This window comes from Paracoccus rhizosphaerae (genome assembly GCF_026162645.1).
GTDB classification, from domain to species: Bacteria; Pseudomonadota; Alphaproteobacteria; order Rhodobacterales; family Rhodobacteraceae; genus Paracoccus; species Paracoccus rhizosphaerae.
The window spans coordinates 166,597-220,030 of record NZ_JAOTBE010000001.1 but is presented as its reverse complement, the minus strand read 5'-3'; the positions used below and the strand labels follow the sequence as shown (position 1 = coordinate 220,030).

Annotated in this window: 54 protein-coding genes and 1 pseudogene (1 of these 55 cut by a window edge); 18 read left to right on the top strand and 37 right to left on the bottom strand. The window is 67.6% G+C overall.

What is annotated here, in order from left to right; all coding sequences use genetic code 11:
- Positions 1-108 precede the first annotated feature (108 nt).
- Positions 109-607, bottom strand: a pseudogene (locus OC184_RS01120) (IS481 family transposase); the annotation flags it as partial.
- A 516-nt stretch (positions 608-1,123) separates the two neighbouring features.
- On the opposite strand from OC184_RS01120, the gene OC184_RS01115 reads away from it, so the two are divergent.
- Positions 1,124-1,402, top strand: coding sequence for a transposase (locus OC184_RS01115; RefSeq protein ID WP_265505329.1), 279 nt, complete (start codon positions 1,124-1,126; stop codon positions 1,400-1,402).
- Between the two features lie 222 nt (positions 1,403-1,624).
- Here the strand turns inward: OC184_RS01115 and OC184_RS01110 are convergent, their stop codons facing one another.
- From OC184_RS01110 to OC184_RS01095, 4 genes are all read right to left on the bottom strand, one after another.
- Positions 1,625-1,753 (bottom strand): hypothetical protein, encoded by a 129-nt coding sequence (locus OC184_RS01110; RefSeq protein WP_265505328.1) that lies wholly within the window; start codon positions 1,751-1,753, stop codon positions 1,625-1,627.
- A gap of 122 nt (positions 1,754-1,875) precedes the next feature.
- On the bottom strand, positions 1,876-2,274 hold the full coding sequence (locus OC184_RS01105; RefSeq protein WP_265505327.1) for a (deoxy)nucleoside triphosphate pyrophosphohydrolase: 399 nt from the start codon (positions 2,272-2,274) through the stop codon (positions 1,876-1,878).
- Positions 2,271-3,524 (bottom strand): bifunctional glutamate N-acetyltransferase/amino-acid acetyltransferase ArgJ, encoded by a 1,254-nt coding sequence (argJ, locus tag OC184_RS01100; protein WP_265505326.1) that lies wholly within the window; start codon positions 3,522-3,524, stop codon positions 2,271-2,273. Before argJ ends, OC184_RS01105 begins: the two co-directional genes overlap by 4 nt.
- Positions 3,524-4,357: a foldase protein PrsA gene (locus tag OC184_RS01095; RefSeq protein WP_265505325.1), complete on the bottom strand. Its 834-nt coding sequence runs from the start codon at positions 4,355-4,357 to the stop codon at positions 3,524-3,526. Before OC184_RS01095 ends, argJ begins: the two co-directional genes overlap by 1 nt.
- Before the next feature lie 208 nt (positions 4,358-4,565).
- Here OC184_RS01095 and secA point away from each other — a divergent pair, with 208 nt between their 5' ends.
- Complete coding sequence (secA, locus tag OC184_RS01090) at positions 4,566-7,265, top strand: preprotein translocase subunit SecA (protein ID WP_265505324.1); 2,700 nt, start codon at positions 4,566-4,568, stop codon at positions 7,263-7,265.
- Positions 7,266-7,363: 98 nt separating this feature from the next.
- Here the strand turns inward: secA and fmt are convergent, their stop codons facing one another.
- The 4 genes from fmt to def (OC184_RS01070) form a co-directional block, all read right to left on the bottom strand.
- On the bottom strand, positions 7,364-8,257 hold the full coding sequence (gene fmt / locus OC184_RS01085; protein ID WP_265505323.1) for a methionyl-tRNA formyltransferase: 894 nt from the start codon (positions 8,255-8,257) through the stop codon (positions 7,364-7,366).
- 421 nt (positions 8,258-8,678) lie between these two features.
- On the bottom strand, positions 8,679-9,179 hold the full coding sequence (def, locus tag OC184_RS01080) for a peptide deformylase (protein WP_265505322.1): 501 nt from the start codon (positions 9,177-9,179) through the stop codon (positions 8,679-8,681).
- A gap of 2 nt (positions 9,180-9,181) precedes the next feature.
- Entirely contained in the window at positions 9,182-9,697 is a 516-nt protein-coding gene (locus tag OC184_RS01075) for a peptide deformylase (protein ID WP_265505321.1), read from the bottom strand.
- Positions 9,690-10,211, bottom strand: coding sequence for a peptide deformylase (gene def / locus OC184_RS01070; protein WP_265505319.1), 522 nt, complete (start codon positions 10,209-10,211; stop codon positions 9,690-9,692). Before def (OC184_RS01070) ends, OC184_RS01075 begins: the two co-directional genes overlap by 8 nt.
- Before the next feature lie 77 nt (positions 10,212-10,288).
- On the opposite strand from def (OC184_RS01070), the gene OC184_RS01065 reads away from it, so the two are divergent.
- From OC184_RS01065 to OC184_RS01050, 4 genes are all read left to right on the top strand, one after another.
- Positions 10,289-11,473, top strand: a complete 1,185-nt coding sequence (locus OC184_RS01065) for a MalY/PatB family protein (RefSeq protein ID WP_265505318.1) — start codon at positions 10,289-10,291, stop codon at positions 11,471-11,473.
- Between the two features lie 71 nt (positions 11,474-11,544).
- Positions 11,545-12,507: an acetyl-CoA carboxylase carboxyltransferase subunit alpha gene (locus tag OC184_RS01060; protein ID WP_265505317.1), complete on the top strand. Its 963-nt coding sequence runs from the start codon at positions 11,545-11,547 to the stop codon at positions 12,505-12,507.
- 214 nt (positions 12,508-12,721) lie between these two features.
- Positions 12,722-12,850 (top strand): hypothetical protein, encoded by a 129-nt coding sequence (locus OC184_RS01055; RefSeq protein ID WP_265505316.1) that lies wholly within the window; start codon positions 12,722-12,724, stop codon positions 12,848-12,850.
- The gene (locus tag OC184_RS01050) at positions 12,847-13,077 is read left to right on the top strand and encodes a hypothetical protein (protein WP_265505315.1); all 231 of its coding nucleotides are present in this window, start codon (positions 12,847-12,849) and stop codon (positions 13,075-13,077) included. Before OC184_RS01055 ends, OC184_RS01050 begins: the two co-directional genes overlap by 4 nt.
- Here the strand turns inward: OC184_RS01050 and OC184_RS01045 are convergent.
- Genes OC184_RS01045 through OC184_RS01035 form a run of 3 tightly spaced genes read right to left on the bottom strand, consistent with a single transcriptional unit; the run spans position 13,059 to position 15,474 of the window.
- The gene (locus tag OC184_RS01045) at positions 13,059-13,877 is read right to left on the bottom strand and encodes a lysophospholipid acyltransferase family protein (protein ID WP_265505314.1); all 819 of its coding nucleotides are present in this window, start codon (positions 13,875-13,877) and stop codon (positions 13,059-13,061) included. The two genes, OC184_RS01050 and OC184_RS01045, sit on opposite strands and share 19 nt — an antisense overlap.
- Positions 13,874-14,803, bottom strand: a complete 930-nt coding sequence (locus OC184_RS01040) for a cell division protein FtsX (protein ID WP_378926298.1) — start codon at positions 14,801-14,803, stop codon at positions 13,874-13,876. Before OC184_RS01040 ends, OC184_RS01045 begins: the two co-directional genes overlap by 4 nt.
- Complete coding sequence (locus OC184_RS01035) at positions 14,800-15,474, bottom strand: cell division ATP-binding protein FtsE (RefSeq protein WP_265505313.1); 675 nt, start codon at positions 15,472-15,474, stop codon at positions 14,800-14,802. The genes OC184_RS01040 and OC184_RS01035 overlap by 4 nt, the downstream gene beginning before the upstream one ends.
- A gap of 111 nt (positions 15,475-15,585) precedes the next feature.
- Between OC184_RS01035 and OC184_RS01030 the strand changes: the two genes are divergently transcribed.
- Positions 15,586-16,275, top strand: a complete 690-nt coding sequence (locus tag OC184_RS01030) for a zinc-ribbon domain-containing protein (protein WP_265505312.1) — start codon at positions 15,586-15,588, stop codon at positions 16,273-16,275.
- A 3-nt stretch (positions 16,276-16,278) separates the two neighbouring features.
- Here the strand turns inward: OC184_RS01030 and OC184_RS01025 are convergent, their stop codons facing one another.
- Genes OC184_RS01025 through argH form a run of 4 tightly spaced genes read right to left on the bottom strand, consistent with a single transcriptional unit; the run spans position 16,279 to position 21,679 of the window.
- On the bottom strand, positions 16,279-18,789 hold the full coding sequence (locus OC184_RS01025; RefSeq protein ID WP_265505311.1) for a DUF4175 domain-containing protein: 2,511 nt from the start codon (positions 18,787-18,789) through the stop codon (positions 16,279-16,281).
- Between the two features lie 59 nt (positions 18,790-18,848).
- Positions 18,849-20,114 carry a diaminopimelate decarboxylase gene (gene lysA, locus OC184_RS01020; RefSeq protein ID WP_265505310.1) on the bottom strand — a complete coding sequence of 422 codons (1,266 nt, stop codon included), beginning with the start codon at positions 20,112-20,114 and terminating at the stop codon, positions 18,849-18,851.
- Positions 20,115-20,282 (bottom strand): hypothetical protein, encoded by a 168-nt coding sequence (locus OC184_RS01015; protein WP_265505309.1) that lies wholly within the window; start codon positions 20,280-20,282, stop codon positions 20,115-20,117.
- A complete protein-coding gene (argH, locus tag OC184_RS01010; protein WP_265505308.1) occupies positions 20,279-21,679 on the bottom strand; it encodes an argininosuccinate lyase in 1,401 nt (466 codons plus the stop codon). The genes OC184_RS01015 and argH overlap by 4 nt, the downstream gene beginning before the upstream one ends.
- A gap of 23 nt (positions 21,680-21,702) precedes the next feature.
- Here argH and OC184_RS01005 point away from each other — a divergent pair, with 23 nt between their 5' ends.
- Complete coding sequence (locus tag OC184_RS01005) at positions 21,703-22,251, top strand: TlpA disulfide reductase family protein (protein WP_265505307.1); 549 nt, start codon at positions 21,703-21,705, stop codon at positions 22,249-22,251.
- On the opposite strand, the gene OC184_RS01000 is transcribed toward OC184_RS01005, so the two are convergent.
- On the bottom strand, positions 22,229-22,804 hold the full coding sequence (locus OC184_RS01000) for a DNA-3-methyladenine glycosylase I (RefSeq protein WP_265505306.1): 576 nt from the start codon (positions 22,802-22,804) through the stop codon (positions 22,229-22,231). The genes OC184_RS01005 and OC184_RS01000 overlap by 23 nt on opposite strands.
- A 96-nt stretch (positions 22,805-22,900) precedes the next feature.
- Here OC184_RS01000 and OC184_RS00995 point away from each other — a divergent pair, with 96 nt between their 5' ends.
- The 3 genes from OC184_RS00995 (at position 22,901) to phbB (ending at position 25,815) form a co-directional block, all read left to right on the top strand.
- Positions 22,901-23,716 (top strand): EAL domain-containing protein, encoded by an 816-nt coding sequence (locus tag OC184_RS00995; RefSeq protein WP_265505304.1) that lies wholly within the window; start codon positions 22,901-22,903, stop codon positions 23,714-23,716.
- A gap of 115 nt (positions 23,717-23,831) precedes the next feature.
- Positions 23,832-25,004, top strand: coding sequence for an acetyl-CoA C-acetyltransferase (locus tag OC184_RS00990; RefSeq protein WP_265505303.1), 1,173 nt, complete (start codon positions 23,832-23,834; stop codon positions 25,002-25,004).
- 85 nt (positions 25,005-25,089) lie between these two features.
- On the top strand, positions 25,090-25,815 hold the full coding sequence (phbB, locus tag OC184_RS00985) for an acetoacetyl-CoA reductase (protein WP_265505302.1): 726 nt from the start codon (positions 25,090-25,092) through the stop codon (positions 25,813-25,815).
- Between the two features lie 73 nt (positions 25,816-25,888).
- Here phbB and OC184_RS00980 read toward each other — a convergent pair whose 3' ends face one another.
- From OC184_RS00980 to OC184_RS00970, 3 genes are read right to left on the bottom strand one after another with little or no spacing between them, the layout of a single operon-like run.
- Complete coding sequence (locus OC184_RS00980) at positions 25,889-26,053, bottom strand: YdcH family protein (protein WP_265505301.1); 165 nt, start codon at positions 26,051-26,053, stop codon at positions 25,889-25,891.
- A 59-nt stretch (positions 26,054-26,112) separates the two neighbouring features.
- Complete coding sequence (locus tag OC184_RS00975; protein WP_265505300.1) at positions 26,113-26,871, bottom strand: tRNA1(Val) (adenine(37)-N6)-methyltransferase; 759 nt, start codon at positions 26,869-26,871, stop codon at positions 26,113-26,115.
- Positions 26,864-27,073, bottom strand: a complete 210-nt coding sequence (locus OC184_RS00970) for a putative signal transducing protein (RefSeq protein WP_265505299.1) — start codon at positions 27,071-27,073, stop codon at positions 26,864-26,866. The genes OC184_RS00975 and OC184_RS00970 overlap by 8 nt, the downstream gene beginning before the upstream one ends.
- Positions 27,074-27,147: 74 nt before the next feature.
- Here OC184_RS00970 and OC184_RS00965 point away from each other — a divergent pair, with 74 nt between their 5' ends.
- Positions 27,148-28,149: a polyprenyl synthetase family protein gene (locus tag OC184_RS00965; protein WP_265505298.1), complete on the top strand. Its 1,002-nt coding sequence runs from the start codon at positions 27,148-27,150 to the stop codon at positions 28,147-28,149.
- A 94-nt stretch (positions 28,150-28,243) separates the two neighbouring features.
- Here OC184_RS00965 and amt read toward each other — a convergent pair whose 3' ends face one another.
- Positions 28,244-29,575: an ammonium transporter gene (amt, locus tag OC184_RS00960; RefSeq protein WP_265505297.1), complete on the bottom strand. Its 1,332-nt coding sequence runs from the start codon at positions 29,573-29,575 to the stop codon at positions 28,244-28,246.
- Positions 29,576-29,941: 366 nt separating this feature from the next.
- Here amt and OC184_RS00955 point away from each other — a divergent pair, with 366 nt between their 5' ends.
- A complete protein-coding gene (locus tag OC184_RS00955) occupies positions 29,942-32,215 on the top strand; it encodes a transglycosylase domain-containing protein (RefSeq protein ID WP_265505296.1) in 2,274 nt (757 codons plus the stop codon).
- Between the two features lie 86 nt (positions 32,216-32,301).
- Here the strand turns inward: OC184_RS00955 and OC184_RS00950 are convergent, their stop codons facing one another.
- Together OC184_RS00950 and OC184_RS00945 are read right to left on the bottom strand one after the other, a co-directional pair.
- A complete protein-coding gene (locus OC184_RS00950) occupies positions 32,302-32,901 on the bottom strand; it encodes an MlaC/ttg2D family ABC transporter substrate-binding protein (RefSeq protein WP_265505295.1) in 600 nt (199 codons plus the stop codon).
- Complete coding sequence (locus OC184_RS00945) at positions 32,891-33,685, bottom strand: MlaA family lipoprotein (protein ID WP_265505294.1); 795 nt, start codon at positions 33,683-33,685, stop codon at positions 32,891-32,893. The genes OC184_RS00950 and OC184_RS00945 overlap by 11 nt, the downstream gene beginning before the upstream one ends.
- A 139-nt stretch (positions 33,686-33,824) precedes the next feature.
- On the opposite strand from OC184_RS00945, the gene OC184_RS00940 reads away from it, so the two are divergent.
- The 3 genes from OC184_RS00940 to OC184_RS00930 all read left to right on the top strand — a co-directional run bounded on the left by OC184_RS00940 (position 33,825) and on the right by OC184_RS00930 (position 38,252).
- Positions 33,825-35,576 (top strand): type I secretion system permease/ATPase, encoded by a 1,752-nt coding sequence (locus OC184_RS00940; protein ID WP_265505293.1) that lies wholly within the window; start codon positions 33,825-33,827, stop codon positions 35,574-35,576.
- On the top strand, positions 35,573-36,880 hold the full coding sequence (locus OC184_RS00935; protein WP_265505292.1) for an HlyD family type I secretion periplasmic adaptor subunit: 1,308 nt from the start codon (positions 35,573-35,575) through the stop codon (positions 36,878-36,880). Before OC184_RS00940 ends, OC184_RS00935 begins: the two co-directional genes overlap by 4 nt.
- A 61-nt stretch (positions 36,881-36,941) precedes the next feature.
- Positions 36,942-38,252: a short-chain fatty acid transporter gene (locus OC184_RS00930; RefSeq protein ID WP_265505290.1), complete on the top strand. Its 1,311-nt coding sequence runs from the start codon at positions 36,942-36,944 to the stop codon at positions 38,250-38,252.
- A gap of 57 nt (positions 38,253-38,309) precedes the next feature.
- Here OC184_RS00930 and rnr read toward each other — a convergent pair whose 3' ends face one another.
- From rnr to OC184_RS00910, 4 genes are read right to left on the bottom strand one after another with little or no spacing between them, the layout of a single operon-like run.
- Entirely contained in the window at positions 38,310-40,553 is a 2,244-nt protein-coding gene (rnr, locus tag OC184_RS00925) for a ribonuclease R (protein WP_265505289.1), read from the bottom strand.
- Between the two features lie 4 nt (positions 40,554-40,557).
- Positions 40,558-40,974 (bottom strand): GNAT family N-acetyltransferase, encoded by a 417-nt coding sequence (locus OC184_RS00920; protein ID WP_265505287.1) that lies wholly within the window; start codon positions 40,972-40,974, stop codon positions 40,558-40,560.
- Positions 40,971-42,113, bottom strand: a complete 1,143-nt coding sequence (gene dapE / locus OC184_RS00915) for a succinyl-diaminopimelate desuccinylase (RefSeq protein WP_378926308.1) — start codon at positions 42,111-42,113, stop codon at positions 40,971-40,973. The genes OC184_RS00920 and dapE overlap by 4 nt, the downstream gene beginning before the upstream one ends.
- Positions 42,110-42,877 (bottom strand): sulfite exporter TauE/SafE family protein, encoded by a 768-nt coding sequence (locus OC184_RS00910; protein ID WP_265505284.1) that lies wholly within the window; start codon positions 42,875-42,877, stop codon positions 42,110-42,112. The genes dapE and OC184_RS00910 overlap by 4 nt, the downstream gene beginning before the upstream one ends.
- A 159-nt stretch (positions 42,878-43,036) precedes the next feature.
- Between OC184_RS00910 and OC184_RS00905 the strand changes: the two genes are divergently transcribed.
- Positions 43,037-44,644: an acyl-CoA dehydrogenase family protein gene (locus OC184_RS00905; RefSeq protein WP_265505282.1), complete on the top strand. Its 1,608-nt coding sequence runs from the start codon at positions 43,037-43,039 to the stop codon at positions 44,642-44,644.
- A gap of 75 nt (positions 44,645-44,719) precedes the next feature.
- Complete coding sequence (locus OC184_RS00900; protein ID WP_265505280.1) at positions 44,720-45,178, top strand: META domain-containing protein; 459 nt, start codon at positions 44,720-44,722, stop codon at positions 45,176-45,178.
- Between the two features lie 4 nt (positions 45,179-45,182).
- On the opposite strand, the gene recO is transcribed toward OC184_RS00900, so the two are convergent.
- The 10 genes from recO to OC184_RS00850 all read right to left on the bottom strand — a co-directional run.
- A complete protein-coding gene (recO, locus tag OC184_RS00895) occupies positions 45,183-45,914 on the bottom strand; it encodes a DNA repair protein RecO (RefSeq protein ID WP_265505278.1) in 732 nt (243 codons plus the stop codon).
- Positions 45,915-45,977: 63 nt separating this feature from the next.
- A complete protein-coding gene (gene rarD, locus OC184_RS00890; protein WP_265505276.1) occupies positions 45,978-46,916 on the bottom strand; it encodes an EamA family transporter RarD in 939 nt (312 codons plus the stop codon).
- 39 nt (positions 46,917-46,955) lie between these two features.
- Positions 46,956-47,291: a DUF1491 family protein gene (locus OC184_RS00885; protein WP_265505274.1), complete on the bottom strand. Its 336-nt coding sequence runs from the start codon at positions 47,289-47,291 to the stop codon at positions 46,956-46,958.
- Complete coding sequence (gene era, locus OC184_RS00880; RefSeq protein WP_265505272.1) at positions 47,284-48,216, bottom strand: GTPase Era; 933 nt, start codon at positions 48,214-48,216, stop codon at positions 47,284-47,286. Before era ends, OC184_RS00885 begins: the two co-directional genes overlap by 8 nt.
- Entirely contained in the window at positions 48,213-48,872 is a 660-nt protein-coding gene (gene rnc / locus OC184_RS00875; protein WP_378926362.1) for a ribonuclease III, read from the bottom strand. Before rnc ends, era begins: the two co-directional genes overlap by 4 nt.
- Positions 48,873-48,898: 26 nt before the next feature.
- Positions 48,899-49,690, bottom strand: coding sequence for a signal peptidase I (lepB, locus tag OC184_RS00870; protein ID WP_265505267.1), 792 nt, complete (start codon positions 49,688-49,690; stop codon positions 48,899-48,901).
- Positions 49,691-49,763: 73 nt separating this feature from the next.
- The gene (gene acpS, locus OC184_RS00865) at positions 49,764-50,174 is read right to left on the bottom strand and encodes a holo-ACP synthase (protein WP_265505265.1); all 411 of its coding nucleotides are present in this window, start codon (positions 50,172-50,174) and stop codon (positions 49,764-49,766) included.
- A gap of 37 nt (positions 50,175-50,211) precedes the next feature.
- On the bottom strand, positions 50,212-50,946 hold the full coding sequence (locus OC184_RS00860; protein WP_265505263.1) for a pyridoxine 5'-phosphate synthase: 735 nt from the start codon (positions 50,944-50,946) through the stop codon (positions 50,212-50,214).
- A 28-nt stretch (positions 50,947-50,974) separates the two neighbouring features.
- Complete coding sequence (locus tag OC184_RS00855) at positions 50,975-51,814, bottom strand: 4-(cytidine 5'-diphospho)-2-C-methyl-D-erythritol kinase (RefSeq protein ID WP_265505260.1); 840 nt, start codon at positions 51,812-51,814, stop codon at positions 50,975-50,977.
- Positions 51,811-53,434 carry the 3' portion of a tetratricopeptide repeat protein gene (locus OC184_RS00850; RefSeq protein ID WP_265505258.1) on the bottom strand. The gene runs 185 nt beyond the window's last position, so only the last 1,624 of its 1,809 coding nucleotides appear in the window; its start codon lies beyond the right edge, outside the window — the gene reads right to left on this strand; it ends in the stop codon at positions 51,811-51,813. Before OC184_RS00850 ends, OC184_RS00855 begins: the two co-directional genes overlap by 4 nt.

The window sequence follows — 53,434 nt, the reverse complement described above, 5'->3', positions numbered from 1 at the left end:
AGTCCGCATCGCCATCCTCAACCGCTTCACCGCACTCGGCATTCCCGTCACGCAGCCCGTCGGCTGACTTCAGACGGGAAAGGGGAAATCTGATCTTCAAACGCTTCATGCAACAGCGCCGTAGAGCTTTCCTTCGGCAGTCTGCACTTCGGCGATGTCGATGTGGAAGAAGCCGATAGGGTAGTGCTTGAACTTCGACCGCTTCGGCTTGTCGCCCTCGACGTCAGGCAAGCGCGAGATGCCATGGCGTTGCAAGCATCGGTGCAGTGCTGATCGTGTCAGGTGTGGGATGGACGGCTGCAGGGCATAGAGGCAGTCATCGAGTGGCAGCAGCGTGTGACGTCGGAACGCAATGATCGCCGCCTCCTCCGCCTCGGTCAAGATCGTCAAACGTGGCTCCTTCGGCCCCGTCTTGAGATCCTCGACCGTCTGGCGTTTGCGCCACTTCGCAACCGTCTTGGGGTTAATCCCCAGTTCCCGGCTCAGCGTCGCGAGCGAAGCTTGCGATCATTCGGGCCGACCCTCGGACCGATGGCGGGCCAGCCCTCATTATTGCAGCTCTGACGGCGTGCGTGGTCGTGGCGCTCCCGTGACGAACCTGACCCATAATGCTTCCTTCCATTCCTGCAAAAAGGATCGCACCATCAAACCGTGGGATCAAACAGCTAGCGAACGCTTCGACGCTTGAGTGTCCCAGACCGCATGGACCGGGCTGGATACACAAAGTTCAGGACACTCCCCGGATCAACCCCGAATGACCCGATGGGCAAACTTGCAGATCATCACGGCATCGCCATTCACCGTGTCTCGGTCTGGCGGTTTTCGCGCAGTCTCGGGCTGACCCACGAAAAAGGCCTGCAAGCCCTCGAGCAGAAGCGGCCTCACCGGCCGGCACGCCATATCCGGATCACAGGACGCCAACCGCTCACGCGCAGCGCGTTGACGCGCCTCGGCTTCATCGACGAGACGTCGCCGAAGGCGAACATGGCCAGGACCACCGGACGGCCTCCAGAAGGCGCGCCTTGTCAACCATGCGCCCTTCGGTCACGGGGAACACCTGGACCTTCATCGCCGCCCGGCGCCATGACCGGCTGGATGCGCGCCGGGGGTGACTGGCGGTGCCATGAACCGCGAACTGTACGAGTTCCATGGCGAAACCCGATTGGCCGCGATACTGCGACCCGGCGAGGTGATCATTCCGGATGACCTGTCATCGCACAAGAGCCCCAAGGCCGCGGCGACCATGAGCGCCGTTGGCGCGTGGTTCTTGGTCTTGCCTCCCTACAGCCCAGATCTGAACCCGATCGAGATCATTCGCACGTTCACCCGGACCAATGGCGTCCACGCCCTCACATGCGCAAAGCTCAAGGCTCTGATGCGAAGAGCCGCCTCGCGAACCTGAGAGGCACTCTGGCACGCTGCCGGGCAGGTCTGCGATCCTTTCACCGATGAGGAGTGCTGCGATTTCTCCAAAGCCGCCGAATATGAGGCCGATTAGACGCAACGCGCTCTAAGGCCTAAACGCGAAACAGCCGCCGAGGCTTCGGCGGCTGTTAGCATGGCGGCATCGGCGTCCGCCGCAAAAGCTGATCCGGCCGCAGACATTCCTGCCGCCGCCAGCTTGTCAGTTGCTGACCGGCTTGCCCTCGAACAAGCGGTTGCCGACGCGAACCAGAATGTTCCCGTTCGACATCGCGCCTTCGAAAAGGCCCTGAATCGAGATGTAGCTTCCGATCGAAATGGTGCGAATCATGTCAATCCCTCCTTGCGCCCATGAGGTAAGGTAGTCATGAAATAGTTAACAATGGGTTCTTTATAAGCTCAGCTACGACTTTTTTGGGCAGCATTGCAACCATATCACTAAAAGGTGCGTTATCAGACCCACATTTGCAGCGCAGGTATCAGCGGTATGTCGGCGGCCGGCATGGGATACGATCTGAGATCCGCAGATCTGACCCACGCAAGCTGCTGTCCCTCTTGCGGTCTGACGATGCCTTGCCAACGGCGGCAGGCAAAAAGCGGCATCAGAAGATGGAAGGTGTCATAGGCATGGCTGGCAAATGTCAGCGGCGCCAGGCAGCTGTCCCACGTCTGGATGCCCAGCTCCTCGTCCAACTCGCGGATGAGGGCGGCTTCGGGCGTCTCTCCAGGCTCGACCTTGCCGCCGGGAAATTCCCACAGCCCGGCCATCGACTTGCCCTCGGGGCGCTGTGCCAGAAGCACGCGCCCGTCGGGATCGATCAGCGCCACGGCCGAGACAAGGACTGTCTTCACGAGCGATAGTCTGCGTTGATGTCGATGTAGCCGTGCGTCAGGTCGCAGGTCCAGACGGTCCGCGCCCCCTGCCCCAGCCCCAGGTCCACGCCGATCCGCAGCTCGGCGTTCTTCATGTAGGCGCTGGCCGCGGCCTCGTCGTAACTGGGCGAGCGCCAGCCGTTTTCCGCCAGGACCATGTCGCCGAAGCGGATGGTCAGGCGGTCGCGGTCGGCCTCGGCCCCGGACTTCCCAACGGCGGCAACGATGCGACCCCAGTTGGCGTCTTCCCCGGCGATGGCGGTCTTGACCAGCGGAGAGTTGGCGACGGCCATGGCGACCTTGTGGGCATCGGCCTCGGACGCGGCCCCGGTCACGGCAACCTCGACGAACTTCGTTGCCCCCTCGCCGTCGCGAACGACCAGATGCGCCAGTTCGCGCATGACGCCGTGCAGGGCCTGGACGAAGGCCTGCCCGACATCCGTGGCAAGGTCATTGATCGGCGCGGCCTCGGCCTGCCCTGTCGCGGCCAGGATCAGCGCGTCAGAGGTCGAGGTGTCGCTGTCTACCGTGATTGCGTTGAAGGTCCGGTCCAGCCCCGACGACAGCGCCTGCTGCAGCAGGTCCGTCGGCATCCGCGCGTCGGTGAAGACATAGACCAGCATCGTCGCCATGTCTGGCGCGATCATCCCCGAACCCTTGGCGATGCCGGTGATGCGGATGGGACCGCCCTCTCCCTCGATGGTCGCCGAGGCGCCCTTGGGGAAGGTGTCGGTCGTCATGATCGCCCGCGCGGCATCGGCCACGCCCGCCGGATCAAGCCCTGCCACCAGGTCACCGACCACGGCGACGATGCGGTCATGCGGCAGCGGTTCTCCGATGACGCCGGTCGAGGACGAGAAGACCCGCCCCCGCGGCAGGTCCAGCGCCGAGGCGACGGCACCGGTGACGGCATCGACCGATTCCTGCCCGCGTGCGCCGGTGAAGGCGTTGGCATTGCCCGAGTTGATGATGATCGCCGCCCCTTGCGGCGCATCGCCGCCTTGCGCAAGCTTGGCCTGGTTGTCCAGGATGCAGGCCGCGCGGGTCGAGGACCGCGTGAAGGCGCCGGCCACGGTGCTTCCCGGCGCGATGCGGATCAGCGTCACGTCGGTGCGACCCTGGTATTTCACCCCCGCGGCGGCACTGGCGAAATCGACGCCCGCGATCACCGGCAGGTCGGGAAACGACGCCGGCGCCAGGGGCGAGACGGGAAGACCGGCCTTGCCCATCAGTTCGCCTCCAGCAGGTCGGTGTTGTTCAGCGCGGCGGGATCGACGCCTTCGGTTTTTTCCACATCAGCGGCCTCGACCAGGCGCTGGATCTCGGCCTCGACCTTTTCGCGCAGGACCATCTGGCTGATCTGGTCGCGGACCTCCTCAAGCGGCGGGGCCTCTCGCAGGCGGGTTTCGTTCAGCTTGATCACGTGCCAGCCGAATTCAGTCTGGACGGGATCCGACACCGAACCCGGCTCCATCGCGGCCACGGCATCGGCGAAGGGCGCGACCATCTGGTCGGCCGAAAACCATCCAAGGTCGCCCTGGTTCGGCCCCGAGGGACCGGTCGAATGCTGTTCGGCCAAGGCGCCGAAATCGCCGCCGTCGTCCAGCTGGGCCTTGATCTCCTTCGCCTCTTCCTCGGTCTCGACCAAGATATGAGCGGCGTTGTATTCGCGCACGGCGTCGGCCTGGGCGAACAGGCGGTCATAGGTGGCCTTCAGCTCCTCCTCGGTCGGGTCGGCCTCGGCGATCTGGGTGACGGCGGCGCTGGCCAGCGTGTTGCGGCGCTGCAGCTCCAGTTGGGCGCGGACGCCGGCGTCCTCCTCGGCCGACTGGGCGACGGCGGTCTGGCGGATCAGCTGGTCCAGCATCATGTCCCACAGCGCCTGGTCGGGCAGGTTCGCCATGTTCGGATCCTGGATCGACTGCTTCATGACGATCATCTGGCCCAAAGTGATCTGTTCGTCGCCCACGGTCGCGACGACCGTGTCGGCGTCCTGCGCCAGCGCGGGCGCGGACAGCATCGGCACCGCGATCATCGCGGCCAGAAGGATCGGTCTGGTCATGGAAGTTCCTCTGCAAGATCCAGTGGCACGCAGCGCAACGCCGGGGCCAACATTGACAGTCAGGCGGGCGGGGCCTACATCCGCAGACAACTCTGTGGAAGGCGCCGCCGCCGCGTTCGTTCCGGCCCCTGATACGGCAATGCGACCGGGGCGGGCAAGTGGGCCGCAAGGGACGCGCCTTTCCCATCAACGTGATTGCGAAGGTAACATGCTCGGCATCGGAAATCTGGCGAAGATGGTCTTTGGGACGCCCAATGACCGAATGGTCAAGGGAACGCGTCCGCTGGTGGCGCGCATCAACGCGCTGGAGGAGCAGTTCAAGGCGCTGTCCGACCAGGGACTGAAGGACAAGACGGCCGAGTTCAAGGACCGTGTCGCCAAGGGCGAGAGCCTTGACGACATCCTGCCCGAAGCCTTCGCCAACTGCCGCGAGGGCGCTCGCCGCGCCTTGGGCCTGCGCGCCTTCGACGTGCAGCTGATGGGCGGCATCTTCATGCACCAAGGCAACATCGCCGAGATGAAGACCGGCGAGGGCAAGACCCTGGTCGCCACCTTCCCCGCCTATCTGAACGCGCTGTCGGGCAAGGGCGTCCACGTCGTCACGGTCAACGACTATCTGGCCAAGCGCGATGCGGAATGGATGTCCAAGGTCTATGCGACGCTCGGCATGACCTGCGGCGTGGTCGTCCCCTTCCAGCCCGAGGGCGAGAAACGCGACGCCTATGCCTGCGACGTGACCTATGCCACGAACAACGAGCTTGGCTTCGACTATCTGCGCGACAACATGAAGGGCAGCGTGGCGGAGATGGTCCAGCGCGGCCACAACTTCGCCATCGTGGACGAGGTCGACAGCATCCTGATTGACGAGGCCCGCACGCCCCTGATCATCAGCGGCCCGTCGCAGGACCGGTCAGAGCTTTACAAGGTGCTGAACGCCTATGTGCCGCTGCTGACCGAAGAGCATTACAAGCTGGACGAGAAGGCCCGGAACGCGACCTTCACCGAAGAGGGCAACGAGTTTCTGGAAACCCGCCTGCAGGCGGACGGCGTCCTGCCCGAGGGGCAGTCGCTTTACGATCCGGAATCGACCACCGTCGTTCATCACGCCAGCCAGGCCCTGCGCGCGCACAAGCTGTTCCTGCGCGACCAGCACTACATGGTCCGCGACGGCGAGGTCATGCTGATCGACGAATTCACCGGCCGGATGATGAAGGGGCGCCGCCTGTCGGACGGGTTGCACCAGGCCATCGAGGCCAAGGAAGGCGTCGAGATCCAGCCCGAGAACGTCACCCTGGCGTCTGTGACGTTCCAGAACTATTTCCGGCTTTACGCCAAGCTGTCTGGGATGACCGGCACGGCCTCGACCGAGGCCGAGGAATTCGCCGAGATCTACAAGCTGGGCGTGGTCGAGGTTCCGACGAACCGCGGCATCGCCCGCCTTGACGAACACGACCGCGTCTATCGCACGGCGGCCGAGAAATACGCGGCCGTCATCGAGGCCATCAAGGAGGCGCATGCCAAGGGCCAGCCGACCCTGGTCGGCACCACGAGCATCGAGAAGTCCGAGCTTCTGTCCGAGATGCTGAAGAAGGATGGCGTGCCTCACAACGTCCTCAACGCCCGCCAGCACGAGGCCGAGGCGCAGATCGTCGCCGACGCGGGCAAGCCCGGCGCGGTGACCATCGCGACCAACATGGCCGGCCGCGGCACCGACATCCAGCTGGGCGGCAATGTCGAGATGAAGGTGATGGAGGCGCTGAAGGCCGATCCCGACGCACACCCCGACGAGCTGCGCGCCCGCATCGAGGCGGAACACGCCGATGAGAAGCGCAAGGTACTTGAGGCCGGCGGCCTGTTCGTCCTGGGCACCGAGCGGCACGAATCGCGCCGGATCGACAACCAGCTGCGCGGCCGGTCCGGTCGCCAGGGCGATCCGGGGCGGTCGCTGTTCTTTCTTTCGCTGGACGACGACCTGATGCGGATTTTCGGGTCAGAGCGACTGGACAAGGTGCTGTCCACGCTTGGCATGAAGGAAGGCGAGGCGATCGTGCATCCTTGGGTGAACAAGTCGCTGGAGCGCGCGCAGGCTAAGGTCGAAGGCCGCAACTTCGACATCCGCAAGCAGCTTCTGAAGTTCGATGATGTCATGAATGATCAGCGTAAGGCCATCTTTGGTCAGCGCCGCGAGATCATGGTTAGCGACGACGTCGGAGAGATCACGGCCGACATGCGCCACCAGGTCATCGACGACCTGATCGACGATCACATGCCGGCGCGCAGCTATGCCGATCAGTGGGACGTTGACGGCCTGAAGGTGGCCGTGCGCGAGCGGCTGAACCTGAACCTGCCGGTGGCCGAATGGGCGGCCGAGGAGGGCGTCGACCACGACGCCATGCGCGAGCGGATCACGGCGGCCAGCGACCGCTATATGACAGACAAGGCGGCGGCCTTTGGGCCCGAGACGATGGTGCAGATCGAAAAGCAGGTGCTGCTGCAGCAGATCGACCAGAAGTGGCGCGACCACCTGCTGACGCTGGACCACCTGCGGTCTGTCGTGGGCTTCCGCGGCTATGCGCAGCGCGACCCGCTGTCGGAATACAAGACCGAGGCGTTCCAGTTGTTCGAGAGCCTGCTGGACGGTCTGCGCTTTGACGTGACGCAGCGCCTGAGCCAGATCCGGCCGCTGACCGAGGCCGAGCGCGCCGAGATGCTGCGCCAGATGGCGCCTCCCGCCCCGGCGCCCGAGGCTGAGCCCGTCGACACCGCGCCTGAACCCGAAGCGGCTGCGCAGGGCGCAAGGCCGGGCTTCGACGAGGCGGACCCCGCGACTTGGGGGAACCCTGCGCGCAACGACCTCTGCCCCTGCGGGTCGGGCAAGAAGTTCAAGCACTGCCACGGCGCGATCTGACGCAGCCGGCGCGCCGCTTGCGTCCCGCCAAGGCGTTCGCGCCCGCCGGGTGGGGACAAGCCCCACCGCGGCCGTGCGCGAAGGGGCGGTTCCCGCTCCTAGCCGAGCCGCGGCGGCAGGGTCCATCCGCGCAACAAATCAGCCGCCGCCATCGGACGCTTCCCGGCGCGCTGTGCCAAGGTGATCTGGACGGCGCCGGTTCCGCAAGCCACTGTGAAGCTGGGCAGGACCGTTCCTGGCTGACCACCACCCGGCACGACGCGGCTTCGGAGCAGCTTGACCCGTTCGCCGTCAATGTCGCACCAAGCGCCGGGGAATGGCGACAGGCCCCTGATCTGACGATCGATTTCGTCCGCCGGACGCGACCAGTCGATCCGGGCCTCGGCCTTGTCGATCTTGGCGGCGTAGGTGACGCCCTGCTTGGGCTGCGGCGTCGCCGGCAGGGGCAAGCGCGGCAGCACGTCCGCGATCAGGTCCGCGCCGATGACGGCCAGACGGTCGTGAAGATCTGCTGTTGTCTCGTCGGCGCCGATGGGGGTGCGGCGCGTGGCCATGACTGGACCGGTATCCAGCCCCGCCTCCATCTGCATGATCGCGACGCCGGTTTCGGCGTCTCCGGCCAGGATGGCGCGATGGATCGGTGCGGCGCCCCTCCAGCGCGGCAGGAGAGAGGCGTGGATGTTCAGGCAACCCAGGCGCGGCGCATCCAGCACCGGCTGTGGCAGGATCAGGCCATAGGCCACGACCACGGCCACATCCGCGTTCAGCGCGGCGAAATCGGCCTGCGCCTGCGGGTCGCGCAAGCGCTCGGGGGTTCGCACCGTCAGGCCGAGCGCCTCGGCCGCGGCTTGCACGGGGGACGGGCGCGGCTTCTGTCCACGCCCTGCCGCACGGGGGGGCTGGGAATAGACCGCCGCAACCTCGTGATCGGAGGCGATAGCGCGAAGCGCCGGCACCGAGAACTCGGGCGTGCCCATGAAGATGACGCGCATATGCTCCTCCGTCGGCAGGTTGTGTTCTGCCGCGATGGTTTAGGCACTGCCGCCGGAAGGGGCAAGGGTGGCGGCCGCCACTGTTCGCCCGAGGGCAGATCGCAGGTATCGCCGGTGCGGCAACATGGCAGCAAGACTGCCTGAAGCAGCGCTATAAGCCGCTGATCAGCAGGCCACAGAGCGGTGCCGGCTCTACCGGCACTTCCGCGTGTAGACACCAGCGAGATGCACGAGCAAACACTCGGCGGCACCATGTTTTGCGAAGCGTCCTCTCGCGAAGGGATCAGAATTCGTGGGCCAGCCAAGACCAGGGCGAGTGACGGCTGATCCTGGCACCCCATCGTGCCTCCGGCTGCGAGGGCCGGCGGCGCCGGAGGGTCTGCCGATCAGGTCCAATGTGGTGGTTCTGCCTGGACGACATCTAGCGCCGGTTCAGTTTCGCCGACTTGGCGACCAGCATCTTGCGGCGCAGGGGCGACAGGCGATCGACATAGAGCCGGCCTTGCAGGTGGTCGATCTGGTGCTGCACGCTGGTGGCCCAGAGGCTGACGAAGTCGCGCTCCTCGACCTCGCCCTGTTCGTTGAGGAAGCGCACGGTCACCGCACGGGGGCGGCTGATGCGAGCCGAGACGCCGGGCAGGTTGGGGCTGGCCTCGTCGTGGTCGCGGGACTGGACACTCTCGTGCAGGATGTGCGGGTTCGCCATCCTGACGGCTTGCCCGCGCTTGTCGGATGCATCGACGACGGCCAGTTGAAGCATGATGCCGATCTGGGGCGCGGCAAGGCCCACGCCGGGCATCGCCTCCATCGTGTCGATCATGTCGTCCCAGATCATCCGCACGGTCTCGGTGACGGCCTCGACGGGTTCGGCGGGGCGGTGAAGGCGCGGGTCGGAATAGGGCAGGAAGGCGCGGACGGCCATGGTCAATCCTCGATGATCAGGCGGCCGTTAAGGTGATCGACCTCGTGCTGGGCAATGCGCGACGAAGCCTGGGTCATCTGGCGGCAGTGATGGCAGCCTTCCAGATCGTACCAGGACAGGCTGATGGCGACCGGGCGTTCGACCGATACGGGGCGTCCGGGGATCGACAGGCAACCTTCGGCCTGGATGTCCGTCAGGGGATCGCGCCACAGGATCTCGGGGTCGAGGACGACCAGCGGGTCAGGCGCGCCCATCTTCCAGCCGGCATCCATGACGAAGATCCGGCGCAGCTCGCCGATCTGGGGCGCCGCCAGTCCCCGCCCGCCGGCATCATACATCGTGGCCAGCATGTCGGCAGCCAGCCGGACGAGGACGGGACCCTGCAGATAACCGGCAGGTTCGCAGCGCTGGCGCAGGCGCGGGTCGGGCCAAAGGACAAGGTCGCGCACGGCGCCGGAGCCGAGATGGGGCGGAAGAACCGGCTTGGCCCACCCCTCCCGGTGCGGTGTGTCAGGCACGTGCCCGTTCCCGTTTCAGCTTGACCATCTTGCGGGTGATCATCTGCCGCTTCATCGCCGACAGGTGATCGATGAACAGGATGCCGTCCAGGTGATCCAGTTCGTGCTGCGCGCAGGTGGCCCACAGCTCGTCGAACTCACGTTCGTGCGTCTGGCCGTCGAGGCCCAGCCAGCGCATGCGGACCTGCGCGGGGCGCGTCACCTCGGCATATTGATCGGGGATCGACAGGCAGCCCTCGTCATAGCTGTTCAGCGCCTCCGAGGTCCAGGTGACCTCGGGGTTGATCAGCACCAGTGGGGCGCGTTCGGCCTGCGGGTCGCGGGTCGCATCCATGACGAAGACGCGGGCGTTCACGCCGATCTGCGGCGCGGCGAGGCCAATGCCGGGCGCGTCGTACATGGTCGCCAGCATGTCGGCGGCCAACGTCTCGATCTCGGGCGTGATGCGGGCCACGGGCTCGGCCACCTTCTTCAGGCGCGGATCGGGATGGATGAGGATCGGTCGCAGGTTCATGACGGCGATTTAGGGCATGGCTTCACCATAAGCAACAACCAGCGTATGCAGGCGGGAACCAACCTGCAGGAGGTCCCATGCCCGATCCCGATTTCGACCAGATCATCGACCGCCGCGGCACCCGGTGCAGCAAGTGGGACGACATGCAGTCCGCCTATGGCGTGAACCCCGACGACGGTCTGGCGATGTGGGTGGCCGACATGGACTTCCGCCCGCCCCATGCCGTGCAGCGCGCGGTCGAGGATGCGGTGGCGCATGGCGTCTATGGCTATCCCGGCGCGAACCGCCCCTATCTGGACGCGATCTGCTGGTGGATGAAGAACCGCCACGGCTGGCAGATCCAGCCGGACTGGATCCTGACCTGCGCGGGGCTGGTGAACGGCGTCGCCATGGCGCTGGATGCGTTCACCGCGCCCGGCGACGGCGTCATCGTCATGAGCCCTGTCTATCACGCCTTTGCCCGCGTGATCCGTGCGGGCGGGCGCGATCTGGTCGAACTGCCGCTGGCGCAGCAGGACGGGATCTATCGCATGGACTGGGACAGCTGGGAGGGGATGCTGAAGGGCCACGAGCGGCTGATGATCCTCTGTTCGCCGCACAATCCCGGCGGCCGCGTCTGGTCGGCCGAGGAGCTGTCGCAGGTGGCCGAGTTCTGCCGCCGGCATGACCTGATCCTGATCTCGGACGACATCCACTGCGACCTGGTGCTGCCGGGCAGCCCGCGCCACCGGATGATCGCCACCGTCGCGCCGGACATCGCCGACCGGCTGGTGACGCTGACGGCCGCGACCAAGACCTTCAACATCGCCGGCGCCCATATCGGAAACGCGATCATTGGCGACCCTGGCCTTCGGGAGCGGTTCAAGGCGGCGCTGATGGCGCGTGGGATCTCTCCGGGCATGATGGGCATGGACATGGTCGCCGCTGCCTATTCCGCCGAAGGCGCGGCCTGGGTCGATGCGCTGGTCGGATACCTGGACGGCAACCGCCGCATCTTCGACGACGGCGTGAATGCCATTCCCGGCCTGCGGTCGATGCTGCTTCAGGCGACCTACCTGTCCTGGGTCGACTTTTCCGGCACCGGCATGACGCCCGAGGAGTTCACCCGCCGGGTCGAAGGCACTGCGCAGATCGCCGCCAATCACGGCGCGACCTTCGGGACCGGCGGGGCACACTTCCTACGCTTCAATCTGGCTACGCCGCGCGCCCGCGTGACCGAGGCGGTGCGCCGGTTGCAGGACGCCTTCGCGGACCTGCAATAAGCGCCCGCGTTGCACTGGTCGGGCGAGGCGCCTATATGGTGCCGAACCCGAACGCGCCGAGGGCATCACGCATGGTCTATCTGGATTTCGAAAAACCGCTCGCCGATATCGAGGGCAAGGCCGAGGAACTTCGCGCCATGGCCCGCAAGGGCGAGGGGGCCGTCGATGTCGAGAAAGAGGCCGCGGCGCTGGACAAGAAGGCGGGGGAACTGCTGCGCGACCTCTACAAGTCGCTGGACCCGTGGCGCAAGACGCAGGTCGCGCGCCATCCCGACCGCCCTCATTGCCGCGACTATATCCAGGCGCTGTTTACCGAATACACACCGCTGGCCGGCGACCGGGCCTTCGGCGACGACCATGCGGTCATGGGCGGGTTGGCGCGGTTCAACGACGCGCCCTGCGTGGTGATCGGGCACGAGAAGGGCAACGACACCCGGTCGCGCATCCACCACAACTTTGGCATGGCCCGCCCAGAGGGATATCGCAAGGCGATCCGCCTGATGGACATGGCGCACCGATTCAAGCTGCCGGTGATCACGCTGGTCGACACGCCGGGCGCCTATCCCGGCAAGGGCGCCGAGGAACGCGGGCAGTCCGAGGCCATCGCCCGCTGCACGATGAAGTCGCTGGAGATCGGCGTGCCGCTGGTCAGCGTCATCATCGGCGAGGGTGGGTCGGGCGGCGCTGTGGCCTTCGCCACCGCGAACCGCATCGCCATGCTGGAGCATTCGATCTATTCGGTCATCTCGCCCGAAGGCTGCGCCTCGATCCTGTGGAAGGATTCGGAAAAGATGCGCGACGCGGCCGAGGCGCTGCGCCTGACCGCGCAGGACCTGAAGAAGCTGGCGGTGATCGACCGCATCATCCCCGAGCCGCAGGGGGGCGCGCAGCGTGCCCCTGCCGATGCGGTCGCCTCGGTCGGTCAGGAAATTGCCGCAATGCTGGTCGAGCTGGACGGGCAATCCGCCGCCGAGTTGATCAAGGACCGCCGGACCAAGTTCCTGGCGATGGGGTCCAGGTCTCTGGCCGCCTGAACACGACACTGTGACCGCCCTGCCACAGCCGCTCCGAAACGGGCGGCTGCTCGCATGTGCGCGCTTGCGTGAACTGCAATCGGCGGGCAGCTTCCCCCTTGCCCGCAGCCGTCAGCAGGAAGGAGGGGCCGCATGAACACATCGGATACCCTGATCACCTGGATGCCCGGCATGCAGCGACGAATGGATCGCCGCTGACCGCCAAAGGCGGGCTTTGACCGACGACATGATGCCGACCCACCGCGCCCGCGCGGTGCGCCCGCATGCCGTCTTCTTCCAGAACCGACCCCAACCGACCGTGCAGGGCACCGCCATGCCGGCCCGAACCGGAGAGCAACGATGATTGCCCAACTGCTTCCGCAGGCCAACGGCCTGCACCCCACCCTGCACCGCCTGATCCGCCGTCATGGCGCGACGGCGGTCCTATGGGCCCTTGTCCGTGCGCTGCTGATGCCACGGCGCAGGCGTCCCAGGCCGCCGGACCCGTACCACCTGTCACCGCACATGCGGCGCGACATCGGCCTGCCGCCACGCGATCCGCATGTCCCCCGCTACTGGGAGTTGCGGTGATCGACCATCTCGGGCGGCGCGACATCCGCCGCCCGGACCGGGATCGGCAGCCCGGCCTCGGCCATCAGCCGGTCGGAATGGGTTTCAATCTCGGCCTGCAGACGGGGCAGGAAACCCGCCGCGGGAACCTCTGGCGGGATCTGGGGCAGGAATTCGACCACGGCGCGGCCGGGCCGGATGCCCCAGCCGCTGCGGGGCCAAAACATGCCGGTGTTGACCGCCACCGGAACCACGGGCAGGCCGGTGCCGGCACGGATCGTCGCCACGCCCTGTTTGTAGGACCTGCGCTGCCCCGGCAGAGTGCGCGTCCCCTCGGGATAGATGATCAACTGGCCCAGCCCGTCGCCCGACATGCGCAGGTTGATCTGGGCCGAGATCGCGGCCATCGCGTCGCGCCCCTTGGAGCGGTCGATCGGGATGCAGCCGACCTTCCAGGCGTACCAGCCCATGACGGGCACGCGCATGACCTCTCGCTTCATGATGAAGGCGCGGCGGGGCACGGCATGCGCGATGATCAGGATGTCCCAGAAGCTCTGGTGCTTGGCGGCGACGATGCAGTCGCCAGTTGGCGGGGTGCCGCGGATCTCGCAGGTCAGGCCCAGGTGCAGGCGCGCGGCCCAGACCATATAGGCGATCCAGCGTGTCGCCACCCTGTTGGCGCCCGCGCGTCCGCGGCGCAGGGCGGGCAGGCCCGCCACCCCGATGACCACCGTCGCCAGCGCCACATGCAGATAGAAGAGGACGTTCTGGACATACTGCCACGCCGTCAGGGGTCCGGGCGTGGCGGCATCGCGGCTCATCGCACGGCCCCCAGCATCTTCAGCGCCGCCCACCGCGTCGCGAAGAAGCCGACGGCGGCGGCGACCAGCGGGATCGACAGCGGCATCAGCCAGCCCCAGCCCTGAAACCCCAGCCCGGTCAGGAAGCCGCCCGCCGCACTGGCATCCGGCAGGATCGCCACGGCCAGCATGCCCAGGATTGTGCCGGCCGCCGAACCGACAGCCGCACGGCGGGTAAAGCGACGCACGAAGGCGTTGGCGATTGTCAGGTCACGCGCCCCGATCAGGCGCATGACGCGGATCACCTGCCCATTCGCCGCCAACGCCGCCTTGGCCGCCAGCGTGATCATCGCGCCAGAGGCCGCCGCGATCAGGACCAGCGACACCAGCCCCAGCATCCGCAGCCGGTTCGCGGCCAAGACCAGGGGCCGTCGCCATTCGGTATGATCGTCCAGCACCGCGCCGGGCGCCTCGGCCTCCAGCCTCAGGCGCAGTCCCTCGGCGTCGAACTCGTCTTCCGTCACCGGCAGGTCGATCAGCGCCGGGACCGGCAGCGCATCCACGGGCATGTCAGGGCCGAACCAGGGTTCCAGCAGCTGCGCCATTTCGTCCTGAGGCAGCAGACGGGGCTGGCCCACGCCCGGAGTGGTCTGAAGGATGGACAGGGCAGTCTGCACCTGCGCCTCCTGCTCGGCCACGGGGGCGCTGATGCGGACGGTCACGCTGCCCGCCAGGCTCTCGGACCAGCGGTCGGCCAGCCGCCCCGTGGCCAGCGCCAGCGCCAGGGCGAAAACCGCCAGGAACGCCATCGCCCCGGCCGAGAACAGCGTCAATTGCGCCGTGAACCCGGTCGGCGGCACGATGCGGTCGCCCTTGCCGCCATCGCCGCCGATCAACCCGCGCCACAACGCTGTCATGTTCAGACCCCGAAGATCGCGCCGCATCACAGATCCGCCCCCGCCAGTTGCAACGTGCCGCCCGAGATGCGCAGCACCCGCGCCGTCACCTGCGCCTTGGTCGCGCGGATCAGGTTCAGGTCATGGGTCGCGACCAGCACGGTCTTGCCCGACTTGTTCAGCTCGATCAGCAGCTGCATCAGGCGCATCGACATGTCCCAGTCCAGGTTTCCCGTCGGCTCGTCCGCCAGCACCAGGTCGGGGGACAGGATCACCGCCCGCGCCAACGCCGCCCGCTGGCGTTCGCCGCCCGACAGCGACGGCGGCAGCGCACGCGCCTGTGGCCCCAGCTGGACCCAGTTCAGAAGATCGCGCAGCGCGTCCATGTCCACCGGCTCTCCGGCGACGGTCAGCGGCAGGGCGATGTTCTCGGCCACGGGCAGGTGGTCCAGGAACTGCGGGTCCTGGTGGACGACGCCGACCTGGCGGCGCAACGCGGCGATGTCGTCGCGCGACAGGTCGCGCAGTTCGTGGCCCAGCGCGGTCATCTGTCCCGCCGTCGGCAGCAGGTCGGCGTAGCACAGCCGCAGCAGCGTCGTCTTGCCCGAACCCGACGGCCCCGTCAGGAAGTGGAACATGCCGGGCTGCAGGCTCAGCGTCATGCCCGACAACAACTCGGCCCCGCCGTGATAGCCGAAACCGACATCCCGCATCTCGATCAAGCGCCACCTCATTTCAGTTGCGGCCCGTCTGATGCGGACCTCGCAGCCGGCACATCTTGGAAGCCGGACCAGCGCTTGATAGAACAGCCAAAAGGCGAATGCGAGGGTGGCATGGGAGAAATCAACTTGATCTGTCCGGGCTGCAAGGCCGAATACGTGCTGCCCGACGACGCCCTGCCCGTCGCCGGCCGAGAGGTCGAATGCAGCAGCTGCGGGCTGGTTTGGGAGGCCCGCCGCTCCGAAGCCGCCGGACCGCTGGACCTGGGCTCGTTCACGCGGCCGACGCCGCCGCCAGCCCCCTCGGCCAGCCGCCGGCTTGCGCCCGAGGTGCTGGACATCCTGCGAGAAGAAGTCGAGCACGAGCGTCGCCTTCGAAACGGCGAGGCCCCCCTGTCAGCCGAGGCCGCCGTCCCGCAGCCCGAGGGCGACTGGCCCGCCACGACGGTGGTGGTCCCCACCAGCGCCACCCGCGCGGTCAGGACCGGGCCGAAGCCCCCTGTGCCGCTGACGCCCGCCGCCAATGCCTCGCCCGCCGTGATCCGGCACAAGCCCGCAGCCCAGCCCGCGCCCGTTCCGCGTGCGCCCGAAAGGCCTCGCGAATCGGGCAGGGACCGGTCGGGGGGCTATGTCCTGGGGTTCGGGCTGATGGTGATGCTGGCCGCCGCCTGCGTCGCGATCTATGTCCTTGCGCCGCAGGTCCCGGACGAGGGAGGCATCGGCGAACGGCTGGTACAGATCCGCGAAGGCTTGGACCGCATCAGGCTGTGGCTGGATATCCAGGCCGCCCGCCTGACGGGCTGACCCTCAGAACCTGTCCAGCAGCCGTCCCAGATAGTCGCGCTCGTCCTCGGGCCGGTCCTGCTGGCCGCTGCGACGGCGGATCTCGTCCAGAAGATCGCGCGCCCGCTGCGCCGGGTCGCGGCCCTCGGCCAGGGGATCGCCGCTGGTGACCACGTTGCCGCCGCCGCCGCTTTCTCGTCCCAGAGGGTCGAGAACCGGACGTCCCTGATAAGGCTGCTGGCTCTGCCCACCGGGCGCGCTTTCGCCCGGCTGGTTTCCGGGCTGCTGTCCTTCGCCGGCCTGCTGGCCTTCCTGACCCTGCTGGCCCTGCTGGGCCATCATGTCGCCCAGGGCGCGCATCCCCTCGCGCATCGACTGGATGGCGTCTGCCTGCCTTTGCAGCGCCTGGCCGGTGTCGCCGTCGCGCAGCGCCTGCTCGGCGTCCTCCATCGCGCGGCCGGCCTCGTCCAGCTGCCGCCGCGCGGCATCCCCCTCGGGGGACCCCTGCCCCGGCATCAGGCCCTGCTGCTGCCCCAGCTCCTCGCGCAGGGCGCGCTGGCGGTCGGCAAGGCTCTGCCCGTCCTGGCCGCCGCCCTGCTGACCTTCGCCCTGCCCCTGCTGACCCTGCCCTTGCTGACCCTGGCCGAACTGCCGCTGCATGTCGCGGAACGCCTCGTCAGACAGGCGCTGCTGTTCGCGCAGCGTGTCGGCCAAGCGGTTCATCGGCTGGCTGCCCTGGCCGCCCTCCTGCCCCTCGCCCTGGCCCTGCTGCACCTGCAGGTTCTCCATCATCCGGTTGAACTGCTCCAGCAGCGCCTCGGCCTCGGCCATGCGGCCCTCGTTCATCAGGCGCTGGATCTCGTCCATCATCTCCTGGATCTGACCGCCAGTGATCTGCTGGCCCTGCTGGCCGCGGTCCGGGCTGTCTGTCCGGTCCTGCCCCTCGCTCTGCTCGGCCAGCATCTGCGTATAGGCGTCGGTCGCCTCTCGCAGCTCGTCCATCAGGCGCTGGATCTCGTCGGGGCTGGCACCGTTGCGGATCGCCTCTGACAGACGCTCCTGCGCCTGGCGCATGCGTTCCAGAGCGTCCTGCAGGCCGCCGTCCTCCAGCTGGACAGCCGCTTCCCACAGCGCCTCGGCCAGCCGGTCGCGGGCCTCGGGGGTGAAGTCGTCACCCTCCAGCAGCCCGACCGCCCCGCGGAGCTGGGCATAAAGGTCGCCTTCGACGAAACCCTCGGGCTGCCAGGTGACGGCGCGCAGGATCTCGGCGCTGCGGCCGGCATTCTCGCGCGACCAGAGCAGGTCGCGGCGCATCTCGATCAGCGCGGCCGCCAAGGGGTCGAAGAAGCGCCGCCCCGGCAGGTTCACCGACATCGGGTCCGACTGCCCCACCTGTTCGATCCCATCGACCGCCTCCAGCGTCAGGCGCACCGGCAGGTTGGCCCAGGGGTGGCGGGACAGATCCTCGACCAGCTGTCCCTGCACGTCCTGCCGCCCGCCCCGAGGCAGCGGCAGCGCCAGCGTGATCGGGTCCCGAGGCTCGGGCTCGGCCGCCAAGCCGAAGCGGCGGTCGATCTTCGGCAGGTCCAGCGCGATCACCGCGGATGCCTCGCTGACGCCGTGGTCGTCGGCAGCGCTGAAGTCCTGGATCATCCGCCCGTCGGCCCGCCGGACGGGCGCTGCTCCGGCGCGGATCACCGGCACCGCGTCGGGCAGCACGGCGACGTCAAAGCGCCGGTTGCCGACCTCGATCGCGCCGGTCCGTTCGGCGCGGAAGACCGGCGCGGTCTGATCCTCGCCCGAGGCGGGGCCGATGTCCTGCACCACCTCGATGCCGCCGCCATAGAGCCGGAAGCTGACCTCGGTCCCCTTCGGCAGCTCCAGCACCTCGCCTTCGGCCGTGGCGTTCAAATAGATCGTCGGCCGCCGCGTGTAGGCTGGCGGCTCGGCCCACCCCTCCCACGCGGGGCCGGAGGGGATGCCGGCATCGTCGCCAGGGGCGGTCATGGTCGCGGCAATGGCGCGCACGCCTTGGCCCATCTGGCCGGCGCCGCCGAAGATCAGCGCCATGACCAGCGCCACCAGTGCCGCCAGCCGCAGCGCATAGGGGTCACGGCGCGCAAGGTCCGCGTCGGGACGCACGGCCCGCGCGGCGCGCGCGGCCTGCTGCATCTGCGCCAGATGCGCCTGCCAAAGCGCGCCTTCCCCGCCGATGGCCGCACGGTCGCGCAGCGCCGTCAGGGGGCGTCCGGGCAGCGTCCGGTCCAGACGCTCCAGCGCCTCGTACGAGCGGACCCGCCGGAACTTCCAGCCGCCCCGGCCCGCCGCGATCACCACCGCAATCAGCCACAGGCCCGCCAGCCACGGCAGCGCCGCGCCCGGCAGGGCCGCCACGCCGCCCAAGGCCAGCGCCGCGAACCCAACGGCCAACAGCGTCAGCAGCGGCCAGAAGGCGCGCGCCGCACGTTCCCAAGCCATGCCCCAGCGGGTCAGGCGCAGGGCGCGTTCCACCCGCGGGATCGTCTGCAAAGACATGCTGCTCGGCGGCCGGGGGCTGACGGTCGCCGGCCTGTCGGTCACATGCTTTCGCCCGATCAAAGCCATTCCGGGACGCTATCGCGCCCCAGCATCTCCTCATATGTCGGACGCGGCCTGATGACGGCGAAGTGATCGCCCCGCACCAGAACCTCTGGGACCAGCGGCCGGGAATTGTACTCCGACGCCATCACCGCGCCATATGCCCCGGCCGAGCGGAAGGCGACCAGCCCGCCTGCCGCCATTTCGGGCAGCTCTGCCCCCTTCTGGAACGTGTCACCTGATTCGCAAACCGGCCCCACCACGTCATAGGCATGGACCCCCGCCCCGACCGCAGGCTCGACCAGCGGCACGATGTCGTGGTGGGCGCCGTACATGGCGGGTCGCAAGAGGTCGTTCATGGCCGCGTCCACGATCAGGAAGTCCCGGTCCTGGCCGTTCTTGACGTAGATGACCTCGGACAGCAGGACGCCGGCGTTGCCGACGATGTTGCGGCCGGGCTCGATCTCGATCTCGCAGCCCAGATGGCCCACGGCCTCGCGGATGACCTCTCCGTATTCGATGGGCAGGGGCGGGGCGTTGTTGTCGCGGCGATAGGGAATGCCCAGCCCGCCGCCCAGGTCCAGCCGGGTGATCCGGTGACCCTCGGCCCGCAGCGCCGTTGTCAGGTCGGCCACCTTGGCATAGGCCGCGCGGAACGGGTCCAGGTCGGTCAGCTGGCTGCCGATATGGACGTCTATGCCCATGACCTGCAGCCCCGGCAGGGCCGCCGCCTCGGCATAGACCTCGACCGCGCGGGAAATCGGGATGCCGAACTTGTTGTCGGACTTGCCGGTGGCGATCTTCTCGTGCGTCTTGGCATCGACATCGGGGTTCACCCGGACCGCGATCGGCACCGTCGCGCCCATGCCGGCAGCCACGGCGGACAAGGCCCGCATTTCGGGTTCGCTTTCCACGTTGAACTGGCGGATGCCGCCTTCGATGGCCATGCGCATTTCGGGAACAGTCTTGCCGACGCCGGAAAAGACGATCCGGTCGCCCGGCACGCCCGCCGCCCTGGCCCGCGCGTATTCGCCGCCCGAGACCACGTCCATGCCCGCGCCCAGATCGCCCATCAGCTTCAGGACCGCCAGGTTGCTGTTCGACTTGACCGCAAAGCAGACCAGGTGATCCGTCCAGTCCAGCGCCTGCCGGAACAGGCCGAAATGGCGCGTCAGGGTCGCGGCGGAATAGACATAGACGGGTGTGCCAACCTCGGCCGCGATGCGCGACAGGGGCACGTCCTCGGCATGCAGATGGCCGTCCCGGTAAAGGAAATGGTCCATCTAGAGATCGGCCACCACGCCCACGGTGGCATCGCCGCTGACGGTGACGCCGACCCGTTGCTGCAGGGGCTTTTCGACCGGCCGTTGCGGGGCGCCGTCGACGCCGCAGCTGGCCAGAAGGGCCACGACGATGACCAGCACCACCACGACGATCAGGGTATTTCTCATGCCAGTTTCTCCTTCCAGCGGGCGATCTGGGCGCACACCTGCGCAGGTGCGGTGCCGCCATAGCTTTGGCGCGAGGCGACGGAATTGTGCACGCCCAGCACGTTGAAGACGTCCTGCGTGATCCCGTCATGGACCGAGCGCATGTCGTCGAGCGTCAGGTCCGGCAGGTCGATGCCGCGGGTTTCGGCCAGCGCCACCAGAGACCCGGTGACGTGATGGGCGTCGCGGAAGGGCAGGCCCAGTTCGCGCACCAGCCAGTCCGCAAGGTCGGTCGCGGTGGAAAAGCCGGTGCTGGCCGCAGCCTCCAGCCGGTCGCGGTTGGCGGTCAGGTCCGACAGCATCCCCGACATGGCGGCCAAGGCCAACATCAGGTTGTCGGCGGCGTCGAAGACCTGTTCCTTGTCTTCCTGCATGTCCTTTGAATAGGCCAAGGGCAGGCCCTTCATCACCGTGAAGAGCGCGACCGTCGCGCCTAGGATGCGCCCGATCTTGGCGCGGATCAGTTCGGCCGCATCGGGGTTGCGTTTCTGCGGCATGATCGACGACCCGGTGGACCACTTGTCAGACATGGACACGAAGCGGAACTGCGCCGAGGACCAGATCACCAGTTCCTCGGCGAGGCGCGACAGGTGGACGGCGCAGATAGATGCCGCCGCGAGGTATTCCAGCGCAAAGTCGCGGTCGCTGACGGCGTCCAGGCTGTTGGCCATGGGTCGGTCGAAATCCAGCGCCTTGGCGGTCATGTCGCGGTCGATTGAATAGCCGGTTCCGGCCAGTGCGGCGGCGCCCAAGGGAGATTCGTTCATCCGCCGCCGGGCGTCTTGGAAGCGCGACAGGTCACGGCCGAACATCTCGACATAGGCCATCATGTGGTGGCCCCAGGTCACTGGCTGCGCCGTCTGCAGATGGGTGAAGCCCGGCATGACCCAGTCCGCCCCCGCCTCGGCCTGACCCAGCGCCGCGCGGATCAGCGCGGTCAGGCCGTCGATAGCCGCGTCACACTGGTCGCGGACCCACAGGCGGAAGTCCGTCGCCACCTGATCGTTCCGCGACCGGCCGGTATGCAGACGGCCGGCGGGTTCGCCGATGATCTCCTTCAGGCGGGCCTCCACGTTCATGTGGATGTCCTCCAGCGCGGTCCTGAAGGGGAAATCTCCGCCCTCGATCTCTGACAAGACGGTGAGCAGGCCTTCCCCGATCGCCTTCGCATCGCTATCGCTGATGATGCCCGTGGCCGCAAGCATCGCGGCATGGGCCCGGCTGCCCCGGATGTCCTGGGCATAAAGCCGCCGGTCGAAGCTGATCGAGGCATTGATCGCCTCCATGATCGCGTCGGGTCCGGCGGCGAAGCGCCCGCCCCACATGCTGTTGGCGGAGGTTTCTGGCCGGTCGGTCATCAGGTACGTCCCTCGGAGGTCTCATGCTGCGTTCCGCCCTGCTTTATACGGCCCTTCTCATCGGTGCAAATGCCGCCTTCGCGGCCGAACCGGACTGGCAGGCGGCCCGCGACGGAGGCTTGGAAAAGCTGGTCGTCGCCGAGGAACCCGCGCCGATTTCGGGCACCGAATTCACCGATCCCGACGGCGGCACCCACACCTTGGCCGACTGGAAGGGCAAGGTCGTCCTGCTGAACTTCTGGGCCACCTGGTGCGCCCCCTGCCGCGAGGAGATGCCGGCCCTGGACCGCCTTCAGTCGCAGATGGGCGGCGACGACTTCGAGGTCGTCACCATCGCCACAGGCCGCAACGCGCCCGAGCGGATCGACGACTTCTTCGAAGAGGTCAGCGTCGAAAACCTGCCCGTCCTTCTGGACCCCCGCCAGCAGGTCGCCCGCGACATGGGCGTCGTGGGCCTGCCGGTCACGGTCCTGATCGACCGCGACGGCAAAGAGGTCGCGCGTTACCTCGGCGACGCAGAGTGGGATTCTGATGCCGCAAAGACCCTCATCACGCAGCTGATGGCGCCGTAAGTGCGCCATGCCGGTGGCAGGTCGTCAGGTGGTCGTCGACCATCCCGGTGGCCTGCATGAAGGCATAGATGATGACCGGCCCGCAGAAGTTGAAGCCGCGCGATTTCAGCGCCTTTGACATGGCGCGCGACTCATCGGTCTGCGTCGGCACGGACGCCATGTCCGGCCAATGGTTCCGGATGGGCTGGCCACCAACGAACGACCACAGCCAGGGCGAGAAGCCCTCGGCGTCCTCGATCTGCAGATAGGCGCCTGCGCCGCGCACGGTCGCCTCGATCTTGCCGCGATGGCGGACGATGCCGGGGTTCCGCAGCGCCCGGTCGATCCGCGCCTGGTCCCAGGTGGCAACCCGCCGGGGATCGAAGCCGTCGAACTCCTCGCGGAAGGCCTCGCGCTTGCGCAGGATGGTGATCCAGGACAGCCCGGCCTGGAACCCGTCCAGCACCAGCTTTTCCCATAGCGCCCGCGGGTCGCGTTCAGGAACGCCCCATTCCATGTCGTGATAGTGCTGATACAGCGGATCGCTGCCGCACCAGTCGCATCGGCTGATCATCTATTAACCCTGAGTTGAAAATGCGGTGCCTTTTCAGGGCAGGTTAAGCCATCATGGCTGGACTGCAAACAGGCTGAGAATCGAGAGGCGCGGGTTGTGAGCGATAGAATTCTGGAAAACAGTTCGCCCCTGGACGACGCGATCCGTTTTCAGGACCGCATCACCATGTCCTCGGTGGCGGCGGCGGTGGAAAAGGGCAGCGGCGTGCTGGCGTTTCAGCCGATCGTGCAGTCCGGGCGCACGAAGGTCGCCGCCTTTTATGAAGGGCTGATCCGGATCATCGACGATACCGGCCGGCTGGTGCCGCTGCGCGATTTCATGCCGCAGGCCGAAACCACCGAACTGGGCCGCAAGATCGACTGCCTGTCGCTGTCTCTGGGCCTGCGGACCTTGGCCGAGGATCCGTCGCTGCGCCTGTCGATCAACATGTCGGCACGGTCGATCGAATATCCCGACTGGATCAATACCCTGCGCCGCGGCCTGGCCGAGGATCCCCTGCTGGGCGAAAGGCTGATCCTCGAGATCACCGAAAGCTCGGCTATGGGCATGCCGCACGAGGTGCAGGGCTTCATGGCCGAGGTGCAGGGCTATGGCATCAGCCTGGCACTGGACGATTTCGGTGCGGGCTACACCTCTTTCCGTTATCTGCGCGACTTCTGCTTCGACATGATCAAGATCGACGGTCAGTTCATCCGCCGGATCTCGGCCAGCCCCGACAACCAGGTGCTGACCCGCGCGCTGCAGTCCATCGCCCACCATTTCGACATGTTCACCGTCGCCGAATCCGTCGAGACGGCCGAGGATGCCAGCTTCCTGATCGATATCGGCATCGACTGCCTGCAGGGTTACTACTTCGGCGCGCCGACCATCGCGCCGCCCTGGAAAACGCCGCCATCGCTGGCCACCCGCTGACGGACGGCGACGGGCCCGCCCTGTTTGTCGGCGCGATCTGCTTGACGCCACGTCGCGAACGCGCATCCTGAACCGGATTCGCCGGTCCGCCGGCAATGATGGGAAGGAGCCCGCCATGACAAACGCCGTGATCGTCTCTGCCGCCCGGACGCCCGTAGGAAGCTTCCTCGGGTCGTTCGCCAACATTCCGGCACATGACCTGGGGGCCGCCGTCCTCAAGGAGGTCATCTCGCGCGCCGGTGTCGACGCCGCCGAGATCGATGAAACCATCATGGGCCAGGTGCTGACCGCCGGTCAGGGGCAGAACCCCGCCCGCCAGGCCCATATCAAGGCGGGGCTGCCGAAGGAGTCGGCCGCCTGGGGCCTTAATCAGGTCTGCGGTTCGGGCCTGCGTGCCGTGGCGCTGGCCGCGCAGCAGGTGATCCTGGGCGACGCGCGCGTGGTTCTGGCCGGCGGTCAGGAAAGCATGTCGATGGCCATGCACGCGACCTATCTGCGGGCTGGCCAGAAGATGGGCGACATGCAGATGGTCGACACGATGATCCGCGACGGCCTGTGGGACGCGTTCAACCAGTACCACATGGGCCAGACGGCCGAGAACGTGGCCGAGAAGTGGCAGATCAGCCGCGACCAGCAGGACGAATTCGCCGTCGCCAGCCAGAACAAGGCCGAGGCTGCCCAGAAGGAAGGCCGCTTCGATGACGAGATCGTCGCCTACACCGTCAAGACCCGCAAGGGCGACACGGTCGTGGACAAGGACGAATACATCCGCCACGGCGCCACGCTGGAAGCGATGCAGAAGCTGCGCCCGGCCTTTACCAAGGACGGCTCGGTCACGGCGGCCAATGCCTCGGGCCTGAACGACGGCGCGGCCGCGGTCATGGTGATGACCGAGGAAGAGGCCGCGCGCCGCGGCCTGACCCCGCTGGCGCGCATCGCCAGCCACGCCACCGCGGGCCTCGACCCGGCGATCATGGGCACCGGCCCGATCCCCGCCAGCCGCAAGGCGCTGGAAAAGGCCGGCTGGTCGGTCGGCGATCTGGACTTGGTCGAGGCGAACGAGGCCTTCGCGGCCCAGGCCTGCGCCGTGAACAAGGACATGGGCTGGGACCCGTCCATCGTGAACGTCAACGGCGGGGCCATCGCCATCGGCCACCCGATCGGCGCCTCGGGGTGCCGGGTGCTGAACACCCTTCTGTTCGAAATGCAGCGCCGCGATGCCAAGAAGGGCCTGGCGACGCTGTGCATCGGCGGCGGCATGGGCGTTGCTATGTGCTTGGAACGCTGACCTAACATGCAGCGCGCAATCTTCTTGCGCGCTGCCTCGTGATTAATTAGCAATATTATAAATTTTATATCAAGGGGGAGGACATATGGCTAAAGTTGCATTGGTCACCGGAGGATCGCGCGGGATTGGGGCCGCAATCTCTCAGGCGCTGAAGGCTGCCGGGTATCAGGTCGCCGCCACCTACGCTGGCAACGACGACGCCGCGCGCAGCTTCACCGACGAAACCGGCATCAAGACCTACAAATGGTCGGTGGCGGATTACGATGCCTGCAAGAACGGTGTCGCACAGGTCGAAGCCGACCTTGGCCCGATCGACATCCTGGTCAACAACGCCGGTATCACCCGCGATGCCATGTTCCACAAGATGACACCCGAGCAGTGGAAAGAGGTGATCGACACCAACCTGACCGGCCTGTTCAACATGACCCACGCGGTCTGGACCGGCATGCGCGACCGCAAGTTCGGGCGGGTCGTCAACATCAGCTCGATCAACGGGCAGAAGGGCCAGGCGGGGCAGGCGAACTATTCCGCTGCCAAGGCGGGCGATCTGGGCTTCACCAAGGCCCTGGCCCAGGAAGGCGCGCGCGCGGGCATCACCGTCAACGCCATCTGCCCTGGCTATATCGGGACCGAGATGGTGCGCGCCATCGACGAGAAGGTTCTGAACGAACGGATCATCCCGCAGATCCCCGTCGGACGCCTTGGCGAACCCGAGGAGATCGCCCGTGCGGTGGTCTTCCTCGTGGCCGACGACGCGGGCTTCATCACCGGCTCGACGCTCAGCGCGAATGGCGGGCAGTTCTTCGTCTGATCCGGCCTGAAGCAGGACGGCCCGCGCAGGATTGCGCGGGCCTTTTTCATGCGAACGTCATGGTTCGGACGAATCAGTGTGCAAGTCGGGTGATCTGTTCCTTCAGGCGAAGTTTTTCGCGTTTCATGGCCGCGATCTCCTGATCGCTGGCACTGGGTGTTCGGTGGGCCCTTTCAACGGCATCGGACAGGTTCTGGTGTTTCTTGCGAAGCTCCTCGACGTGGGAAGCAACCGACATCGCATCCTCCTGTATAGTTGAGTCCAACAAACGCAGTGCAGCATATGATTGCGATTCTGTCACGAAACTTTCGCATTTATCAATTCGATCGGCGCTCCGTTGCGCAGGACGTCTGCGGCGCCAGGAGTCAGGTCCTCGCCGTCGCGCATATGGGCCCTTTCGGCATGCATCACGAAAGGCGCCAGCAACCGCATCGGGCTGCGCGATCCCTTGCGAGCAGCCAGCAGCACGCGCCCGGCCGGATGATCGCGTCGCGCGGCGACCGGCAGGATCGACAGGGCGCCCGCGCGATCGCCCAAGGCGCGAATGACCGCGCCCAGCCGGTCCGCCCGCTGGATCAGTGTCAGCCAGCCGCCGGAGCGAAGACGGCGCAGCGCGGCATCCACCCAGGCGGCAAGCGGCGTCTCCTCTTGCCGCGCCTCGGCCCGGCCGCGGTCGGGCGCGGCGGTCCCGGCCAGAAAATAGGGTGGGTTCATGATGACATGGTCGAATGCGCGCGTCCGCAGCGCAGGCGGCGGCGCGGCCAGATCGCCGGTCAGCACCTCCAGCGGGATGCCGTTTTCGGTCGCATTGGCGCGGGCCAGCGTGGCGTAATCCTCTTGCCGCTCCAGCCCAGACAGCGCCAGTTCGCCGACCCGCCAGCCGAGGCAGAGGCTGGCGACACCGGCGCCGCAGCCCAGTTCCAGCACGGCTTGCCCCGGTCGTGCCGGGCAGGCCGCCGCCAGCATCACCGCATCGGCCCCCGACCGATAGCCGCGCAGCGGCTGCGCGATCCGCAGCCGCCCGTCCAAAAAGCCGTCGATGCGCGTCTCAGTCATCCAGCCCGGCGTCGCGCAGGATGGCGCGGGCCATGAATTCGTCACGGTCCGCGACCATCAGCCGCGCCGGAAGGATGCCGATCGAGCCTTCCAGGACGCTCATGTGCTGATCCATGGGAAAGGTGGCGATTCCCTCGGCTTCCAGCAGGCTGGTTGCGGCGGACATGCGCACGGGATCATTGCTGCGGAAAAGCTCTTTCATCCAGGCGACGTTAAGCGGCGGTTGCGAAATTGTCGATCCCGTGGCAATGCGATGTCGCAGACACGGGGTAGGCTATGACTGTGCAGGAAAACGTCCGTAAACCGCTGGATCTTCTCTCTGACGCCTTGGGCGCCGAGATGGAGGCGGTGAACGCCCTGATCCGCGACCGCATGGCCAGCCAGCACGCCCCCCGCATCCCCGAGGTGACCGCCCACCTGATCGAGGCCGGCGGCAAGCGCCTGCGCCCGATGCTGACCCTGGCCGCGGCCAGGATGCTGGATTATGCGGGGCCCTATCACATCCACTTGGCCGCCACAGTCGAATTCATCCACACCGCGACGCTTCTTCATGACGACGTCGTGGACGAAAGCCGCCAGCGGCGCGGACGTCCGACGGCGAACCTGCTGTGGGACAACAAGTCCAGCGTCCTGGTCGGCGACTATCTGTTCGCGCGCAGCTTCCAGCTGATGGTCGAACCCGGTAACCTGCGCACGCTGGAAATTCTTTCCAATGCCAGCGCCACCATCGCCGAGGGCGAGGTGCTGCAGCTGACCGCGGCGCAGGACCTAGCCACTGACGAGTCGGTCTATCTGCAGGTGGTGCGCGGCAAGACGGCGGCGCTGTTTTCCGCCGCGACCGAGGTGGGCGGCGTCATCGCGGGTGCGCCGGATGACCAGGTCCGCGCGCTGTTCGATTACGGCGACGCGTTGGGGATCAGCTTCCAGATCGTCGACGACCTTCTGGACTACGGTGGCGCGACCGAGACGATCGGCAAGAACGTCGGCGACGATTTCCGCGAGCGCAAGCTGACCCTGCCGGTCATCAAGGCCGTCGCCAAGGCTTCCCCGGACGAGCGCGCCTTCTGGTCGCGCACCATCGAGGCGGGCGACCAGCGCGAGGGCGACCTGGAACATGCGCTGACGCTGCTGGCCCGCCACGGCGCAATGGAGGCTGCGCGCCGCGACGCGCTGGACCACGCCGCCCGCGCCAAGGCCGCGCTGGCGGTGCTGCCGGCGCATTCGATCCGCGACATGCTGGCCGACCTGGCCGATTTCGTCGTCAGCCGCGTCGCCTGAACCGCCACCCGACGTTCACCGACATCCCGCGCCGGAACAGGAAAGGGCGGGCCGCTTACGCGACCCGCCCCCTCTCCGGGAAGAGACCCTGTGTTTACTTGGCCTGGACGAAGTCGGGGTAGGCTTCCATACCCATCTCCGAGATGTCGAGGCCGCTGATCTCGGCTTCCTGGCTGACGCGGATGCCCGTCGTCGCCTTCAGGATCGACCAGAAGACGAAGCTGACCACGAAGACGAAACCGCCAATGCAGAGGATGCCGATGAACTGCGTCGCGAAGCTGGTGCCATCGTTGGTGGCCGGGACGATCATCGTGCCCCAGATGCCCGCGACCAGGTGCACCGGGATGGCGCCGACGACGTCGTCGATCTTCATGCGATCCAGCATCGGCACCACGAAGACCGCGATCGCGCCGCCCACGCCGCCGATCAGGATCGCCGCGAAGATCGAAGGGGTCAGCGGCTCGGCCGTGATGGACACCAGACCCGCCAGCGCACCGTTCAGGACCATCGTCAGGTCGATCTTTCCATAGACAAGCTGCGTCACGATGATCGCCGCAACCGCGCCGGCCGAGGCCGCCATGTTGGTGTTCACGAAGATCCGGCTGACATCGGCGGCGTCATTGACCGAACCGATGGCCAGCTGCGACGCGCCGTTGAAGCCGAACCAGCCCAGCCACAGGATGAACGTGCCAAGCGTCGCCAGTGCCAGGTTCGAACCCGGCATCGGTTGCATCCGACCGTCGGCCCGATACTTGCCAGTCCGCGCCCCCAGCACGATGGCCCCTGCCAGCGCCGCAAAACCGCCCGCCGCATGGACCAATGCCGAACCCGCAAAGTCCGAAAAGCCCATTTCGGACAGGAAGCCCCCGCCCCACTGCCAGCTGGCCTCGATGGGATAGATCAGCGCGGTCAGCACCACGGTGAAGATCAGGAACGGCCACAGCTTCACGCGTTCGGCCAGGGTGCCCGACACGATGGACGCGGTGGTGGCGCAGAACATCAGCTGGAAGAAGAAGTCCGACGCGGCGGAATAGCCGTCCTCGGCCAGGCCCGCGCCCACGGGGTCGATCGCCTTGGGGCTGAACAGCTCACCGATGTATCCGGTCACGGTCCAGTCGCCCGGATACATCAGGTTGTACCCGATCAGCCAGTACATGATCCCCGCGATGGCAAAGAGCGAGATGTTCTTGAACAGCTGCGTCGTGACGTTCTTCGACCGCACCAGCCCGGCCTCCAGCATTGCAAAGCCCGCGGCCATCCACATGACCAGGAAGCCGCCGATCAGAAACAGAAGCGTGTTGAAGATGTAAGCGACGTCCGCGCTGACCGCGGCAGCCGCCTCCACGGGCGCCGCGACATCTTGGGCGGCAGCCGGCCAAGCTGCCAGCGCCGCAAGCGTCGCGATGAGCGGGAGGGTCTTTTGCATGTGTCTAAACCTCGCATCAAGTCACAGCCGCCGGACCGGCTGTTGTCGCTCCTTTCATCAGCAATTACGGTCTTGCGGCAAAGCGGTGCCGGGGAAACTACCGGCGAGAATCCGGAACTGCCCGCCGAACGGGCGGATTCGGCCGGCGGGGCCGAAGAAACGGGCAGGATCTGCGCGGCATTGACGCCAGATTGCCCGCAGCCTGTGCAACCTGCCTGCGCCAAGGTCATTGTCGCCCCCCGCGCCCGACCGCCTATGGGGCATCACGGATTGGTCACCCCAATTCCCCTGCCCCATGTCTTGCTGTAGGGTGTCGGCAATTCTGGCCGGATCAACCGGCATGGCAGTCACGCAGGCATCCGACGCATGAAAAGACCGACCGGCACCCCGCCCCGCACGGGCAAGAGCCCTGTTGCCGACAAGCGCTCGGCGCCCACGGCCGCGCCCCAGAAGCCGCGCAAGGTCCGCAGGCATCGAAAGCCGCGCCGCGGCGGCATCCTTGGATGGATCGCGGGTTTCGTGACGCTGATCTGGCGGATCATCTGGGGGTCGATCTGGCGGCTGGCGATGGTCGTGGCGCTGATCATCGGCGCGGCCACCACCTATTTCTATGTCGGCCTGCCCGAGCCCGAGGAGTTGTTCGACGCCCGCGCCCGTGGCAGCGTCACCATGCTGGACCACGAAGGCCGCGTCTTCGCCTGGCGGGGAGAGACATATGGCGCCGTGCGCAGCGAGGATATCGCCCCGGTCCTGAAGGAGGCCGTGATCGCGACCGAGGATCGCCGCTTCTATCGTCATCTGGGCGTCAGCCCGCGCGGCATCGCCAGCGCCATCCGCATCAACCTTGCCGCCGGACGCGGCCCGTTGGAGGGGAACGGCGGCTCGACCATCACCCAGCAGGTCGCCAAGCTGCTGTGCCTTGGCGACACCTTCGACCCCACCCGGTTCGCCGATGAGGCCGAGTTCGAGGCCGACTGCCGGTCCGGCGGCGTCTGGCGCAAGATCAAGGAGGTTCCCTATGCCTTCGCCATGGAGGCCAAGTACAGCAAGGACGACATCCTCAACATCTACATGAACCGGTCCTATCTGGGCGCCGGCGCGCGCGGCTTCGAAGCTGCCAGCCAGCGCTATTTCAACAAGCCGGCCAGCCAGGTGAACGCGCAGGAAGCGGCGATGCTGGCGGGCCTCCTGCGGGCGCCCAGCTATTACGCCCCCACCGCGAACCTTGAGCGCAGCCAGGAGCGCGCCAACGTGATCCTGGGCCTGATGGGCGAGGAGGGATACCTGACCCCAACCGAGGTCGCCGAGGGCCGCGCCAATCCCGCCACGCTGTCGCAGGCCGCCAAGGCGCGGGCGGGCGGCTATTTCGCCGATTGGCTGATGGAATCCGGTCCCGGCTTCCTGACCAGCGAGACCACCGAGGACGTGACCATCAGGACGACCTTCGACCAAGGCATCCAGCGCGCCGCCGAACGCGCGCTGAAGCAGGTCTTTGACGAGAAGCTGAAGGAGGGCTCGGACGTCGAGGCGGCGGTGGTGGTCATGTCGGCGGACGGTGCGGTGCGTGCCATGCTGGGCGGCCGCGACACGACCGTGAACGGCGCCTTCAACCGCGCGACGCAGGCCAAGCGGCAGACCGGGTCCAGCTTCAAGCCTTTCGTCTTCGCCGCCGCGCTAGAGGCGGGGTATTCGCCCTCGGACACGGTGCAGGACGCGCCGCTGACGATCCGGATTCCGGGCGGCAAGAACTGGTCGCCGCAGAACTATACCCGCAGCTACCGAGGGCCGGTGTCGCTGACCACCGCGCTGGCGCAGTCGCTGAACACCTCGACCATCCGCCTGCAGGAGGCCGTGGGTCGGGACGAGGTGATCCGGGTGGCCCATGATTTCGGCATCGTCAGCAACCTGACCCGCAGCCCCTCGCTTGGCCTCGGCGCGTCCGAGGCGACGCTGCTGGAACTGACCGGCGCTTATGCAGGCATCCGGAACGGCGGCACATCCGTGCTGCCCTATGGTCTGGTCGAGCTGACCATGCAGGGCGACGAACGCCCGCTGATGGGCCAGTCGGGCGGCCTGGGCCAGCGCGTCATCAGCCAGCGCGCAGCGGGGCAGCTGATCTATATGATGCAGAAGGTCATCGAGGACGGTACCGGCCGCCGCGCCAGCCTTGGCTCGCGTCCCGCCGCGGGCAAGACCGGCACGACCAGCAGCTATCGCGACGCGTGGTTCGTGGGCTTCACCGAGCAGTACGTGACCGGCGTGTGGATGGGCTATGACGACAACACGCCGCTGTCGGGCGTGACCGGCGGCGGCCTTCCGGCCGAGATCTGGCAGGCCGTCATGTCCGAGATCCACAAGGACCTGCCGGAACTGGCGCTGTCGACAGTGTCGCCCGATGGCAGCGGCATCATCATGTCGCAGGGCGAATCGACGCCGCGCGTCGTGACCAGCGGGTCCGCCGACGATCCGCTGGCGGCGGCGCTGGCCGGGGTGATGAACGGGGTCGAGGCCGAACGCTCTGGCCGCGTCGTCACCGCCCCCACCGAGGTGACGGCCCCGCAGACACCCGGCGACAGCGCCGGGGCCAGCTCGGACGATGCGCTCAGCCGGGCGCTGAATGGGATCCTGGGCAATAACTGACGCCCCGCGGTGAGCAAGACGAAGCCCCGTCCGACGTTTCGGACGGGGCTTTCTTTTGGGACAGTGCAGGATGGGTGGAGCGGGCTTCAGCCCGCCTGCTGCAGGTCGGCCGTCAGTCCCGGCAGGCTGCCTTGACGGCGGGCCAGCATCGCGCCGATCTCGGCCCGTTCGCTGGCCAGCATGTTCACGCCCTCAATGATGATGTTGAAGTACAGATCCCGGCCCGACCGGTCCGAGACATGCCATTCCACCTCCATCGGCGCACGCCCGTTCAGATAGGCGACCGAGGTCACGGCATAGAAGCTCTTCAGCGGGCGCGCGCCCGTCACCTCGATGCGGGACCCGATGAACTCGCGGAAGCGCTTGCCGTACTTTCGCCCGATATAGCCTTGGAACGCCTGCCGATAGGCCGCGAACTCGGCCGCGCCCGCCTGACGGGCGGCGGGCCCCAGTGCGGACCGGGCGATCACGTCGACATCGGCATAGCGGGCAAAGATCGCCTCGAACTGCTGATACATCTGCGGGCCCGGCTGGCCCGAGTTGATGACCTGATAAACCTCGCCCAGGGATCGGTCGATCAGCGTCCGCGCACCGCCCGCGTCCAGCGCCAGCGCCAGTCGCGGCATCGCCGCCAGCACGCCGGCCGAGGCCAGCAGGCCCAGGAACCCGCGCCGGTCACTCGGCATACGGGTCGATCGCGGCATCGTCATAAGGGTCATATTCGGCACGCTCTTCTCCCAAATCGTGGCGTCGGTTCATTAGCCAGATCAGCCGCAACTGGGCATAGCTATCCGCACTTCCCTGCAGGATGCCATCCACGCTGTCCCCGAACCGCGCTCGATCACCGGCTTTTGAGGCCACGCGCAGCCCGAACACGACCGCCGCCCCCTTGGCGTCCAGCACATGGTAGAGAGGATCGATCAACAGGTCGACCACTTGCCCCACCGCATCGCGCTGCGTCGACGGGCCCAGGATCGGCAGTTCCAGATAGGCGCCCTCGGGGACGCCCCAGACGGCCAGGGTCTCTCCAAAGTCGGTGTCGCGCTCGGTCACGCCGAAGCTGGCGGCGGCCGGATCGAAGAGCCCGCCAAGGCCAAGGGTGCTGTTCACTGCAAAGCGCGTCAGGTTCTGGCCGGCGTCCCCCGGCCGCCCCTGCAACAGGCCGTTCACCACCTTGACCGGCAGTGACAGGTTGCGCCCGGCATTGATCACCATCTGCAGCGGCCCGATGGGCGCGTCCGGGTCGCGCGGACCGTCGTCGTCCCCCTTCAGGCGGTCTGCCACCGGGCCGATCACCCGCGCGTCCAGTCCCTTGTTGAAGGCGTGGACGCGGCGGTTCTGCGCCTCGAACGGGTCGTTGATCGTCACGCCGTCGCGCTGGACCGATTGCGACACGCAACCCGCCACGGCAAGCCCCGCCAGAAGGCAGACAAGGCGTCGGCCTGTCGGTAACAACTTCACCAAAATCACGGCCTTTCCGTTCGTCCACCCGGCACTAGGGGTATCTTTACCTGCCCGTGGTGATATGGTCCGCGCAAAATCGAGGCAAGCCCCGTCGCTTGCCGGCAACCTGGCGCGGCCCCAGTGCCGCGAAGCTCAAGGCAGGATCATGGTCCGAAGCACAACACTTCATGACGGGGCACGCGAACTGCGTGCGGCCCGCTCCACCGGCTGGCGCCTGTTCCTGGCGGTGGCGGTCTTTTCGGCCGTGGTGAACCTTCTGATGCTGACCGGGCCGCTCTTCATGCTGCAGGTCTATGACCGCGTGCTGGCGTCGCGCAGCACCGAGACGCTGACGGCGCTGTTCATCCTGGTGATCTTCCTGTTCCTGCTGATGGGCGTCATCGACCTGATCCGGAACCGTGTGATGCAGCGGATCGCGGCGCGGTTCCAGGACCGGATGGAGGGGCGCGTCTTCTCGGCTGCCCTGCGCGAGGGGGCCCTGCGCGGCGACGAATCGGCCGCGACTGCCGGCGGCATGCGCGACCTGGACGCGGTTCAGCGGCTGCTGGGTTCTCCAGTGACGCTGGCGCTTTTCGACCTGCCCTGGGCGCCGCTGTTTCTGGCGGCCGTCTATATCTTCCACCCGCTGCTGGGCGTGGTCGCGACCATCGGCGGGGCAATCCTGGTGGCCACGACGATTGCGAACCGGACCCTGACCAAGGCGCCCCTGCAGGGGTCGGCCCAGGCCGGGGCGCAGGCGCAGCGGATGGCCGACCTTTACCGCGACGAGGGCGAGGTCATCGGTGCCCTGGGGATGCGCGGCGCGACCTTCGCCCGCTGGCGCAAGGCCCGCGAACAGGCGCAGCAGGATTCGGTCCGCGCGGGCGACCTGTCCTCGGGCTTCAGCGTCTTCTCGCGCAGCTTCCGGCTGTTCCTGCAAAGCGCGATGCTGGCGGCCGGCGCCTGGCTGGTGCTGCGCCAGGAACTGACGCCAGGGGCGATGATCGCCAGCTCGATCATGATGGGCCGTGCCTTGGCGCCGGTGGACCAGCTGGTCGGCGGCTGGCCGGCGGTCCAGGCCGCGCAGGATGGCTGGGCACGGCTGGCGGGCCTGCTGTCGCGCCATGCGCCCGAAGCTCCGCGCACCGCGCTGCCCCGCCCCGAAGCGCGGCTCGAGGTGCGCAACCTGTCGGTCGCGCCACCCGGCGACAGCACGGCGACGCTGCGTGGCGTCAGCTTCGGCATCGCGCCCGGAACCGCCCTTGGCGTGATCGGGCCGTCCGGGGCTGGCAAGTCCACTTTGGCGCGGGCGCTGATCGGGGCCTGGCCGGTGGGCGCGGGCAGCATCCGGCTTGGAGGCGCGACGCTGGACCAGTTTCACCCAGACGTCCTGGGCGGGCTGATCGGTTACCTGCCGCAGCAGGTGACGCTGTTCGACGGCACCATTGCCCAGAACATCGCCCGGCTGGCCGAGGCGCCAGACCCCGATCGCGTCGTCCGCGCCGCGCAGGCGGCCGCCGCGCACCAGATGATCCTGGACCTGCCGCAGGGCTATGACACGCGGATCAGCCAGACCGCCGGGCGCCTGTCGGGGGGCCAGATCCAGCGGATCGGTCTGGCGCGGGCGCTTTATCCCGACCCGGTGCTGCTGGTCCTGGACGAGCCGAACTCGAACCTCGACAACCAGGGGTCGGAGGCGCTGAACCAGGCGATCCGGCGGCTGAAGTCGGAGGGCGGTGCCGTGGTCATCATGGCCCACCGCCCCGCGGCGATCAACGAATGCGAAAACCTGCTGGTGCTGGAAGGCGGGCAGCGGCGCGCCTTCGGGCCGCGCGACAAGGTGTTGGAACAGATGGTGCAGAACTCGGCCCAGATCCTCAAGGCTCAATCCGCCGGCCAGAGGGGCGGCGTCGCATGAGCGGGCCGGTCGACAACCGCTGGCCGGTGCGCGGCCCGATCATCGCGGGGCTGGTCGCCGTCATCGTGCTGGTCGGCGGCTTCGTCGCCTGGGCCATGGCCACCCAGATCTCGGGCGCGGTCGTCGCCTCGGGCCAGGTCGAGGTCGAGCAGCAGCGCCAGATCGTGCAGCACCCCGATGGCGGCGTGGTCGAGGCGATCGCCGTGTCCGAGGGCGAATCGGTGAAGGCCGGCGACCTGCTGCTGTCACTGGACGGCACGCTGCTGCAGACCGAACATACCATCGTCGAGGGCCAGTACTTCGAGGTCTTGGCCCGCCGCGGTCGGCTGGAGGCCGAACGCGCCGATGCCGACGACATCACCTTCCCGCAGCTGCTCGTCGAGGCCGCGGAAGGCTCTGCCGAGCTGCGGGCGCTGATGGAAGGGCAGGCAAGCCTGTTCCGCACCCGTCTGGAAACCCTCCGCCAGTCGCTGGACCAGCTGGCCAAGCAGTCCGACCAGGTCGATGCCGAGGTCGAGGGGATCGACGCGCAGATCACGGCCCTCGCCGCACAGCGCGAGCTGATCGGAGAGGAACTGACCGACCAGCGAAGCCTGCTGGACCGGGGCCTGGCACAGTCGTCCCGCGTCCTGAGCCTTGAACGAGAGGCCGCGCGACTGGACGGTCAACTGGGCGCCTTGCAGGCGGACCGCGCCGCCGCACTGATCCGCCAGACGGAGCTTGAGATCCAGCGCCTGCGCCTGACGGCCGAGCGCCGCGAACAGGCGGAAACCGAATTGCGCGACCTAGGCTATCGCGAACTGGAGCTTGCCGAGCGCCGGCGCAGCCTGCTCGAGCAGATCAGCCGGCTGGAGATCAGGGCCCCTGTGTCAGGCCTTGTTTACAACATGCAGGTCACCACGCCGCGATCGGTTGTCAGGCCGGCGGACCCGCTTCTGTATGTGATCCCTCAGGACCGGCCGCTGGTGATCGGCGCGCGGGTCTCGACGATCAACATCGACGAGATCCAGCTGGGCCAGCCCGTGGTGCTGCGCTTTTCGGCCTTCTCGTCGCGGACAACGCCCGAGATCGACGGACGGCTGGACCGCATCTCGGCCGATGCGCTGATCGACGAGGCGACGCGCACGCCCTATTATCGTGCCGAGATCTCGATCCCGCCGCAGGAGCTCGACAAGCTGGGAGAGCTGGCCTTGGTCCCCGGCATGCCGGTCGAGGTCTATATCCAGACCGGCGACCGCAGCCCGATGGCCTATCTGGTCAAGCCGCTGGCAGACTATTTCAACCGCGCCTTCCGCGAAAGCTGACGGGGGCGGTTGTCATTCCTACCCTGCTGTCGCAGCCTTCGCGCGAGCAAGGAGGAAGAAGATGCTGAGAATCCTGTCACGGCCCGCGACGCGGCTGATGGAACGCTGGCTGCCCGATGCGTTCATCTTCGTCATCGTGCTGACGCTGGTGGCCGCCGCGGCCGCAATGTTGACCCAGGGCACCGACCCGGTGGCGCTGGTGCGGATGTGGGGCGACGGCTTCTGGGAGCTTCTGTCATTCTCGATGCAGATGCTGCTGGTTCTGGTGACCGGCTTTATCCTGGCATCCTCGCCCCCCGTGCGCCGGGTCCTGGCGCGGCTGGCGGGCTTGGCACGCAGCCGCGGCGGCGCAATCGTGCTGGTCAGCGTCGTGTCGCTGGCGGCCAGCTGGATCAACTGGGGCTTCGGGCTGGTGGTGGGCGCGATCTTCGCCAAGGAGATCGCGCGGCAGGTCCGCGTCGACTATCGCCTGCTGGTCGCGTCCGCCTATTCCGGCTTCGTGATCTGGCATGGCGGGATCTCGGGCTCGATCCCGCTGGTCATCGCGACGCCGGGGCACTTCACCGAAGACCAGATCGGCGTGGTGCCCACCGGCCAGACGATCTTTGCTTGGTGGAACCTGCTGATCGTCGCGCTTTTGTTCGTCATCGTCCCGCTGGTCAACCGCCTGATGCTGCCGCTGGAGCGGGAGCAGGTGCTGGTCGATCCCGAACAACTGCGCGACCCGGCGCCCGCGCCACGCAGCGCCTCCCCGACCCCCGCCGAGTGGCTGGAGACCAGCCCCCTGCTGATGTACCTGATCGGCATTCCGGGACTTGCTTGGCTGCTTCTGCATTTCGCGGGTGGCGGGGCGCTGAACCTGAACGTCGTGAATTTCCTGTTCCTGTTCCTGGGCATCGTTTGCCACGGCACGCCACGCAGCCTGCTGGCGGCGCTGGACGGGGCGGTGCGTGGCGGCGCGGGTATCGTCATCCAGTTCCCGTTCTATGCCGGCATCATGGCGATCATGGTCCAGAGCGGCTTGGCCGCCAGCCTGTCGGAGTGGTTCGTGTCGATCTCGACCGCGCAGACCCTGCCCTTCTGGAGCTTCATCGCCGCCGGGATCGTCAATATCTTCGTACCCTCCGGGGGCGGGCAATGGGCGGTTCAGGCGCCGGTGATGCTGCCTGCCGCGCAGGCGCTTGGCGCTGACCTGCCGCGCGTCGCGATGGCGGTGGCCTGGGGCGATGCCTGGACGAACCTGCTGCAGCCCTTCTGGGCGCTGCCGATGCTGGGCATCGCCGGGTTGCAGGCCCGCGACATCATGGGATTCTGCGTCATCAACCTGGTAGTCGTGGGCGCCGTGGTCGGCGGCGTGCTGTATCTGGCCTGACACGGGCAGGGGGCCAGCCCCCCGCACCCCCCGAGGTATTGCCGCAAAGAAGAAGCGTCAGCGTTTGCGGCGGCGCTTCGTGGCGCGCTTGAGCTCGGCCAGGCGGGACTTCACCGCCATCTGGCGTGGGCTGCGGCCACGGCGGCCCTTGGCGCTGCCGCGCGGCAGGGCCTTCCCTTCAAGTTCGAGAAGGTCCAGCGTGAGGCCGCCGGTCAGGGGCAGCGCCTCGGCCAGGCGGACGGTGACGCGCTGGCCAATGCCGATTTCTAATCCCGTGTCGCTGCCGATCAGCATCTGCGCATCGGGGTCGAAGTGGAAATACTCCTGCCCGATGGCGCGGATCGGCAGCAGGCCGTCGGCCCCGGTCTCGTCCAGCTTGACGAAGGCGCCGAACTTCTGGATGCCGCTGATGCGCCCGGTCATCTCGGTGCCGACGCGTTCGGCCAGAAAGGCGGCCAGATAGCGGTCGGTGGTGTCGCGTTCCGCCGCCATGCTGCGGCGTTCGGTTTCGCTGGTATGCTTGGCGGTCTCGTCCAGACGCTCGATCTGCGCGTCGTCCAGCCCATCCTTGCCCCAGCCGTGACCGCTGATCAGCGCGCGATGAACGACCAGGTCGGCATAGCGGCGGATGGGTGAGGTGAAATGCGCATAGCTTTTCAGCGACAGGCCGAAATGGCCGAAGTTCTCGGGATGGTAATAGGCCTGCGTCATCGACCGAAGCGTGCTGATGTTGATCAGCTCGTCGAAGTCGGTCCCCTCGGCCTGGGCCAGAAGCCGGTTCAGCTGGCTGGTGTGCAGCACCTGCCCCTTGGCCAAAGTAAAGCCCGATGCCTGCGCCACCTCGCGCAGGGCGTCCATCTTGTCGAGGCTGGGCTTCTCGTGGACGCGGAACAGCAGCGGTCGCTGGCGGCGGCTCAGTTCCTCGGCCGCGGCGACGTTGGCGAGGATCATAAACTCCTCGATCAGCCGGTGCGCGTCCAGGCGGTCGCGGAAGGCCACCGACTTGACGCGGCCGTCTGCCGTCAGTTCGATCCGCCGCTCTGGCAGGTCCAGGTCCAGCGGCTGGCGGCGTTCCCGCGCGCCCTTCAGAAGGCCGTAGGCATGCCACAGTGGCGCGATGACGTCGTCCATCAGCGGCGTCGTCCGGTCGTCGGGCGTGCCATCCGTCGCCGCCTGCGCCTGCTGATAAGAGAGCGAGGCGCGGCTGTTCATCATGCCGCGATGGAAGCGGTGGCGGGTCTTGTTGCCCTGCGCGTCCAGCCGCATCTCGACCGCGATCACCGGGCGGTCGACGCCCTCGTGCAGCGAACACAGATCCGCCGACAGCGCTTCTGGCAGCATGGGGACGACGCGATCGGGGAAATAGGTCGAGTTGCCGCGCGTCCACGCCTCTCGGTCAAGGGCGCTGCCAGGTCGGACATAGTGCGCAACGTCGGCGATGGCGACCCAGATGGTCGCGCCGCCATCCTCCTCGGTCACGGCCGCCACGGCGTCGTCATGGTCGCGCGCGTCCAAGGGGTCGATCGTCACCAAGGGCAGGGTGCGCAGGTCGTCGCGGCCCTTCATGGTCGCGGGCTTGGCGGCCTCGGCCTCGTCCAGCGCCTTTTGCGGAAACTCGTCGGGGATGCCATGCTGGTGGATGGCGATCAGGCTGACGGCGCGGGGGGCGGAGGGGTCGCCCAAGCGCTCGATGATACGGGCATAGGGCAGGCCCATCCGGCCCTTGGGGCCGATCTGCTCGGCCTGCACCAGTTCGCCGTTTTCGGCATCCAGGGTGGCGTCGGCGCGGATGCGCCACTCCTTGTCCTGTCCCTTGTCGATGGGCAGGATGCGACCGCCTTCGCTGTCCTTGCGGAAGATGCCGGTGATTCGGTTGGCTTGGGCGGTGATGCGGCGGATCAGGCGGGCCTGGTACTGGTGATCCTCGCCCACGACCTCGATCAGGCGGCCCAGGAACCTGTCGCCGCGACCAAGCGCCGGATCGGTCTGGCGCGGCGCATACAGGATACGCGGCACCGGCCCCTGCCCCGACCATTCCAGCGGGCGCGCGAACAGGTCGCCCGACCCGTCGGGCGCCAGCAGCTCCAGCACCGTCACCGGCGGTAGCCGTTCGGCGTCGAGATAGTGGCGGCGGCGGCGCTCCAGCTGGCCCTCGGATTCAAGCTCCTTCAGCAGGCGCTTCAACTCGATCCGGGCGGCGCCCTTGATGCCGAAGGCCTTGGCGATGTCGCGCTTGGAATTGGCGTCTGGATTGTCGGCGACCCATTTGAGGATCTGCGCCTTGCTGGGGATCTGGGTCATGGGCTCAGGCCAGGTTCAGGGACATGTCGCGGTGCGGAATGCCGGCATCGTCATAGACCGGCCCCTCGGCAACGAAGCCCAGCTTCTCGTAAAAGCCAAGCGCGTGCGTCTGCGACCCCAGCCGCGCCTGCGTGACGCTTTGCCGGCGCAGCAGGTCCAGCGCCGCCCGGATCAGCGCCGCGCCCAGCCCGGTCCCCCGCTGGTCGGGCAACACGCAGACCCGGCCGATCTTGCCGACGTCGCCGCGGATCAGGACGCGGGCCGTGCCCACGGGCCGGTCGCCGTCGCAGGCCAGCAGGTGAATCGCCTGACCGTCGAGGTCGTCCATCTCTTCGGCCTCGGGGACGTTCTGCTCCTCGATGAAGACGGTGCGGCGCAGCGCGTGGCAGGCGGCAAGGTCGCTGGTCTCGATGATCTTCATTCGAAATATCTTTCCAGGATGCGCTGATAGATGGTCTTCAGCTGGCGGACCTGCTGAGCGGGCACGCGTTCGTTCACCTGGTGCATGTGGGCACCGACAAGACCGAATTCCACCACCGGGCAATGATCCTTGACGAAGCGTGCATCCGACGTCCCCCCCGAGGTGGAGAGCGCCGGCTGGCGGTTGGTTTCCTGTTGGACGACTCCGCGCACCAGGTCGACGAACGCGCCGGGCCGGGTCATGAACGCCTCGCCCGAGATCTGCGCCGACACGGTCAGCGTGACGCCGGTCTCGGAGGTCACCAGCGCCGCCCGCTCGGTCAGCATCGCGGCCAGGGATGCGCCGGTGTGCAGGTCGTTGAAGCGGATGTTCACCACCGCAGTAGCGCTTTCCGGGATCACGTTCGACGCAGGGTTACCGCAGTCGATCGACGTGATCTGCAGGCCGGTGGGGTCGAAATGCTCGGTCCCCTGGTCCAGCGGTTCGGCGGTCAGGTCGGCCAGATACCGGGTCAGCGCATGCAGCGGGTTCTTCGCGCGGTGCGGATAGGCCGCATGCCCCTGCACGCCCTTTGCCGCGATGTGATAGGTGGCCGAGCCGCGCCGGCCGATCTTCATCATCTCGCCCATGACCTCGGGGTTCGACGGCTCTCCAACGATGCAGGCGTCCATGCGCTCGCCGTTCGCCTCCATCCAGTCGAGGATGGCGATGGTCCCGTCGCGGGACGGCCCCTCCTCGTCGCCGGTGATGGTCAGGATGACGGCACCGTCCGGCGGGGTCTGCGTGACGAAATCCACGGCGGCGGTCACGAAGGCGGCGACGCCTGACTTCATGTCGGTGGCGCCCCGGCCCCAGATCACCCCGTCGTCGTCCAGATGCCCCGAAAACGGCGGATGGGTCCAGGATGCCGGATCGCCGGGCGGTACCACGTCGGTATGACCGTTGAAGCCGAAGGTCCGCGCCCCCTTGGCGCCCCACCGTGCGAACAGGTTCGACGTGCCGTTCCGGTCGACGCGATGACATTCGAAGCCTGCGCCGCTCAGCACCTCTTCCAGCAGGACAAGGGCGCCGCCTTCCTCGGGGGTGACCGAGGGGCAGCGGATCAGGCGGGCGGTCAGGTCGGCGGCATCCAGCATCACAGGCTCCAGAGTTCCAAGGCGCGGCGGACAAGGTTCAGGCCGGTCAGGATCAGCAGCACCAGCGTCCAGCGGCGAAACTGCCCCACATCCAATCGGTCCTGCAAGGCAAAGCCCGCCTTCATGCCGGCAAAGGCGGGGATGCACAGCACCGCCGACAGGGGCAGCGTCTGCGCGTTCAGCAGGCCCGACACCAGATGCGCCACGGTCAGCGTGACCGCGCCGATCAGGAAGACAACGCCCTGCACCCGCACCTGTTCGCGCTTTTCCGTGCCGATGGACAGAAGATAGACGATCAGCGGCGGCCCCCAGATCCCCGAGATGCCGCCATAGAGCCCGCCGATGACGCCCGATATCCCCTCGGCCCGGCGGCGGTGGTGCAGGTTCAGGACCAGCGGGCGGCCGGACAACTGCCAGATCGCGAAGCCGGTGATCGGCACCCCCAGCAGCGCATACATGAGCCATTGCGGGATGACCTGCGCGAACCCGGCGGATACGCAGATGAAGATCGCGACCATGGCGATGTGCAGCCGGAACTTGACGACGGACCGGACGGCCGCCCCGGTTCCTTCGCGAAAGCCCTGCTGGACGTTGGTGAACAGCGTCGGCAGGATCATCGCCGCCAGCGCCACCGTCGCCGGCATGATGGACCCGAACGCCGACATCATGATCATCGGCATGGCAAAGCCTAACGCGCCCTTCACGAAGCCCGCGAAGGCGGTCACAACGAAGGCCGCCAGAAATTGCCAAGGCTCCAGTCCGAACATGCCGGCACGCTAGCGCCGGCGGGCGGGAAGGAAAAGGGCGCATCGGCGCGACCAATCACTGCGACATTTAAGAACTCCGCCTGCGCCTTCAGCGCAAAATTGTTGCGCCGCGATTGCGAAGACGTTACCCATGCTGCAACGCCGCAAAAGGAGGACCAGATGAAAGACGTGCAGCACCAAGGCCCCGCCGTCCTGTCCGAGCTTGAGGACCTGCTGACCCGCGCGACCGCAGGACTGCGGGACCGCGTCGCCAGTGGCGGGCGCGTCGATCCCGAGCTGCTGGAACGTCACCAGCATGCGGCGCATGCGCTGTCGTGGCTGGCTACCTACGTTACTGCCCTGCGGCAGCTGCATGCCTGGTCCGCCCGCGTCGAGGGCCGCACCGAGGCGCTGATCGCGCAGATCGGCTTTGGCGAATACCTGACGCAGATCGCCGGCGGCATCCCGATGAGCCAGACAGAGTTCGCGCGCCTGTCCGACCTCGGCGTGGACTGGAAACCCTCGGACGAGGCACGGGCCATGATGGCGGGCAACACGCCCGAGGCACGGGCCGAGATGGCCGAACTAATTGCCGGGAACCGCGGCGCTGCGACTGTCGGCGCATCCGGCCTCGACGAGGATCTGGAGATGATCCGCGACCAGTTCCGCCGCTGGACCGAGGACAAGGTCGCCCCACACGCCCACGACTGGCACCTGAAGGACCAGCTGATCCCGATGGAGATCATCGAGGAACTGGCTGAACTGGGCGTCTTCGGCCTGACCATCCCTGAAGACATGGGCGGCCTCGGCATGTCGAAGGCAGCGATGGTCGTCGTCTCGGAGGAGTTGTCGCGCGGCTATATCGGCGTGGGCAGCTTGGGCACGCGCAGCGAGATCGCGGCCGAGCTGATCCTCTGCGGCGGCACGGAGGAGCAGAAGGCGCATTGGCTGCCGCGCCTTGCGTCGGGAGAAATCCTGCCGACCGCCGTCTTCACCGAACCCAACACCGGCAGCGACCTCGGCTCCTTGCGCACCCGCGCGGTCCGCGACGGCAACGACTGGCTGGTGACCGGCAACAAGACCTGGATCACCCACGCCGCGCGCACCCATGTCATGACGCTGCTGGCCCGCACCGACCCCGCGACCGACGATTATCGCGGCTTGTCGATGTTCATTGCGGAAAAGACGCCGGGCACCGACGCCGAACTCTTCCCGACCCCCGGCATGACCGGAGGAGAGATCGAGGTTCTGGGCTATCGCGGCATGAAGGAATACGAACTGGGCTTCGATGGCTTCCGCGTCGACGGCGCAAACCTTCTGGGCGGGGTCACGGGTCAGGGCTTCAAGCAACTGATGCAGACCTTCGAATCGGCGCGCATCCAGACCGCCGCCCGCGCCATCGGTGTGGCGCAGAACGCGCTGGAACTGGGCCTGCGATATGCGCTGGACCGCAAGCAGTTCGGCAAGCCGCTGATCGCCTTCCCCCGCGTGGCCGACAAACTGGCGATGATGGCTGTCGAAATCATGATCGCCCGGCAGCTGACTTATTTCAGTGCGTGGGAAAAAGATCACGGTCACCGTTGCGATGTCGAGGCCGGGATGGCCAAGCTTCTGGGGGCCCGCGTCGCATGGTCCAGCGCCGATAATGCGCTGCAGATCCACGGCGGCAACGGTTTTGCGCTGGAATACCAGATCAGCCGCGTGCTGTGCGACGCCCGGATCCTGAACATCTTTGAGGGCGCGGCCGAGATTCAGGCCCAGGTGATCGCGCGCCGCCTTTTAGGATAAGCTTTAACAGGCTGGAACGAACGGCAGAACAAGGTTATTCCACGTCAGTTTCGCATTCCGCCCAAGGAGTTTGCCATGCCGCTGCCCCAACGCCCCGCCCTTGTCCTTGCCGCCGTCGCGACGATGGCTTTATCCGCCTGCAACACCCAGCCTGCGGGCGACCCGATGGGGGGCATTCCGGCGAACGACTATGTCCTGGTCGGCATCGGCAACGGCACCGTGCCGCTGCGCAACATCACCATCACCGTCCGCCCCGAGGGGGTGTCGGGTGTCGGCCCCTGCAACGGCTATGCCGCCAAGAACACGGCGCAGCTGCCGGCCGTCGCGTTCGAGCCGCTGCAGACCACCGGCGTCACCGACTGCAAGGACCTGGCGGTCGAACAGCGGTATTTCACCGCCCTGCAGCAGGCGACCGAGATGGAGTATTACGGCGGCGTCCTGCGCATCAAGGGCCCGACCTGGCTGATTTATGAAAGCGGCCGCCCGGCGGCCATGGCCACCGACGCCCTGTCGCAGGCGCGCGGCAACCAGTGACGCCCTAGCCCGGCTGACCGTCCCGGATCAGCCGGCGCACCAGGCGGTCCCGCGCCGCGGGCAGGTTGCGGCCGACCAGTTCGGCCGCGACGCGATGCTGCAGGAAGTGCCCGGTGATCGCCAGTCCCTGCGCCAGATCGCTGCCGAGGTTGTCACCCGCTCCGCCCATCAGGGCCGGAAGCGGCAGCAGCCTGTCGGCCCATTCGCCAGCGCCTTCGCGGCTGACCGCGCGGCCCGACTTCGGGCTGACATAGGCCAGCCCGTCGTGCCGGCCGGTGACGGCGCAGGCCGACAGGTCCAGCCCGAAGCCCATCTCGTCCAGCAGCAGCATCTCCCACGCCAGATAGTCCGCGGGCCAGTCGCGGCCCGCCTCGATCGCGTCCAGAAGCGCCTCGGTCCGCGCGACAAGGTTCGGATGCGGATCGCGTTCCGGCAGCGCAAAGACCAGAAGCGCGCAGACCGCGTTCAGACCGGCCAGCGCCACGGGGTCCGCCATCAGCCCGGCCCTCAGGCGCAGCGGCTCAGCGGTCAGGGTGCCCAGCTGATCGGCCTGCCGCGCGCGCCAGCGCAGCGACAGACGCGCGCCCGGCTGCAGCATCGCGGCCCTGCGCGGCGATGCACCTCCCGGCACGATGCCGCTGTGGCGGCCGTGTTCCATGGTCAGCACGTCCAGGATGACCGCGGTTTCGCCATGCGGTCGGCGGCCGATGACGGTGCCCTCAGCCTGCCACTCCATCCCTGCCTCCGCCTGCCCTGCCGGCAGCTTGCGCCAGTGTGGCCCCAAGGACCAGAGGGCGGATCACTGCATCCGCTGCGCCGCCAGTTGCCGCCGGTCGCGGCGGCGTTGGCCCGCCTGCCGCAGCAGCGTCACGGAGTAGATCACCAGCGCGGCCCAGATCATCGGGAAGGCGATCATCCGGGCGGTGCCGAAGGGTTCGTTGAACAGCAGCACCGCGCAGAGGAAGATCATCGTCGGCGCGATGTATTGCAGGATACCGATGGTGGACAGCCGGATCAGCTTGGCGCCGTTGGCATAGAACAGAAGCGGGATCGCCGTGACCGGCCCCGCGCCCAAGAGCAGCAGCGCCTGCCCCCAGCCGCCCGATAGGAAATGCGACTGCCCCTGCGCCGCCTGCCAGACCAGGAAGGCGACAGCAAAGGGCGTCAGCAGCAGCACCTCCAGCGTGAAGCCCTGGTTGGGGCCAAGCGGCAGGCTCTTCTTGCAATAGGCATAGAACCCCCAACTGAGCGTCAGCCCAAGCGCCACCATCGGCAGCCGACCGGCCTGCACCGTCAGGATGATCACGGCGGCGGCGGCCAGGGCGATGGCCGCGAACTGGCCGCGGCTCAGACGCTCGCCCAGCAAGGTCGCGCCCAGGAAGACGCTGAACAGGGGGTTGATGTAATATCCCAACGCCGCGTCCAGCGCATGATCATTGGCGATCGCCCAGACATAGATCAGCCAGTTGGCCGAGATCAGCATCGCGGTCAGCGTCGCCATCGCCAGCAGCCGCGGCTGGCGCAGCGCGGCCAGAACGTCATCGGACCGGCCCTGCCAGACCAGGACCGCCGCCGCGATGGGCAGCGACCAGATGATGCGGTGGGCGATGATCTCGGTCGGGGGCAGGTGCGCCAGCGCTTTCATGAAGATCGGCAGCACCCCCCACATCAGATAGGCGGCGATGGCATAGGCCAGTCCGCGGGGCGAATCGATCTGGGGGGCGGGGATGCTGCTCATCCCTGATGCATAGGCTGCAAGTTTGACCCGCGCCAGAGGTCAGATAAGCCCCGGCTGGTCCAGCAGCGTGGTGCCGTCGCGGCTCTCGATCTCCAGCACCCACAGGTCGGGGTCGCGGGCGCGCTGTCGGGCGATGGCGGCGTCAATGTCACGCTCCGGCCCCGTCTCGACGGCGACCCAAGGGCGGGTCTCGGTGTCGAAGTCCCATTCGCGCATCCACAGCGCCGCCGTACCGTCCAGATGCGCGCATTTCACCGCGACCGCGCCCGCCGTGTCATCCCCGCGCGACAGCACATAGGCCGGGATGTTCGCCTGCGCCAACCGCGCCAGATAGGCCGCGACCCAAAGGCCCGCCGCCAGCCGCGCCTCAGCCATCGCCGTCCTTGAAGTTCAGTCCCATCTCGTCATAACGCTCGGCCTCGTTCAGCCAGTTCTCGCGGACGCGGACCTGCAGGAACAGATGGACGCGGCGGCCCATGAATTCCTCCAGTTCCGCCCGCGCGGCTTGGCCCACGGCCTTGACCGTCTCCCCGCCCTTGCCCAGCACGATGCCCTTGTGGCCTTGCCGGGCGACATAGACGACCTGGTCCACGCGGGCGCTGCCGTCCTTCTTCTCTTCCCAGGCCTCGGTTTCCACCGTCAGCTGGTAGGGGATCTCCTCGTGCAGGCGCAGGGTCAGTTTCTCGCGTGTGATCTCGGCCGCGATCATGCGCATCGGCAGGTCGGCGATCTGATCCTCGGGATAGAGCCAGGGCCCGGCGGGCACGGCGCGCGCCAGCCAGTCGCGAAGCTGCGGGCAGCCATAGCCCTTCTCGGCCGAGATCATGAAGGTCTCGGTGAACGGATAGGCCTCGTTCAGCTGCTTGGACAGCGCCAGCAGCGTCTCGGCCTTGACGCGGTCGATCTTGTTGATGACCAGCGCGACGGGGGTGCCCTGCCCCAGATCCTTCAGCTGGTCGATGATCGCCTGCGCTCCGTCGGTCAGGCCGCGATGCGCCTCGATCAGCAGCAGGATGACATCGGCGTCGGATGCCCCGCCCCAGGCGGCCGCGACCATGCTGCGGTCCAGACGACGGCGCGGGCGGAAGATGCCCGGCGTGTCGACGAAGACGATCTGCGCCGGCCCGTGCATGGCGATGCCGCGGATGCGGGCGCGTGTCGTCTGCACCTTGTGGGTCACGATGCTGACCTTGGCGCCGACCATCTGATTGAGCAGCGTCGACTTGCCGGCATTCGGCTCGCCGATCAGGGCCGCGAAGCCCGCGCGGGTGGGATTGTCGTCTTGCGATTCGGGGGTCATGTCTTGGTCTCCAGCAGGTCCAGCATCGCCTGCGCGGCCGCCTGTTCGACGCCCCGCTTGGTGCCGCCGCCCTTGGCCTGGGCGTGGCGGCCGTCTTCCAGCCGCACGGTGATCAGGAAGACCGGCGCGTGGTCGGGGCCGCTGCGGTCGGTCTGTTCGTAACGCGGGGGCGGCATGCCGTTGGCCTGCGCCCATTCCTGCAACGCGGTCTTGGGATCGCGGCTGTCCTGCTCCACGGTCGAAAGCCGTGCGGACCAGTGGCGCAGCACCACCTTGCGCGCGGCGTCGAAGCCGGCATCCAGATAGACGGCGGCCAGAACCGCCTCCATCGCGTCGGCCAGCACCGCCTCTTTCCGGCGACCGCCCGACAGCATCTCGGAGCGGCCCAGCTTCAGCACCTCTCCCAAGGCCAGGTCGCGGGCGATGGCGGCGCAGGTTTCGCCGCGCACCAGCGCGTTGTAGCGTGGCGCCAACTGGCCCTCGCTCGCGGCGGTGTCGGCGTGAAACAGCGCCTCGGCCATCACAAGGCCCAGGACGCGGTCGCCCAGGAACTCCAACCGCTGGTTGTCGGGCCGGGTCGCGCTGGCGATGGAGCCGTGAGTCAGCGCGCGCACCAGCAGTTCGGGGCGCGCGAAGTCGTGCCCCAGCCGGCGCATGAAGGCGCGAATGTCGGCGCCCGGCGTCACTCCACCGCCTTGAAGAAGCGGTCCGGACGCCAGGTCCAGAAATAGAGAAGCGAGCGTCCCGCAGACGAGAACATGATCCGGTCGGCACGGCCGATCAGGTATTCGGCCGGCACGAATCCCAAGCCGCCGATCTCGGTCGGGAAGCGCGAATCCTCGGAATTGTCGCGATTGTCGCCCATGAAGAAGTAATGCCCCTCGGGCACGGTGAAGGTCGGCGTGTCGTCGGCAACCCAGCCATCGACGATGTTCAGGACGTCGTGGCTGCGCCCGCCGGGCAGCGTTTCCGTCGCGCGTTCCTTGATGCAGTCGCCGCCCTCGGGGACCGGGTCGTTGACGCAGCGGGGGATCAGGCCCTGCGGGCCCTGCTGTTCCTTGGTCTCGACGAAGTCCGCAACCGGGGTGATCGGCACGGCCTCTCCGTTCAGCCACAACCGGCCGCCGCGCATCTGGATCGTGTCGCCGGGCAGCCCGATGACACGCTTGATGAAGTCGACGTTGCGCGTCGGGTGGCGGAAGACCACTACGTCGCCACGCTCGGGTTCGCTGCCGAAAAGGCGGCCCGAAATCGGGCAGACCGAGAACGGGCAGGAATGGGCGGAATAGCCATAGGCCATCTTGTTCACGAACAGGAAGTCCCCGATCAGCAGCGTGTCCTTCATGCTGCCCGACGGGATCCAGAAGGGCTGGAAGAACAGCGTGCGGAAGATGCCCGCGATCAGCAGCGCCCAGAAGATCGTCTTGATCGTCTCCCAGATGCCGTCCTTTTTCGGGATCGTGCTGTCGGCCATGGTTGGTCTGTTCCTTCGGTCAGGCGCGGCCCCTGCCGCATCGCGCGTTCATGGTCCCCGGCGGGGGACAAAGTCAAGGTTGCGCCGGCCCCGGGCGCGCCTCGATCACCACGAAAGCCTGCGCCCAGGGGTGGTCGTCGGTCAACGTGACATGCACGACCGCGTGATGGCCGGGCGGCGTCATCGCGGCCAGACGTTCGGCCGCCCAGCCCGTCAGCGCCATCACCGGCTGGCCGGACCCCAGGTTCGCCACCGCCATGTCGCGCCAGCTGATCCCCATGGCCAGCCCGGTGCCGAGTGCCTTGGAGCATGCCTCCTTGGCGGCCCATCGCTTGGCCAGCGTCCCGGCCTCGTCCGCGCGGCGCGCGGCCTTGGCCAATTCGGTGTCGGTGAAGACACGGTGGCGGAAGCGGTCACCGAAACGGTCGAGCGTTGCTCGAATTCGGTCGATATTGGCCAGATCCGTGCCGATGCCGAGGATCATGCCGATGGGTCCGATGGGTATTTGGACAAAGAAGAAGTCACGTCCGTGCGGAATCCATGCAGCGGCGCATTTGGGCGATGGCCTCGCCCAGGCCGGTGAAGACTGATTCCGCGATCAGGAAATGGCCGATGTTCAGCTCGGCCAGCTGCGGGATGGCGGCGACAGGGCCGACGGTGTCGAAGGTCAGGCCGTGGCCGGCATGAACCTCAAGCCCCAGGTCATGGGCGATTGCCGCCGCGTCGCGAAGCGCGGCCAGTTCGGCGTCGCGATCCGCATGCCGCCCCTCGGTGTCCAGGTCGCAGTAGGCCCCGGTATGCAGTTCCACCACCGCGGCACCGATGCGGGCGGCGGCACGGATCTGCTCCTCCTCGTGACCGATGAACAGCGATACGCGGCAGCCGGCATCGCGCAGCGGGGCGATGAAATCGGCCAGCATGTTGTCGTTGCCGGCCACGTCCAGGCCGCCCTCGGTCGTGCGTTCCTCGCGCTTTTCGGGAACGAGGCAGACGGCGTGGGGGCGATGGCGCAGGGCGATGGCCTGCATTTCCGCCGTGGCGGCCATTTCCAGGTTCAGGGGCAGCGTCAGGTTCGCCATCAATGCATCGATATCGGCATCGCTGATATGGCGGCGGTCTTCCCGCAGGTGGGCGGTGATGCCGTCGGCGCCGGCAGCCTCGGCGATGCGGGCGGCACGCAGCGGGTCCGGCCAAGGGGTGCCGCGGGCGTTACGGATGGTGGCGACGTGGTCGATATTGACGCCAAGGCGCAGCATGGGATCCTCCGCTGAAGTTGCAGGCACTTTAGCCGGCAGGCGGGGCGGGCGCCAGTTCGGTCGCGACCGTCCACCAGCCGTGCCGGGCCAGCGCGGCGGCGGCGGCCTGCGCCGTCTGTGGGCGGTCAAAGATGCCCAGGCACGTCGCGCCGGACCCGGACATCCGGGCGAATGCGGCACCGTTCGCCGTCATCGCTTGCAGGACCTGGGCGATGACCGGGGCGGCGTCGATGGCGGCCGGTTCGAGGTCGTTGCGCGTGGCCGAAAGCCAGGCGACCAGTGCGCGGACATCGGCGAAGGAAGGAACCTGAGGCAGCGGCGCGTTGTCGCGGCGGCCCAGTCGCGCGAAGATCTGCGGCGTGGACAACGCGATGCGCGGGTTCGCCAGCACCAGGTGCAGGGGCGGCAGGGGCGGCAGCGGGGTCAGGATCTCTCCGGTGCCCTGCATCCGGGCGGGAATCGACGCGACGCAGACCGGGACGTCAGCGCCCAGCCTTTCCGGCATCTGCGGCAGTTCGCGGCCCATGCGCCGGGCCAGGCGCAGGACCGCCGCCGCATCGGCCGAGCCGCCGCCGATGCCAGAGGCGACAGGCAGGTTCTTGGTCAGACGGATCCTGGCATCCAGTCCGGCCAGCCGGGCGGCGCGCAGGCACAGGTTGTCGTCATCGGCCGAAAGGCCTTCGGCGAAGGGTCCGTCGACCTGCAGGGACAGCGGGCCGGGTTCCACAGTGACGACATCGCCGGCGGTCGCGAAGCAGACCAGCGAATCAAGCAGGTGATAGCCATCGTCGCGCCGCCCCGTGACGTGCAGCGCCAGGTTCAGCTTGGCGGGGGCGGGCTCGACCAGGGCCGTTGCGGTTGTCGTCATTCGCTGGCGTCAGCCTCGGCCCGCGGCGGTTCCTCGGCCCCGGTGGCGGCCTCGTCGGCCAGCACGGCATCAAGGCCGCGTTCAAGCTTGTCGCGGATGCGGTCGGGATCGACCTCGCCGCTTTCGCCGGGCTCCAGCGAAAGCGCACGGCGCCACTGGATCTGGGCCTCTCGCTCGCGGCCGACCATCCAGTAGATGTCGCCCAGGTGGTCGTTGACCAGCGGGTCCGAGGCCATGGTCGCGATCGACTGCTCCATCGGCGAGACGGCCTCTTCGTAACGGCCCAGGCGGTAATAGGCCCAAGCCAGCGAATCAAGGATGTAGCCGTCGCCCGGTGACAGTTCGACCGCCCGTTCGATCATCCCCAGTGCGCGTTCCAGGTTCTCGCCCCGGTCGATCCAGGAATAGCCTAGGTAATTCAGCAGGCTCGGCTGGTCAGGACGGATCTCGAGGGCGGCAAGCAGGTCCGCCTCGGCGCGGTCGAACAGGCCCGACCGCTCCAGCGCGATGCCGCGAGCATAGAGCGGGAACCACCGCTGCTCGGCCGGAGCGTCCTGCAGCAGCGTCAGCGCCTTGTCATAGCTGGGGATCGATTCGCGAAACTTCTCCTGCTGCCGCGTCACATCGCCAAGCGCGATCCACGCTTGCGCAAGGTCGGGATAGGCGGCGGTCAGGGCCAGCGCGGCCCGCTCCGCCTCATCGTGGCGGCCGGCGCCGGAGAGGGCGTCGATGCGCGACAGTTCGGCCTGCGGACGCATCTCGCCCATGCGGCGCACGGCCTCGAATTCTGTCTCGGCCAAGTCGAACTGCAGGCGGTCCTGCAGAAGCTGGGCGACCATCAGCCGCGCCTCGGGGTTCTCGGGCGAGATCCAGGCAGCCAGCCGGGCATGGATCAGGGCCAGAGGCTCGGGGTCGGGGCTGCCCGACAGTGCCGAAGCGAAGGACAGCAGCAGGTGCGCGATCCCGTCGGCAGGGCCGGCGATCACGTCGAAGGGCACCGGCTGCCCGGCTTGCAGGCGTTGGCGCAGCTTCAGAAGCTGCGGCTCGGCCTCGATCCCCGGCAGGCTCTCCAGCAGGGCCAGCGCCTCGTCCTGGCGGTCGAGCTGCGCCAGGATCTGGACGCGGGCGATCACGCCCAGAAGCGGGCTTCCGGCCTCGGACTGCTCCAGCAGGCGATCCGCGGATTCATAGTCGCCGACCAGCGCGCGGGCCAGCGCCAGATGATAGTTCACGATCGGGCCGATCCCGTCGGCGGCGGCCATTTCCTCGAACTTCGCCAGCGCGTCCTGCGCGCGACCGGCGCCCAGCATGGCCCAAGCCTGCATGGTGCCGTCCAGAAGGTCGTTCTCGATCGGACGGGCGGGGTCGCTGTCGGCGGCGATCAGGGCCAGGAGGCCGTCCCAGTCGCTGGCGCGGATCAGCTGGGCGCGGCGCAAAAGCCCCGCCAGTTCGGTGTCGCGGCCGGATTCGACCATGCTCTCGGCCAGTTCGGCCGCCTTGTCGACCTCTCCGGCCGAGGACAGCGCGACCAGGGCGCTGTCCTGCAGATAGACATCAGCGGGATCCTTGGCCGAGGCCTGCGCATAATAGCGGGCCGCAGCGCGGAAATCGTTCTCGACC

Coding starts and splice junctions, on each gene's coding strand:
- OC184_RS01115 (WP_265505329.1), top strand. CDS start 1,124: ATGAACCGCGAACTGTACGAGTTCCATGGCGAAACCCGATTGGCCGCG.
- OC184_RS01110 (WP_265505328.1), bottom strand. CDS start 1,753: ATGATTCGCACCATTTCGATCGGAAGCTACATCTCGATTCAGGGCCTT.
- argJ (WP_265505326.1), bottom strand. CDS start 3,524: ATGGGCAAGGCCGGTCTTCCCGTCTCGCCCCTGGCGCCGGCGTCGTTT.
- OC184_RS01095 (WP_265505325.1), bottom strand. CDS start 4,357: ATGACCAGACCGATCCTTCTGGCCGCGATGATCGCGGTGCCGATGCTG.
- secA (WP_265505324.1), top strand. CDS start 4,566: ATGCTCGGCATCGGAAATCTGGCGAAGATGGTCTTTGGGACGCCCAAT.
- fmt (WP_265505323.1), bottom strand. CDS start 8,257: ATGCGCGTCATCTTCATGGGCACGCCCGAGTTCTCGGTGCCGGCGCTT.
- def (WP_265505322.1), bottom strand. CDS start 9,179: ATGGCCGTCCGCGCCTTCCTGCCCTATTCCGACCCGCGCCTTCACCGC.
- def (WP_265505319.1), bottom strand. CDS start 10,211: ATGAACCTGCGACCGATCCTCATCCATCCCGATCCGCGCCTGAAGAAG.
- OC184_RS01065 (WP_265505318.1), top strand. CDS start 10,289: ATGCCCGATCCCGATTTCGACCAGATCATCGACCGCCGCGGCACCCGG.
- OC184_RS01060 (WP_265505317.1), top strand. CDS start 11,545: ATGGTCTATCTGGATTTCGAAAAACCGCTCGCCGATATCGAGGGCAAG.
- OC184_RS01050 (WP_265505315.1), top strand. CDS start 12,847: ATGATTGCCCAACTGCTTCCGCAGGCCAACGGCCTGCACCCCACCCTG.
- OC184_RS01045 (WP_265505314.1), bottom strand. CDS start 13,877: ATGAGCCGCGATGCCGCCACGCCCGGACCCCTGACGGCGTGGCAGTAT.
- OC184_RS01030 (WP_265505312.1), top strand. CDS start 15,586: ATGGGAGAAATCAACTTGATCTGTCCGGGCTGCAAGGCCGAATACGTG.
- OC184_RS01025 (WP_265505311.1), bottom strand. CDS start 18,789: ATGTCTTTGCAGACGATCCCGCGGGTGGAACGCGCCCTGCGCCTGACC.
- lysA (WP_265505310.1), bottom strand. CDS start 20,114: ATGGACCATTTCCTTTACCGGGACGGCCATCTGCATGCCGAGGACGTG.
- OC184_RS01015 (WP_265505309.1), bottom strand. CDS start 20,282: ATGAGAAATACCCTGATCGTCGTGGTGGTGCTGGTCATCGTCGTGGCC.
- argH (WP_265505308.1), bottom strand. CDS start 21,679: ATGACCGACCGGCCAGAAACCTCCGCCAACAGCATGTGGGGCGGGCGC.
- OC184_RS01005 (WP_265505307.1), top strand. CDS start 21,703: ATGCTGCGTTCCGCCCTGCTTTATACGGCCCTTCTCATCGGTGCAAAT.
- OC184_RS01000 (WP_265505306.1), bottom strand. CDS start 22,804: ATGATCAGCCGATGCGACTGGTGCGGCAGCGATCCGCTGTATCAGCAC.
- OC184_RS00990 (WP_265505303.1), top strand. CDS start 23,832: ATGACAAACGCCGTGATCGTCTCTGCCGCCCGGACGCCCGTAGGAAGC.
- phbB (WP_265505302.1), top strand. CDS start 25,090: ATGGCTAAAGTTGCATTGGTCACCGGAGGATCGCGCGGGATTGGGGCC.
- OC184_RS00980 (WP_265505301.1), bottom strand. CDS start 26,053: ATGTCGGTTGCTTCCCACGTCGAGGAGCTTCGCAAGAAACACCAGAAC.
- OC184_RS00975 (WP_265505300.1), bottom strand. CDS start 26,871: ATGACTGAGACGCGCATCGACGGCTTTTTGGACGGGCGGCTGCGGATC.
- OC184_RS00970 (WP_265505299.1), bottom strand. CDS start 27,073: ATGAAAGAGCTTTTCCGCAGCAATGATCCCGTGCGCATGTCCGCCGCA.
- OC184_RS00965 (WP_265505298.1), top strand. CDS start 27,148: ATGACTGTGCAGGAAAACGTCCGTAAACCGCTGGATCTTCTCTCTGAC.
- amt (WP_265505297.1), bottom strand. CDS start 29,575: ATGCAAAAGACCCTCCCGCTCATCGCGACGCTTGCGGCGCTGGCAGCT.
- OC184_RS00955 (WP_265505296.1), top strand. CDS start 29,942: ATGAAAAGACCGACCGGCACCCCGCCCCGCACGGGCAAGAGCCCTGTT.
- OC184_RS00950 (WP_265505295.1), bottom strand. CDS start 32,901: ATGCCGAGTGACCGGCGCGGGTTCCTGGGCCTGCTGGCCTCGGCCGGC.
- OC184_RS00940 (WP_265505293.1), top strand. CDS start 33,825: ATGGTCCGAAGCACAACACTTCATGACGGGGCACGCGAACTGCGTGCG.
- OC184_RS00935 (WP_265505292.1), top strand. CDS start 35,573: ATGAGCGGGCCGGTCGACAACCGCTGGCCGGTGCGCGGCCCGATCATC.
- OC184_RS00930 (WP_265505290.1), top strand. CDS start 36,942: ATGCTGAGAATCCTGTCACGGCCCGCGACGCGGCTGATGGAACGCTGG.
- rnr (WP_265505289.1), bottom strand. CDS start 40,553: ATGACCCAGATCCCCAGCAAGGCGCAGATCCTCAAATGGGTCGCCGAC.
- OC184_RS00920 (WP_265505287.1), bottom strand. CDS start 40,974: ATGAAGATCATCGAGACCAGCGACCTTGCCGCCTGCCACGCGCTGCGC.
- OC184_RS00910 (WP_265505284.1), bottom strand. CDS start 42,877: ATGTTCGGACTGGAGCCTTGGCAATTTCTGGCGGCCTTCGTTGTGACC.
- OC184_RS00905 (WP_265505282.1), top strand. CDS start 43,037: ATGAAAGACGTGCAGCACCAAGGCCCCGCCGTCCTGTCCGAGCTTGAG.
- OC184_RS00900 (WP_265505280.1), top strand. CDS start 44,720: ATGCCGCTGCCCCAACGCCCCGCCCTTGTCCTTGCCGCCGTCGCGACG.
- recO (WP_265505278.1), bottom strand. CDS start 45,914: ATGGAGTGGCAGGCTGAGGGCACCGTCATCGGCCGCCGACCGCATGGC.
- rarD (WP_265505276.1), bottom strand. CDS start 46,916: ATGAGCAGCATCCCCGCCCCCCAGATCGATTCGCCCCGCGGACTGGCC.
- OC184_RS00885 (WP_265505274.1), bottom strand. CDS start 47,291: ATGGCTGAGGCGCGGCTGGCGGCGGGCCTTTGGGTCGCGGCCTATCTG.
- era (WP_265505272.1), bottom strand. CDS start 48,216: ATGACCCCCGAATCGCAAGACGACAATCCCACCCGCGCGGGCTTCGCG.
- rnc (WP_378926362.1), bottom strand. CDS start 48,872: ATGCGCCGGCTGGGGCACGACTTCGCGCGCCCCGAACTGCTGGTGCGC.
- lepB (WP_265505267.1), bottom strand. CDS start 49,690: ATGGCCGACAGCACGATCCCGAAAAAGGACGGCATCTGGGAGACGATC.
- acpS (WP_265505265.1), bottom strand. CDS start 50,174: ATGATCCTCGGCATCGGCACGGATCTGGCCAATATCGACCGAATTCGA.
- OC184_RS00860 (WP_265505263.1), bottom strand. CDS start 50,946: ATGCTGCGCCTTGGCGTCAATATCGACCACGTCGCCACCATCCGTAAC.
- OC184_RS00855 (WP_265505260.1), bottom strand. CDS start 51,814: ATGACGACAACCGCAACGGCCCTGGTCGAGCCCGCCCCCGCCAAGCTG.